This window comes from Microbacterium paludicola, from assembly GCF_039529675.1.
GTDB classification, from domain to species: domain Bacteria; phylum Actinomycetota; class Actinomycetes; order Actinomycetales; family Microbacteriaceae; genus Microbacterium; species Microbacterium paludicola.
Genome location: NZ_BAAANG010000018.1, coordinates 110,197 through 167,523, shown reverse-complemented (window position 1 = coordinate 167,523; position 57,327 = coordinate 110,197). Strand labels below are relative to the sequence as shown.

50 protein-coding genes (2 of these 50 cut by a window edge) are annotated in these 57,327 nt (G+C 71.3%); 21 read left to right on the top strand and 29 right to left on the bottom strand.

From position 1 onward, the window contains the following. A protein-coding gene (locus ABD161_RS09130) for an AMP-dependent synthetase/ligase (protein ID WP_344001727.1) crosses the window boundary here: on the top strand, positions 1–1,050 show its 3' portion. The gene continues 774 nt to the left of window position 1, outside the view; 1,050 of the gene's 1,824 nt are visible here — the last part of the coding sequence; its start codon lies beyond the left edge, outside the window; its stop codon occupies positions 1,048–1,050. 259 nt (positions 1,051–1,309) lie between these two features. Here the strand turns inward: ABD161_RS09130 and def are convergent, their stop codons facing one another. From def to ABD161_RS09115, 3 genes are all read right to left on the bottom strand, one after another. Beyond that, positions 1,310–1,801 carry a peptide deformylase gene (gene def, locus ABD161_RS09125; RefSeq protein WP_135112834.1) on the bottom strand — a complete coding sequence of 164 codons (492 nt, stop codon included), beginning with the start codon at positions 1,799–1,801 and terminating at the stop codon, positions 1,310–1,312. Continuing rightward, a complete protein-coding gene (locus ABD161_RS09120) occupies positions 1,798–3,843 on the bottom strand; it encodes a MinD/ParA family ATP-binding protein (protein WP_344001726.1) in 2,046 nt (681 codons plus the stop codon). The genes def and ABD161_RS09120 overlap by 4 nt, the downstream gene beginning before the upstream one ends. An 87-nt stretch (positions 3,844–3,930) precedes the next feature. Beyond that, positions 3,931–7,338, bottom strand: coding sequence for a pyruvate carboxylase (locus ABD161_RS09115; RefSeq protein WP_344001724.1), 3,408 nt, complete (start codon positions 7,336–7,338; stop codon positions 3,931–3,933). 184 nt (positions 7,339–7,522) lie between these two features. Here ABD161_RS09115 and ABD161_RS09110 point away from each other — a divergent pair, with 184 nt between their 5' ends. Next, positions 7,523–8,335 carry a ParA family protein gene (locus ABD161_RS09110; protein ID WP_135112831.1) on the top strand — a complete coding sequence of 271 codons (813 nt, stop codon included), beginning with the start codon at positions 7,523–7,525 and terminating at the stop codon, positions 8,333–8,335. 123 nt (positions 8,336–8,458) lie between these two features. Here the strand turns inward: ABD161_RS09110 and ABD161_RS09105 are convergent, their stop codons facing one another. Together ABD161_RS09105 and ABD161_RS09100 are read right to left on the bottom strand one after the other, a co-directional pair. Then, on the bottom strand, positions 8,459–8,998 hold the full coding sequence (locus ABD161_RS09105; protein ID WP_135112829.1) for a MerR family transcriptional regulator: 540 nt from the start codon (positions 8,996–8,998) through the stop codon (positions 8,459–8,461). Between the two features lie 150 nt (positions 8,999–9,148). Continuing rightward, on the bottom strand, positions 9,149–9,688 hold the full coding sequence (locus tag ABD161_RS09100; RefSeq protein ID WP_344001721.1) for a TetR/AcrR family transcriptional regulator: 540 nt from the start codon (positions 9,686–9,688) through the stop codon (positions 9,149–9,151). A 17-nt stretch (positions 9,689–9,705) separates the two neighbouring features. Here ABD161_RS09100 and ABD161_RS09095 point away from each other — a divergent pair, with 17 nt between their 5' ends. Further along, positions 9,706–10,425: an SRPBCC family protein gene (locus ABD161_RS09095; RefSeq protein WP_344001719.1), complete on the top strand. Its 720-nt coding sequence runs from the start codon at positions 9,706–9,708 to the stop codon at positions 10,423–10,425. Here the strand turns inward: ABD161_RS09095 and ftsR are convergent. Further along, positions 10,406–11,107: a transcriptional regulator FtsR gene (gene ftsR / locus ABD161_RS09090; protein WP_344001717.1), complete on the bottom strand. Its 702-nt coding sequence runs from the start codon at positions 11,105–11,107 to the stop codon at positions 10,406–10,408. The genes ABD161_RS09095 and ftsR overlap by 20 nt on opposite strands. Beyond that, positions 11,107–11,646, bottom strand: coding sequence for an FHA domain-containing protein (locus ABD161_RS09085; protein WP_406917828.1), 540 nt, complete (start codon positions 11,644–11,646; stop codon positions 11,107–11,109). Before ABD161_RS09085 ends, ftsR begins: the two co-directional genes overlap by 1 nt. Before the next feature lie 93 nt (positions 11,647–11,739). Between ABD161_RS09085 and ABD161_RS09080 the strand changes: the two genes are divergently transcribed. Next, a complete protein-coding gene (locus tag ABD161_RS09080; RefSeq protein ID WP_344001715.1) occupies positions 11,740–12,477 on the top strand; it encodes a copper resistance CopC family protein in 738 nt (245 codons plus the stop codon). A gap of 31 nt (positions 12,478–12,508) precedes the next feature. Further along, positions 12,509–13,906: a dihydrolipoyl dehydrogenase gene (gene lpdA / locus ABD161_RS09075; protein WP_135112822.1), complete on the top strand. Its 1,398-nt coding sequence runs from the start codon at positions 12,509–12,511 to the stop codon at positions 13,904–13,906. A gap of 58 nt (positions 13,907–13,964) precedes the next feature. Here the strand turns inward: lpdA and ABD161_RS09070 are convergent, their stop codons facing one another. The 7 genes from ABD161_RS09070 to smpB form a co-directional block, all read right to left on the bottom strand. Next, a complete protein-coding gene (locus ABD161_RS09070) occupies positions 13,965–14,702 on the bottom strand; it encodes a B3/B4 domain-containing protein (RefSeq protein WP_425560846.1) in 738 nt (245 codons plus the stop codon). Then, the gene (locus tag ABD161_RS09065) at positions 14,686–15,324 is read right to left on the bottom strand and encodes a CYTH domain-containing protein (RefSeq protein ID WP_135112820.1); all 639 of its coding nucleotides are present in this window, start codon (positions 15,322–15,324) and stop codon (positions 14,686–14,688) included. The genes ABD161_RS09070 and ABD161_RS09065 overlap by 17 nt, the downstream gene beginning before the upstream one ends. Continuing rightward, positions 15,321–15,554: a response regulator gene (locus ABD161_RS09060; protein ID WP_135112818.1), complete on the bottom strand. Its 234-nt coding sequence runs from the start codon at positions 15,552–15,554 to the stop codon at positions 15,321–15,323. The genes ABD161_RS09065 and ABD161_RS09060 overlap by 4 nt, the downstream gene beginning before the upstream one ends. Positions 15,555–15,571: 17 nt before the next feature. Next, positions 15,572–16,606: a YihY/virulence factor BrkB family protein gene (locus ABD161_RS09055; protein ID WP_344001711.1), complete on the bottom strand. Its 1,035-nt coding sequence runs from the start codon at positions 16,604–16,606 to the stop codon at positions 15,572–15,574. Positions 16,607–16,663: 57 nt separating this feature from the next. Further along, on the bottom strand, positions 16,664–17,131 hold the full coding sequence (locus tag ABD161_RS09050) for a prepilin peptidase (protein WP_344001709.1): 468 nt from the start codon (positions 17,129–17,131) through the stop codon (positions 16,664–16,666). A gap of 79 nt (positions 17,132–17,210) precedes the next feature. After that, the gene (locus tag ABD161_RS09045) at positions 17,211–17,507 is read right to left on the bottom strand and encodes a DUF1905 domain-containing protein (RefSeq protein WP_167760688.1); all 297 of its coding nucleotides are present in this window, start codon (positions 17,505–17,507) and stop codon (positions 17,211–17,213) included. A gap of 28 nt (positions 17,508–17,535) precedes the next feature. Further along, positions 17,536–18,012: an SsrA-binding protein SmpB gene (gene smpB, locus ABD161_RS09040; RefSeq protein WP_135112814.1), complete on the bottom strand. Its 477-nt coding sequence runs from the start codon at positions 18,010–18,012 to the stop codon at positions 17,536–17,538. 155 nt (positions 18,013–18,167) lie between these two features. Here smpB and ABD161_RS09035 point away from each other — a divergent pair, with 155 nt between their 5' ends. Next, positions 18,168–19,550 carry an LLM class flavin-dependent oxidoreductase gene (locus tag ABD161_RS09035; RefSeq protein WP_344001705.1) on the top strand — a complete coding sequence of 461 codons (1,383 nt, stop codon included), beginning with the start codon at positions 18,168–18,170 and terminating at the stop codon, positions 19,548–19,550. A 47-nt stretch (positions 19,551–19,597) separates the two neighbouring features. After that, the gene (locus ABD161_RS09030) at positions 19,598–20,080 is read left to right on the top strand and encodes a nucleoside/nucleotide kinase family protein (RefSeq protein WP_344001703.1); all 483 of its coding nucleotides are present in this window, start codon (positions 19,598–19,600) and stop codon (positions 20,078–20,080) included. Between the two features lie 4 nt (positions 20,081–20,084). Here ABD161_RS09030 and ftsX read toward each other — a convergent pair whose 3' ends face one another. From ftsX to ABD161_RS09010, 4 genes are all read right to left on the bottom strand, one after another. Beyond that, on the bottom strand, positions 20,085–20,993 hold the full coding sequence (ftsX, locus tag ABD161_RS09025) for a permease-like cell division protein FtsX (protein WP_135112808.1): 909 nt from the start codon (positions 20,991–20,993) through the stop codon (positions 20,085–20,087). Continuing rightward, positions 20,990–22,084 carry a cell division ATP-binding protein FtsE gene (gene ftsE / locus ABD161_RS09020; protein WP_344001700.1) on the bottom strand — a complete coding sequence of 365 codons (1,095 nt, stop codon included), beginning with the start codon at positions 22,082–22,084 and terminating at the stop codon, positions 20,990–20,992. The genes ftsX and ftsE overlap by 4 nt, the downstream gene beginning before the upstream one ends. Before the next feature lie 89 nt (positions 22,085–22,173). Beyond that, positions 22,174–23,568 carry a sugar porter family MFS transporter gene (locus tag ABD161_RS09015; protein ID WP_344001903.1) on the bottom strand — a complete coding sequence of 465 codons (1,395 nt, stop codon included), beginning with the start codon at positions 23,566–23,568 and terminating at the stop codon, positions 22,174–22,176. A 68-nt stretch (positions 23,569–23,636) separates the two neighbouring features. Beyond that, positions 23,637–25,727: a RecQ family ATP-dependent DNA helicase gene (locus tag ABD161_RS09010; protein ID WP_344001699.1), complete on the bottom strand. Its 2,091-nt coding sequence runs from the start codon at positions 25,725–25,727 to the stop codon at positions 23,637–23,639. Between the two features lie 143 nt (positions 25,728–25,870). On the opposite strand from ABD161_RS09010, the gene ABD161_RS09005 reads away from it, so the two are divergent. From ABD161_RS09005 to ABD161_RS08980, 6 genes are all read left to right on the top strand, one after another. Beyond that, positions 25,871–26,965: an LOG family protein gene (locus ABD161_RS09005; protein WP_344001697.1), complete on the top strand. Its 1,095-nt coding sequence runs from the start codon at positions 25,871–25,873 to the stop codon at positions 26,963–26,965. 29 nt (positions 26,966–26,994) lie between these two features. After that, a complete protein-coding gene (locus tag ABD161_RS09000) occupies positions 26,995–28,254 on the top strand; it encodes an MFS transporter (RefSeq protein ID WP_344001901.1) in 1,260 nt (419 codons plus the stop codon). A 32-nt stretch (positions 28,255–28,286) separates the two neighbouring features. Then, the gene (locus tag ABD161_RS08995) at positions 28,287–29,525 is read left to right on the top strand and encodes a low temperature requirement protein A (protein ID WP_344001695.1); all 1,239 of its coding nucleotides are present in this window, start codon (positions 28,287–28,289) and stop codon (positions 29,523–29,525) included. A 61-nt stretch (positions 29,526–29,586) separates the two neighbouring features. Continuing rightward, positions 29,587–30,729: a M4 family metallopeptidase gene (locus tag ABD161_RS08990; protein ID WP_344001693.1), complete on the top strand. Its 1,143-nt coding sequence runs from the start codon at positions 29,587–29,589 to the stop codon at positions 30,727–30,729. Between the two features lie 10 nt (positions 30,730–30,739). Beyond that, positions 30,740–31,087 (top strand): protealysin inhibitor emfourin, encoded by a 348-nt coding sequence (locus tag ABD161_RS08985; protein WP_344001691.1) that lies wholly within the window; start codon positions 30,740–30,742, stop codon positions 31,085–31,087. A gap of 47 nt (positions 31,088–31,134) precedes the next feature. Next, a protein-coding gene (locus tag ABD161_RS08980; RefSeq protein ID WP_344001689.1) for an IS5 family transposase occupies positions 31,135–32,032 on the top strand; the annotation gives its coding sequence in 2 pieces (ribosomal slippage) (positions 31,135–31,491 and positions 31,493–32,032; 897 coding nt in all). Here the strand turns inward: ABD161_RS08980 and ABD161_RS08975 are convergent. The 3 genes from ABD161_RS08975 to ABD161_RS08965 all read right to left on the bottom strand — a co-directional run bounded on the left by ABD161_RS08975 (position 32,022) and on the right by ABD161_RS08965 (position 40,238). Beyond that, the gene (locus tag ABD161_RS08975) at positions 32,022–32,513 is read right to left on the bottom strand and encodes an HIT family protein (RefSeq protein ID WP_344001687.1); all 492 of its coding nucleotides are present in this window, start codon (positions 32,511–32,513) and stop codon (positions 32,022–32,024) included. The two genes, ABD161_RS08980 and ABD161_RS08975, sit on opposite strands and share 11 nt — an antisense overlap. Positions 32,514–32,734: 221 nt before the next feature. After that, positions 32,735–38,434, bottom strand: coding sequence for a pullulanase-type alpha-1,6-glucosidase (gene pulA, locus ABD161_RS08970; protein ID WP_344001685.1), 5,700 nt, complete (start codon positions 38,432–38,434; stop codon positions 32,735–32,737). A gap of 232 nt (positions 38,435–38,666) precedes the next feature. Next, positions 38,667–40,238: an amino acid permease gene (locus tag ABD161_RS08965; protein ID WP_344001683.1), complete on the bottom strand. Its 1,572-nt coding sequence runs from the start codon at positions 40,236–40,238 to the stop codon at positions 38,667–38,669. Positions 40,239–40,476: 238 nt separating this feature from the next. Here ABD161_RS08965 and ABD161_RS08960 point away from each other — a divergent pair, with 238 nt between their 5' ends. From ABD161_RS08960 to ABD161_RS08940, 5 genes are read left to right on the top strand one after another with little or no spacing between them, the layout of a single operon-like run. Further along, entirely contained in the window at positions 40,477–41,844 is a 1,368-nt protein-coding gene (locus ABD161_RS08960; RefSeq protein ID WP_344001681.1) for a glutamine synthetase family protein, read from the top strand. Continuing rightward, positions 41,825–42,586 (top strand): gamma-glutamyl-gamma-aminobutyrate hydrolase family protein, encoded by a 762-nt coding sequence (locus ABD161_RS08955; RefSeq protein ID WP_344001679.1) that lies wholly within the window; start codon positions 41,825–41,827, stop codon positions 42,584–42,586. Before ABD161_RS08960 ends, ABD161_RS08955 begins: the two co-directional genes overlap by 20 nt. A gap of 1 nt (position 42,587) precedes the next feature. Continuing rightward, positions 42,588–43,940 (top strand): aldehyde dehydrogenase family protein, encoded by a 1,353-nt coding sequence (locus tag ABD161_RS08950; RefSeq protein ID WP_344001677.1) that lies wholly within the window; start codon positions 42,588–42,590, stop codon positions 43,938–43,940. A gap of 34 nt (positions 43,941–43,974) precedes the next feature. After that, complete coding sequence (locus tag ABD161_RS08945; RefSeq protein WP_344001675.1) at positions 43,975–44,763, top strand: 3-oxoacyl-ACP reductase; 789 nt, start codon at positions 43,975–43,977, stop codon at positions 44,761–44,763. A 5-nt stretch (positions 44,764–44,768) separates the two neighbouring features. Then, complete coding sequence (locus ABD161_RS08940; RefSeq protein ID WP_344001673.1) at positions 44,769–45,518, top strand: FadR/GntR family transcriptional regulator; 750 nt, start codon at positions 44,769–44,771, stop codon at positions 45,516–45,518. Positions 45,519–45,638: 120 nt separating this feature from the next. Here the strand turns inward: ABD161_RS08940 and ABD161_RS08935 are convergent, their stop codons facing one another. The 3 genes from ABD161_RS08935 to pepN all read right to left on the bottom strand — a co-directional run bounded on the left by ABD161_RS08935 (position 45,639) and on the right by pepN (position 50,342). Beyond that, complete coding sequence (locus ABD161_RS08935) at positions 45,639–47,009, bottom strand: permease (RefSeq protein ID WP_344001671.1); 1,371 nt, start codon at positions 47,007–47,009, stop codon at positions 45,639–45,641. Continuing rightward, entirely contained in the window at positions 47,006–47,761 is a 756-nt protein-coding gene (locus ABD161_RS08930; protein WP_344001669.1) for an ABC transporter ATP-binding protein, read from the bottom strand. The genes ABD161_RS08935 and ABD161_RS08930 overlap by 4 nt, the downstream gene beginning before the upstream one ends. Positions 47,762–47,849: 88 nt before the next feature. After that, positions 47,850–50,342 carry an aminopeptidase N gene (gene pepN / locus ABD161_RS08925; RefSeq protein WP_344001667.1) on the bottom strand — a complete coding sequence of 831 codons (2,493 nt, stop codon included), beginning with the start codon at positions 50,340–50,342 and terminating at the stop codon, positions 47,850–47,852. Between the two features lie 76 nt (positions 50,343–50,418). Here pepN and ABD161_RS08920 point away from each other — a divergent pair, with 76 nt between their 5' ends. The 3 genes from ABD161_RS08920 to ABD161_RS08910 are packed head-to-tail and all read left to right on the top strand — an operon-like array spanning position 50,419 to position 52,659. Beyond that, entirely contained in the window at positions 50,419–50,667 is a 249-nt protein-coding gene (locus ABD161_RS08920; protein WP_135112781.1) for a hypothetical protein, read from the top strand. Continuing rightward, entirely contained in the window at positions 50,660–51,799 is a 1,140-nt protein-coding gene (locus ABD161_RS08915) for a baeRF2 domain-containing protein (protein WP_344001665.1), read from the top strand. The genes ABD161_RS08920 and ABD161_RS08915 overlap by 8 nt, the downstream gene beginning before the upstream one ends. Further along, entirely contained in the window at positions 51,796–52,659 is an 864-nt protein-coding gene (locus ABD161_RS08910; RefSeq protein ID WP_344001663.1) for a DUF72 domain-containing protein, read from the top strand. The genes ABD161_RS08915 and ABD161_RS08910 overlap by 4 nt, the downstream gene beginning before the upstream one ends. Positions 52,660–52,663: 4 nt before the next feature. Here ABD161_RS08910 and ABD161_RS08905 read toward each other — a convergent pair whose 3' ends face one another. The 5 genes in view from ABD161_RS08905 to ABD161_RS08885 are tightly spaced (at most 46 nt apart) and all read right to left on the bottom strand, a layout consistent with a single transcriptional unit that may run on beyond the window. Further along, entirely contained in the window at positions 52,664–53,866 is a 1,203-nt protein-coding gene (locus ABD161_RS08905) for an MFS transporter (protein WP_344001662.1), read from the bottom strand. 8 nt (positions 53,867–53,874) lie between these two features. After that, positions 53,875–55,209 (bottom strand): NtaA/DmoA family FMN-dependent monooxygenase, encoded by a 1,335-nt coding sequence (locus ABD161_RS08900; protein WP_344001660.1) that lies wholly within the window; start codon positions 55,207–55,209, stop codon positions 53,875–53,877. Then, positions 55,206–55,892 carry a cysteine hydrolase family protein gene (locus tag ABD161_RS08895; RefSeq protein ID WP_344001658.1) on the bottom strand — a complete coding sequence of 229 codons (687 nt, stop codon included), beginning with the start codon at positions 55,890–55,892 and terminating at the stop codon, positions 55,206–55,208. Before ABD161_RS08895 ends, ABD161_RS08900 begins: the two co-directional genes overlap by 4 nt. Further along, the gene (locus tag ABD161_RS08890) at positions 55,889–56,956 is read right to left on the bottom strand and encodes an LLM class flavin-dependent oxidoreductase (RefSeq protein ID WP_344001656.1); all 1,068 of its coding nucleotides are present in this window, start codon (positions 56,954–56,956) and stop codon (positions 55,889–55,891) included. Before ABD161_RS08890 ends, ABD161_RS08895 begins: the two co-directional genes overlap by 4 nt. Positions 56,957–57,002: 46 nt before the next feature. Further along, positions 57,003–57,327 carry the 3' portion of an ABC transporter substrate-binding protein gene (locus ABD161_RS08885; protein WP_344001654.1) on the bottom strand. It continues 785 nt past the right edge of the window, so the window shows 325 of its 1,110 coding nt (coding positions 786–1,110); its start codon lies beyond the right edge, outside the window; its stop codon occupies positions 57,003–57,005.

Genomic DNA, 57,327 nt, shown 5'->3' with positions numbered 1-57,327 from the left:
GCCACGCTCGGCTCGTTCAAGCCGACGCTGCTTCTCGCGGTCCCCCGCGTGTTCGAGAAGGTCTACAACTCGGCCGAGGCGAAGACCGAGGCGGCGGGCAAGGGCAAGATCTTCCGCGCCGCCGCGGCCACGGCCGTGGAGCACTCCCGCCGCGTGCAGGAGGGCGAGAAGGTCGGCCTCGGCCTGAAGGTGAAGTTCGCGCTGTTCGACAAGCTCGTGTACTCGAAGCTGCGCGCACTCATGGGCGGCAACGTCGCCTACGCCGTGTCGGGCTCCGCGCCGCTCGGCGGGTTTCTCGGCCACTTCTTCCACAGCCTCGGCATCCACATCCTCGAGGGCTACGGCCTCACCGAGACGACCGCGCCCGCGACCGTCAGCCTGCCGGACAAGAGCAAGGTCGGCACCGTCGGACCGACGCTGCCGGGCGTCGCGGTGCGCATCGCCGACGACGGCGAGATCCAGGTCAAGGGCGTCAACGTCTTCAAGGAGTACTGGCGGAACCCCGAGGCCACGGCCGAGGCCTTCGACGGCGAGTGGTTCCGCACCGGCGACCTGGGGACCTTCGACGAGGACGGCTACCTGTCGATCACGGGCCGCAAGAAGGAGATCATCGTCACGGCGGGCGGCAAGAACGTCGCCCCCGCCGCGCTCGAGGACCCGATTCGCGCGAACCCGATCGTCGGCCAGGTCGTCGTCGTGGGCGACCAGAAGCCCTTCATCTCGGCGCTCATCACGCTCGACCCGGAGATGCTTCCCGCCTGGCTCGCCACGCACGGCGAGAGCTCGGACCTCACGCTCGAGCAGGCGGCGAAGAACCCGACGGTGCGCGCGGAGGTGCAGCGCGCGATCGACGAGGCGAACACCCGCGTCTCGCGCGCCGAGTCGATCCGGAAGTTCGTCATCCTCGGCACCGAGTGGACCGAGGCGACCGGTCACCTCACTCCCAAGATGTCGATCAAGCGCAACGTCATCATGAAGGACTTCGCGCACGAGATCGAGGACCTCTACGCCGCCAAGGACGCCACGACCAACCTCTCCGTCGCCGGATAGTCCGCGCACGACGACGAAGGCCCGCTCCGGATCATCCGGATCGGGCCTTCGTTTTTCCCGCTTCGCGGGGTAGTGCAACGTGCGTGCGCGATCGCTCGCCCGACGCTTCGCGCCGGCACTCGCGCTCGCGGGCTGTCGCTAGCGCTCCATCCCACGACGGAGCTCACGTTGTCGAGATGGTCGGCGGTCGCTTCGCTCCACGCTCGCTCCGCTCGCACAGGGGCACAACACTGCACTGCCCCGCGAAGCGGGAAACAAATCAGAACCAGTCGGACTCGCGGACGGCCTTCATCGCCTTGGCGCGCTCCTCCTTGGTGAGGCGGTGGAGGTAGACGACGCCGTCGAGGTGGTCGGTCTCGTGCTGCAGCATCTGCGCCATGAGCCCCTCGCCCTCCAGGACGACGCGCTGCCCGTCGAGGTCGATGCCCTCGACCCGCGCGTACGGGTGGCGCGGTGTGTCGTGCCACAGGCCCGGCACCGAGAGGCAGCCCTCGCCCGTGAGCTCGGGCTCGCCGCGCACCTCGACGATGCGCGGATTCAGGATGTAGCCGATCTTCTCGTCGACGTTGTAGCTGAACGCACGCAGGCCCACCCCGATCTGGGGGGCGGCGACGCCGGCGCGTCCGGGAAGCGCCACGGAGTCGAGCAGGTCCTGGACGAGCGCGCGGATGCCCTCGTCGATCGTCTCGATCTCGGCGGCGGGCGTGCGCAGCACCGGGTCGCCGTACAGGCGGATCTCGCGGGCGGTCACGCCGAGCGGCCCTCTCGCAGACCGTCGACGACGCGGGCGGCGAGGTCGCGGGCGGCCTCGCGCGTGGCGGGCTGCAGCTCGCGGTAGACGATGGCCGCACCCGTTGCGAGGGCGCGGTCGTACGGCAGGTGGACGACCGATCGCACGCGGCTGCCGAAGTGCGTCTCGAGCTCGCTCAGGCGCACCATGGGCGTCCCCTCGGACTGCTGGTTCAGCACGACGATCGCGTTGCGCGCCAGCTCCTCGTAGCCGTTCGACTCGAGCCACGTGATGGTCTCGGAGGCGAGGCGGACCTCGTCGAGGTTCAGGCCCGTCACGATGATCAGCTGGTCGGCGTGCGTCAGCGTGGCGCCCATCACCGAGTGGATGATCCCCGTGCCGGTGTCGGTGAGCACCAGCGAGTAGAAGTGCTCGGCGACGTCGGCGACGCGGCGGTAGTCGTCCTCGCCGAACGCCTCGGCGATCCGCGGATCCGGGTCGGACGCCAGCACGTCGAGACGGGTCTCGTCGCGGGCGACGAAGCGCGAGATGTCGTTGAAGCCGCGGATCTCCCCCGCCTTGTGCACGAGGTCGCGCACGGTCTTGTCCGTGCGCTTGCCGATCCGGTCGGCGAGCGTGCCGCGGTCGGGATTCGCGTCGATGGCGATGACGCGGTCCTCGCGGCCGTCCGCGAGCGCCATGCCGAGCAGCGTCGTGACCGTCGTCTTGCCGACGCCGCCCTTGCGGCTGAGCACAGGCACAAAACGCGTCTCGCCCGACAGGGGCGCCGCGACGCGGGCCTCGAGCGCCTTGCGGGCGCGCACCTTCCGGCTGTCGCCGAGGTTCAGCCGGCCGCCGGTGAGGCCGTAGACGAACTCGCTCCACGCGCCCTCGGGAACGGGCCGGGACGTCCGGTGCGGGTTCAGCACGCGGTCGGCCGTGAGCAGGTCGCTGGACTCGCGCTCCGCGTTCTTGCCGAGATCCTCGAGGCGTCGCGCGGTCATCGTCATTGCTCCTGTCGTCTGCTGCGTGCTCGTGGTCTCGAGGTCCGTGGAGGCACCACGGGCCACCGCCGACTCCTCAGCCCAGATCCGGGCGTACGACTTCGCCTTGTCGACGGCGGACGGCGCGGGCGCGTCGCCCTCATCCTCCCCCTGCTCGACGTCGGCCGGGTGCTCGGCGTCGACCTCGGCGTCGATCTCGGTCTCCGCCGCGGGGGCGTCGCTCGGGGTGTCGAGCTCGTCCTCGACGGGGCCGCCATCGATCTCGTCCTGCTCGGACTCGTCCTCCTCGGACTCGTCCTCGTCGGGCGAATCCTGCGGCTCGGCGGCCGGAGCGGTCTTCGCGTGCTCGGCGGCGAGCTCGGCCGCGGCCATGCGCCAGCTGTCGACCGGCTTCGCCGGCTCCACGGGCTGCTCCTCGACCGTCTCGTCCTCCGCAACCTCGGGGGCGACCGTCGGCTCGGCGGCCGGGACGTCCTCGACGAACTCGGGCTCGGCGGCCTCGCGTGCGTCCTGCGCCGCGGCGATCGGCTCTTCCTCCACGAGGGCATCCTCGGCGAGCAGCTCCTCGCGCTCGTCGCCCTCGTCGTCGCCGTACAGGTCGCCGTTCTCATCGGCGTCATCCGCCTCGTCAGCGTCGTCCTGCGGCGCGTCCTGCTCGGGGATCACGACCACGTCGATGACCTCGTCATCGGCCACCGACTCGTCGTTCTCGGCGAGGTGCTCGCGCACGGCGTCCACGACGTCATCGACGATCTCGCCCGTGATGGCGGGGTCCTCCCCCGTCTCGCGGGCCTCGGCGACCGCTTCGGCGACCTCGTCCACCTGCTCGGCGGGGAGCTCGATCACGATCTCCCCGCTGCGCAGGTCGCCCGGCTCGAGCTCGTCGTCGACGACCTCGTCATCCGGCTCCTCCAGCACCTGGGGCAGCAGCACGCGCACCTGCGCGGTCTGCGGCCCCATGATGCCGATGGCCGTCGTGTCGAGCCCGGCGTCGGCGAGCACGCCGTGGTCGTCGGCCTCCGTCGGCTGGTCGTCAGGTTCGGTCGTGATCTTCTTCACCACTGCGGCTTCACTCCAACGGGGGTCGGGTTCCCCTCCGGGCGAGCCCCTCCCGCTCCGGTGCCCGGTCGCCCGGGCCCCCCAAGATTACTTGCCGGGGCTGACGACGACCAAAAGGTCGCCCGCATCGACCTGCTGGGTCGGCGCGATCGCGAGGCGCTCGACGACACCGCCCTCCGCGGTGGTGATCGCCGCCTCCATCTTCATCGCCTCGATCGAGGCCACCGCCTGGCCCGCCTCGACGCGGTCGCCGACGGCGACCTTGAGGGTCACGACGCCCGAGAACGGAGCCGCGACCTGGCCGGGCCTGGAGGTGTCGGCCTTCTCGGCCGCGAGCACCTCGACGTCGATGCTGCGATCGCGCGCCGAGACCGGACGGAGCTGCCCGTTGAGCGTGGCCATGACCGACCGGATGCCCTTCTCGTCCGGCTCGCCGATCGCCTCGAGGCCGACGTGCAGCTGCACACCGCGCTCGATCTCGACGACGTGCTCGCCGCCCTGCTCGAGGCCGTAGAGGTAGTCGGCCGTGGTGAGCACGGACAGGTCGCCGTACGCCTCACGCGCGCTCTCGAACGCCTTTGTCGGCTGCGGGAAGAGCAGGCGGTTGAGCGTCGAGCGGCGCGTCGCGGAGTCGCCGTCGAGGGCCGCCTGGTCGTCGGCGGCGAGCGGCGTCACGCCGATCTTCACGTCACGGCCGGCGAGCACCTTCGAGCGGAACGGCTCGGGCCATCCGCCCGGCAGGTCGCCGAGTTCTCCCCCCATAAATCCGACGACCGAGTCGGGCACGTCGTACTTGTGCGGGTTCTCGGCGAAGTCGGCCGGGTCGGCCTTGACGGCGGCGAGGTGCAGCGCGAGGTCGCCGACCACCTTCGACGACGGCGTCACCTTGGGCACCCGGCCCAGGATGTCGTTCGCCGCGGCGTACATGTCCTCGATGAGCTCGAAGTCGTCGGCGAGGCCGAGCGCGATCGCCTGCTGGCGCAGGTTCGACAGCTGCCCGCCCGGGATCTCGTGCTTGTACACGCGGCCGGTGGGGCCGTCCAGACCCGACTCGAACGGGCGGTACTGCTGGCGCACCGCCTGCCAGTACGGCTCGAGGTCGGACACCGCCTGCAGGTCGATTCCCGTGTCGCGCTCGGTGTGGGCGAGCGCCGCGATCAGCGCCGACAGGGACGGCTGGCTCGTTGTGCCGGCCATCGGCGCCGAGGCCGCGTCGACCGCGTCGGCTCCGGCCGCACTGGCGGCGAGCAGCGTGGCGAGCTGGCCGCCAGGAGTGTCGTGCGTGTGCACGTGGACCGGCAGGTCGAAGCGCTCGCGCAGGGCCGAGACGAGCTTCGCGGCCGCCGCGGGGCGAAGGAGCCCCGCCATGTCCTTGATGGCAAGGATGTGCGCGCCCGCGTCGACGATCTGCTCGGCGAGACGCAGGTAGTAGTCGAGCGTGTAGAGGTCCTCGGCCGGGTTCAGCAGGTCGCCCGTGTAGCAGACGGCGACCTCGGCCACCGACGTTCCCGTGGCGAGCACGGCGTCGATCGCGGGGCGCATCTGCGACACGTCGTTCAGCGCGTCGAAGATGCGGAAGATGTCGATGCCGCTTGCCGCCGCCTCGCGCACGAAGGCGTCGGTGACCTCGGTGGGGTACGGCGTGTAGCCGACCGTGTTGCGGCCGCGCAGCAGCATCTGGATGGCGACGTTCGGAAGCGCCTCCCGCAGCTTGTCGAGCCGCTCCCACGGGTCCTCCGCCAGGAAGCGCAGCGCGACGTCGTACGTGGCGCCACCCCAGGCCTCGACCGAGAACAGCTGCGGAGTGAGGCGTGCGACGTGCGGAGCGACGGCGGCGAGGTCCCTCGTGCGCACGCGGGTCGCCAGCAGCGACTGGTGCGCGTCGCGGAACGTCGTCTCGGTGACGGCGAGGGCCGTCTGCTCGCGCAGGGCGCGGGCGAATCCCTCGGGGCCGAGCTCCTGCAGCCGCTGGCGCGAGCCCGCCGGGGCGGGCGCGCTCAGGTCGACCGAGGGCAGTTTCACCGCGGGAGCGAACGACATCGGGTTCTCGCCGTGCGGCTTGTTGACCGTGACATCGACGAGCCAGTTCAGGATCTTCGATCCGCGGTCCTTGGACACGCGGCCCTGCAGCAGCTGGGGACGCTCGTCGATGAAGGACGTCGACAGGTCGCCGGCGACGAAGGCCGGGTCGTCGAGCACCGCCTGGAGGAACGGGATGTTGGTGGCCACGCCGCGGATGCGGAACTCGGCCAGCGCACGCCGGGCACGGGCGACGGCGGCACCGAAGTCGCGGCCGCGCACGCTGAGCTTCGCGAGCATCGAGTCGAAGTGCGGGCTGATCTGCGAGCCCGCGGCCGTCGTGCCGCCGTCGAGGCGGATGCCGGCGCCGCCGGGCGAGCGGTACGTGGTGATCTTGCCGGTGTCGGGACGGAAGCCCTGCGACGGGTCCTCCGTCGTGATCCGGCACTGCAGCGCGGCGCCGCGCAGCTGGATCTGGTCCTGCTGGAGGCCGAGGTCTGCCAGGGTCTCGCCCGCGGCGATCCGCATCTGCGACTGCACGAGGTCGACATCCGTGACCTCCTCGGTCACCGTGTGCTCGACCTGGATGCGGGGGTTCATCTCGATGAAGACGACCTCGCCCGCGCGCTCCCCCGCCGTCTCGAGCAGGAACTCGACCGTGCCGGCGTTCTCGTAGCCGATCGACTCGGCGAACGCGACGGCGTAGCGGTGGAGGTCGGCGCGGGTGGCGTCGTCGAGGTTCGGCGCGGGGGCGATCTCGATCACCTTCTGGTGGCGCCGCTGCACCGAGCAGTCGCGCTCGAACAGGTGCACCGTCGCACCGGTCTTGTCGGCGAGGATCTGCACCTCGACGTGGCGCGGGCGCACGACGGCCTGCTCGAGGAACATGCGGGGGTCGCCGAAGGCGCTCTCCGCCTCGCGCATCGCCTCGGCGAGGGCCGGGGCGAGCTCCTCCTTGGTCTCGACACGGCGCATGCCGCGTCCGCCGCCGCCGGCGACGGCCTTCGCGAACACGGGGAAGCCGATGTCGTCCGCCTGCGCGACGAGCGCATCGACGTCGTCCGAGGCCTCGGTCGAGCGCAGCACGGGGACGCCCGCCTTGATGGCGTGCTCCTTCGCGGTGACCTTGTTGCCGGCCATCTCGAGCACGGTGGAGGACGGGCCGATGAACGTGATGCCCGCCGCCGCGGCCTTCGCCGCGAGCTCGGGGTTCTCGGAGAGGAAGCCGTAGCCGGGGTAGATCGCGTCGGCGCCGCTCTCGACGGCCACGCGGACGATCTCGTCCACGTTCAGATACGCCCGGACGGGGTGTCCCTCTTCGCCGATGCGGTACGCCTCATCCGCCTTCAGGCGGTGGAGCGAGTTGCGGTCCTCGTACGGGTAGACGGCGACCGTTCGGGCGCCGAGCTCGTACGCCGCGCGGAAAGCGCGGATGGCGATCTCACCGCGGTTCGCGACAAGGATCTTCGAGAACATGCAGGTCCTTCCGTCGGGGCGCCGGCGCGTGGGGATACACCGGGCCTCGCTGCCGTCTGCCTCGGCGACGAAGGGCCGCCAGGGCGTGATGACTTCATCGACTGGGGGTCGGTGAGGTCGGATTGCTCCAAGGAGCTGCTCCCTGAAGTGGTTCTCAGCATAGGGCGTTGTAACGTTGGGGATTGTGCACGTACTCAGCGTCAGTTCCCTCAAGGGAGGCGTGGGCAAGACGACCGTAACCCTCGGTCTCGCGTCCGCCGCCTTCGCACGCTCGCTGCGCACGCTGGTGGTCGACCTCGATCCGCAGGCGGACGTCTCGACGGGTCTGGATGTGCAGATCGCCGGTCGTTTGAACGTTTCGGATGTGCTCACGAGCCCCAAGGAGAAGATCGTCCGCCAGGCGATCACGTCCAGCGGATGGACCCGCGTGCACGACGGCACGATCGATGTGATGCTGGGCAGCCCGTCCGCGATCAACTTCGACGGCCCGCACCCCACGGTCGCGGATGTCTGGAAGCTCGAGGAGGCGCTCGCCTCGATCGAGGCGGAGTACGACCTCGTGCTCATCGACTGCCCGCCGTCCCTGAACGCCCTCACGCGCACCGCGTGGGCGGCGAGCGACCGCGTCATGGTGGTCACCGAGCCCGGCCTGTTCTCGGTCGCCGCAGCCGACCGCGCGCTGCGCGCGATCGAGGAGATCCGCCGCGGTCTGTCGCCGCGCCTGCAGCCCCTCGGCATCGTCGTGAACCGCGTGCGCCCGCAGTCGGTGGAGCACCAGTTCCGCATCAAGGAGCTGCGCGACATGTTCGGCCCGCTCGTCCTCGAGCCGCAGCTGCCGGAGCGCACGTCGCTGCAGCAGGCGCAGGGCGCCGCGAAGCCCCTTCACGTGTGGCCCGGCGAGTCGGCTCAGGAGCTCGCGGCCGATTTCGACGCCCTGCTCGACCGCATCATGCGCGCCGGCCGGATCGCGGATCCCGCCGAGGAGACCGCGGAGTAGGTCCCGCCGCTCGGGCGCCCCTCGCGTCTGGTCCGCGACACCGCGCGTGTGTCGCGATACCGCGTGGGCCGGGGCGGTCTCGCGAGCCGGATGCGGTCTCGCGCACCCGGCGCGAAGCGGAATTTAGGCCGTGCGCTTGGCGCGACGCTGAGCGAGCTCGTCGACGGCATCGGGCGCGGTGGCCTCGAAGTCGACGAGGGTCGCCTCGACCTCGTGCAGGACCTTGCCGACGGCGATGCCGAAGACGCCCTGGCCGCGGCTGACGAGGTCGATGACCTCGTCGTTCGACGTGCAGAGGTAGACCGAGGCGCCGTCGCTCATCAGCGTGGTGCCCGCGAGGTCGCGGATGCCCGCGGCACGCAGCTGCTCGACCGCCGTGCGGATCTGCTGAAGCGAGATGCCGGTGTCGAGGAGTCGCTTGACGAGCTTGAGCACGAGGATGTCACGGAAGCCGTAGAGGCGCTGCGATCCGGAGCCGGTCGCGTTGCGCACCGTGGGCTCGACGAGCTCGGTGCGGGCCCAGTAGTCGAGCTGGCGGTAGGTGATGCCTGCGGCCCGCGCGGCGACGGCGCCGCGGTAACCCATCTCGGGGTCGAGGTCGGGCAGGCCATCCGTGAAGAGGAGCTCGGTCATGCCGCGACCGGTGTGATCGTCAGCGTCCATTAGTCGTCCTCCTCGGGGTGCGGTGACTCTTCAACCGTATGGGAGCCACCCCTCACGGGCAACGACATCCGCGCGACGCCGGCGGCGTGTCGCGCAAGCGTTATCGGCCGTTATCAACAGTACCGCGGCGGGCCGTGCAAGAGGTGGCTGTCAGCCGCGCAGCCGGCTCAGCAGATCGTCGACGAGACCGGCGGGATCCGCGTCGTCGCCGCTCTTGGCGAGGTGGTCGCCGAGCTCGAGCTCGACGGCGCCGTGAGCCAGGGCGCGCAGCAGATTGGCGATGCGGGCGGGCTCTCCCGGCGGCAGCACACCGGCCCGGATCGCGCGCTCGACGGCGCCGATCAGCGCGCCCCACGCGGATGCGGCCGCCTCCGCGAGTTCGCCCGGCGCGCTGCGCCACGGGCCGTAGACGAGACGGAAACGCTGGGGCCGGCGCAGCGACAGCTCGATCACGGCGCGCATCGCAGCGGCGATGTCATCGCCGTGCTGGCCCAGCAGCGTGGCCGTCTCGCGCAGCTCGGCGGCGGCGATCTCGGCGAGCAGGTGCTCCTTGTCGGCGAAGTGCTTGTACGGCGCGTTGTGCGAGACCTCAGCGCGCCGGCCGACCTCGCGCATCGTCACCGCCGCCGGCCCGCCCTCGTCGAGCAGCTCGATGGCGGCGCCCAGCAGTGCCTGTCTCGTCCCGGTCACCCGCTCATCCTACGCGAGTGGTTGACAGTGTCACCCCGGCGACCTACGCTCGCCCCGAAGGTGACAACGTCAACCCGGAGGACGCAATGACCCGCACGCCCCCGTCCTCTCGCCGCCGCCAGCGCTGGCTGGCCCCCACGCTGCTCGCCGTGACGGTGCTCGCCGGCGTTCTCGTCGCCCGCGAGCTGACGCCGCCGCAGCCGCCGGCCTACGACGGCGATGCCCCGGAGCCGGCGCCCGACGGCTACGTGCAGGCCCGCCATTCGGTGCTGATCGCCGCTCCCCCGGATGCGGTGTGGGCGTGGGCGAACGACCCCTCGCTGGATCTTGCCGACGTGGTCGACTTCGACGGCGGCTTCCCCGCCGTGACCGCCACCCAGCCCCTGATCGGCGACTGGATGCCGGGGCGCCGCGAGGGCGACAGGCGGCGCGTCGGGTTCGAAGACGGCCACTACCTCGCCGAGCAGGTGCTCGTCGACTCACCGGAGACCTTCCGCTACATGATCTGGGGCTTCACGAGCCCGCAGCGGTTCGTCGTGCGGCACGGCGTGGCCGAGTTCAGCTACGCGGCCGAGGGAGACGGCACCCGACTGACCTGGACCTACTCGCTGCTGCCGACCCTGCCGATCCTGCGCCCTGCCGTGCAGGGCTTCGTCGACGGGACGATGTCGCCGATGATGCGGGCGACGCTCGCCGGCATGCGCGACGGCGCGGAGACTACGGCAGCAGCCGGCTGAGCGCGTCCTTGACGAGGATGGAGCGCACCTCGTCGAGCCTCGCCGCGAGCTCGGGGGCGAGCTCGCTCGCCTTCGCGCGCGATCCCGCGTCAGTGCGGCGCAGCAGAGCGGACATCGCCGACTCCACGAGCGCCACCTCGCGCTCGGCGCTCTGGCGCATTCCCCGCACGTGGCGGGGCTCGATGCCATGGCGGGACAGCGCGACGAGCGCGCGCAGGAGAGCGAGCGCCTGGTCGTCGTACGAATCGGCGGCCTTCATGAGGCCCGTGCTCACCGCGTCGTTCAGCAGCTGCGGCGCGGCGCCCGCCGCGCTCAGCAGCTCCTGGCGCGTGTGCCGGCGCACCGCCGGGTGGATCGAGGGCGGCGGCACCTGGGGTGTCGCCGGCGCGCGACCGGCCTCGACGTCGTCGAGGTAGTCGCGGATCTTGACCAGCGGCAGGTAGTGATCGCGCTGCAGCGTGAGCGCCAGGCGCAGACGGTCGAGGTCTGCGGGCGAGAACTTGCGGTAGCCCGACGCCGTGCGCTGCGGCGTGACGATCCCCTGCACCTCGAGGAAGCGCAGCTTGCTCGAGGTGAGCGCGGGGAACTCGGGGGTGAGCTTCGCGAGCACCTGACCGATGCTCAGCAGCCCCGCGGGCGCCTTCCGTGCGGAAGCGTGGTCGCGGGCGGCGGCAGCCGCCATCAGGCGCCCAGCCCCGATCCGCTCTGGCCCGATCCGTTCTGGGGTGCCGCAGCCTGGCGGTCTGCCGGCGAGACGAAGAAGTTGAGGCGGAACTTGCCGATGCGCACCTCGGCGCCGTTGCTCAGCTCGGCGCGGTCGACCCGCTCGCCGTTCACGTACGTGCCGTTCAGCGAGCGCTGGTCGACGATCTCGAACGACGTCCGGCGGCGCGTGATCTCGGCGTGACGACGGGAGACCGTGACGTCATCCAGGAAGATGTCGGCCTCGGGGTGACGACCGGCCGTTGTGACGTCGGTGTCGAGGAGGTACCGGGCGCCGGCGGTGGGGCCGGAGCGCACAAGCAGCAGAGCCGAACCGGACGGCAGCGCCGCGATGGCGTCACGCTCGGTCGCCGTCAGCTCGCCCGCGAACGGGACGAAGGACAGGTCGGAGTCGTGCCCGAACGTCTGCGTAGAGTCGCCCGCACCGTCGTGGCCGAATCGCGTGGTCTCGGCACCGCGGTGAATCGGCGAGCCTGCGCCGTTCTCGTTCTGTGACACGTCTTCCCTCCTTTCGGACCAGCCTAACCGATCCCTTTCGGCTGATCACAAGTCGGTCACGGCCGCTGAGCGGAATCCGGGCCGGGGATCAGGATGCCCGGGTACCGTGGCGGCATGCGCGCCGCTCACCCGTCTTCCCTGCACCGTCTTCTGACTATCGGCAGCGCCGCGCTGTTGGTAATGCTCGGCGTGTTCGCGACGACGGCGCCGGCCACGGCCCACGATCGGTTGCTGACGTCCGATCCCTCAGACGGATCGACCGTCCAGAGCATGCCGGACGAGATCACACTGACCTTCGACGCCGCGGTCCAGTCCATCACGGAGAACGACACATACATCAATGTGCTCGCCCCGAGCGGCGAGAACCTTTCCACCGGGGCTGAATCGATCGACGGCGCCATTATTCGACAGCAGCTATCCCCCGCGACCGAGGCCGGTGCGTACACGGTCGAATGGCGCGCCGTTTCGAGCGATTCGCACCCGATTTCGGGAACCTACACGTTCACCGTCGAGTCGGCCTCCGCCGAGAGCGGCGCCGGGGCCGTGGCTCCGGAGAACGACGAGACGGCGACTCCCCCGCCGGCCAAGGGCGACGTGACTCCCACGCCGGTGAAGACCCCCTCCGCGTCGTCGACGACTCCCGCCGCCGATGACGAGGGCGACGGCGACGGCGACGGCGATGACCGTTCGTTCGGCGAGGTGCTGCCCTGGATCCTGCTCGGTGTCACGGGCATCGCGATCGTGGGCGCGCTGATCGCGATCCTCGCCTCGCGTGGCCGCGGCGACGATGACGACGAGAACCCCGGGACGGACCCCACCCCGCAGGGCTGAGGCCCTCGTCCGCGGCGCTAGGCTGGAGGACATGGCTCACTACGACGTCGTCATCCTCGGCGCGGGTCCCGGCGGTTACGTCGCGGCCGTGCGCAGCGCGCAGCTCGGACTCAATGTCGCGATCATCGAAGAGAAGTACTGGGGCGGCGTCTGCCTCAACGTCGGGTGCATCCCGTCGAAGGCGCTGCTGAAGAACGCGGAGATCGCTCACACCTTCACCCACAAGGCCGACCTGTTCGGCATCTCGGGTGACGTGCACTTCGACTTCGGCGCGGCGTTCGACCGCAGCCGCAAGGTCGCGGACACGCACGTCAAGGGCATCCACTTCCTGATGAAGAAGAACAAGGTCACCGAGTACGAGGGCCGCGGCACCTTCACCGGCCCGAAGGCGATCTCGGTCGCCAAGGCCGACGGCTCCACCGAGGAGGTCACGTTCGACAACGCGATCATCGCCACCGGCTCGAAGGTGCGCCTGCTGCCGGGCGTGCAGCTGAGCGACAACGTCGTGACCTACGAGGAGCAGATCCTCTCCCGCGAGCTTCCCGAGTCGATCGTCATCGTCGGCGCCGGCGCGATCGGCATGGAGTTCGCGTACGTGCTGTCGAACTACGGCGTGAAGGTCACGATCATCGAGTTCCTCGACCGCGCCCTGCCGAACGAGGACGCCGAGGTCTCCAAGGAGATCCAGAAGCAGTACAAGAAGTACGGAATCGACATCCTCACCTCGACCGCGGTCAAGACCGTCGAGGACAGCGGATCGTCCGTGCGCGTCACGTACGAGACGCGCGACGGCCAGCCCGGTGAGATCACCGCGGGCAAGGTGCTCATGTCGGTCGGCTTCGCCCCGAACATCGAGGGCTTCGGGCTCGAGAACACCGGCGTCAAGCTCACCGAGCGCGGTGCCATCGAGATCGACGACTACATGCGCACCAACGTCGAGGGCATCTACGCGATCGGCGACGTGACCGCCAAGCTGCAGCTCGCCCACGTGGCCGAGGCGCAGGCGGTCGTCGCCGCCGAGACCATCGGCAAGGCCGAGACGATGCCGCTGGGCGACTACCGGATGATGCCGCGCGCGACGTTCTGCTCGCCGCAGGTCGCCAGCTTCGGCCTCACCGAGGAGCAGGCGCGCGCCGAGGGTCGCGAGATCAAGGTCGCGAAGTTCCCGTTCAGCGCGAACGGCAAGGCGAACGGCCTCGGCGAGCCGGTCGGCTTCGTCAAGCTCATCGCCGACGCCGAGCACCTCGAGCTCATCGGCGCCCACCTCATCGGCCCGGACGTGTCCGAGCTGCTCCCCGAGCTCACGCTCGCGCAGAAGTGGGACCTCACCGCGGTCGAGGCCGCGCGCAACGTCCACACGCACCCGACCCTGTCGGAGACGCTGCAGGAGGGCTTCCACGGTCTGCAGGGGCACTTCATCAACATGTGACCCGCTCTTCACGACGACGGCCCCCGGATCGCTCCGGGGGCCTCGTTCGTCTGCGGGGTCAGCCGGCCGCGATGAGTCGCTGTGCGACGACGAGGTCGGGATCCGCCTCGCGCAGGTGCACGAGCAGATCATCGGCCGCGGCCTGGAGCTGCTCGTCCGTCATCGGGTCGAGCGCGTCGAGGATGAACAGCGCGCTCGCGGTCTCGTCGGTCAGGCGTGTGCGCCGGCCCTGACGCCAGTTCCACATGCGGCAGGTGACGCCGGCCTCGTCGCCCCAGACGACCTCGCCGGGAAGCGGATGCTCGACGACGTCCTGCCCGCCGGCGACGGTGTCGAACGGTTCGGCGCCGGTCGCCCTGGTGAGGCGCGGCGGGCCCTGATAGGCGGAGAGGTCCTCGCCGCCGAGCGGAAGGCGGTGCAGCACGCACACCGCGTTGTACACGTCGGTCAGGCGGTTCACCCGCGGCAGTCCGTCGCGCGCGGCGCGGCGCAGCAGCGCCTCGAGGCTGTTGCGCGTGCGCTGCGGCTTGGCCCCGAACGCACGGTATGCCTCGCGCCAGGCGGCCACGTGCGGCTCCTCCTCGACGGGCGCATCGACGACAGCGCCGCGTGCCGACTCCTCGGCGCGCGCGAGCAGCGCCTCGGATGCGGCATCGCCGGCGGCGGGGCGGATCCCGTCCACCGCGATCAGCAGCGCGCGGTAGTCGGGGCGCAGCGCGAACACCTCGGGCGCGACGAACGCGCCCGAGAGGATGCCCTGAAGGTCGATCCCCGTCACGTCAGCGGCCCAGGGCACGCGCGAGCTTCGACGCCGAGGTCGCCGAGCGCGCACCGGCCGCGAACGCGGCGTCCGTCACGGCCGCGAAGAACGCGTCGCGTGCCTCCGGGTCGGCGGGGGCGGCCGGTCCGAGCTCGACCTCCCATTCGTGCCACGCGCGGTTCTCCCCGGTGCGCAGGTCGATCGTGCGCACGGAGTCGTCGACGAACTCGGCGAGCACTCCCCCGTCCGCGTCGAGCAGCGCGTAGGCGGTGCGGTCGTTCAGGATCCGCGCGAGCGGATGCAGCGCCGTCGGCGTGTATTCGGCGATCTCCGTGGCGACCGCGGCGGGGACGTCGTCCCCGTCCGTGAGCGGCCAGTGAAGCTCGGTGCGACCGCCGTCCACGAGCGGGCCCTTGACGTGCCAGCCCTCGTCGGGGCCGCCCGTGCGACGCCGGAGCGCCACGCCGGCGCGCGCGAGCGCGAGGTCGTCGGTGTCGAGGTACAGCGCATCGAGGTGGCGGGGCTCGCCCTCCGTCACCGACACGACACCCGGCACCGCGCTCCAGTCGGGCACGGGCGTCCCGGCGTCCACATCGAACTTGCGCTCGATCTCGACCGAGCGCGACGGCCCGTCCGACGCGTGGAGATCCGCCGTCACTCGCCCGGCCGCACGTCGTCGTCGCCGGGCGTGACCTCCTGCGGCTCCGCGGCGAAGCGGAACTCGACCTCGGTCGGCCCGTCGTCCGAACCGGTGTTCGCCGCCGCGCCGGCGCGCTCGTAGACGAGCTGTCCCTCCGAGTAGGGCAGGATCAGCTGCTCGAGGTCGGGGGTCTCCAGGGGCAGGACCTGTCCATCGAGGGGTCCGCCGTTCAGTCGTGCGATAGCCATGTGCCTCACCCTAGCCCTCAGGCGTCGTGGCTCTCGCGGACTTGACGGAGGTCGTTCGTGCGCTCTGCGTCCTCGGCGTCACGCGCCTCGTTCAGCTCGGCGACCGCGGCCTGCACGGCGTGCTCCGCCCGGCGGACGCGCCGCTGCGCGAACGTCTCGGCCGCGAAGCGGGCATGCACCCGGTCGTGCTGCTCCTCGGCGCCGACGATGATGTACGCCGCCGCGATGAGGATGACCTGCGCCGACAGGTTCACCCACAGCAGCAGGGCGATGAGCGACGCGAAGGAGGCGAGCAGCGGGTTGCTTCCCGCGCCGCTCACGAACAGGCTCGACAGCTGCTGCAGCGCGACGAGGCCGATCGCGCCGATGATCGCGCCCGCCCACACCGCGCGCGGGGGCGCCTTCACGCCCGAGAGCATCCAGAACATGACGGCGATCATGATGGCGTCGAGGGCGAGGGTGACGAGGATGGTGATCGATCGCGTGAGCACGACCGAGAGGCCGGTCTCGCCCGCGCCGATCCAGTCGAGCACGGTGCCGACGAACGCGGAGCCGAGGAACGACGTGACGGCCGCCGCGAGCAGCAGCGCGCCGAGGATGACCGCGAACAGCAGGTCGCGCAGGAGGATGATGGGCGAACCGCTCGCGTGGGTCGTGCCGGCCATCATCCGGATCGCCGTGCGCAGGGCGCCGACGGCGCCGATCGCGGCCATGAGCAGACCGAGCAGCGAGATGATCCCGGCGAGGGTGAAGCTCGCGGGCTCCTTCAGCACGTCGGCGTCGATCAGCCCACCCTCGCCGACGAGGCCGGGGATGACGTTGTCGACCGAGTCGAGCAGCGCCTGCCACAGCTCGGGCTGTCCCACCAGCCAGATGGCGGCCACGGAGAAGCCGAGCAGCACGCCCGCGAAGATCGAGAACAGGGCGCGATAGGTCACGGCTCCGGCGAGCAGGGCGCCCTGCTGCTCGGAGTACAGCAGGAAGGCCCGTACCGGCTTGCGGGCGAGCGCCCACGCGATGAGGACCTTCAGCTTCGCCATGAGACCCGCCATGCGCTTCAGGCTAACGGGGACGGCGCGTGCCCCGCAGAGGTTGACACCGTCGCCCCGTCACGCCAGCAGCCCCGCCCAGGCGCCCACGATCATCCACGGGCCGAAGGCGATGTGCGTGTCTCGGCTCGCCCGCCCCGTCGCCAGCATCACGGTCGCGTGGATGCCGCCGAGCACGAACGCGGCGGCGGCACCGGCGGCGAGGTCCGTCCAGCCGTGCCAGCCGAGCAGCTGCCCGAGCAGCGCCGCGAGCTTCACGTCGCCACCGCCGAGCCCGGAGGGGAACAGCGCGCGCAGGGCGAGGTAGAAGACGAACAGCCCCAGCCCGCCGGCCGCGGCTCGCCCCAGCGATGCGGCATCGCCCGCGGTGACCGCTGCGAGGGAGAGCAGCGCGGCGAGTCCCAGCGAGGCGGGCAGCACGATCGCGTCGGGAAGCCGGTGATCGCGGATGTCGATCCGGATCAGGATGAGCGACACCGCGAACACGCCGGCGTGCGCGACCGCCAGCACCGCGTCGGATCCGCTCATCGCCGCTCCCCTCCTGCACGAGGCTAGGGAACCGGCGATCGCGGCGCGCAGCCCCTGTGGATAACCGCGCGCCGGGAGGTCAGAGGTCGATGATGTCGACGTTCACTGTGACCACGTCACCCTCCGAGAGCGACTCCGCATCGCGGACGGCCCGCTTGAGTGGGAGCGAGTAGCCGTCGCGCCCCGGGAAGATCGATGTGCGCCAGGTCGTGCCGCCGATCCGCGCTTCCACCCGCAGCGAGCCGAACCCGCGCGGCGGCGCCGGAAGCTCGCGGATATCGGCCGAGAGCTCCTCGGGGACGTGCACGAAGAACCAGGACTCGGTGCGGGCGTCCCACCGGACGACCTCCGACTCGAACGCGATCCGCACACCCATGACGCCAGGGTAGCGACCGCCTCCGACGTCACTCCCCCATGCGGTTGCGGGTGCGCATCGCGCGCTCGGCCTCGCGCTTGTCCTGACGCTCGCGCAGGGTCTGGCGCTTGTCGAACTCGCGCTTGCCCTTCGCGACGCCGAGCTCGACCTTCGCGCGCCCGTCGAGGAAGTAGAGCCGCAGCGGAACGAGCGTGTAGCCGCCGGCCGAGACCGCGTGGCTGAGCTTGACGATCTCCTCCTTGTGCAGGAGGAGCTTGCGGACGCGCTTGGACGAGTGGTTCGTCCACGTGCCCTGCGAGTACTCGGGGATGTGCACCGAGTCGAGCCAGGCCTCTCCCCCGTCGATGAAGGCGTAGCCATCGCTGAGGTTCGCGCGCCCCTGGCGCAGCGACTTCACCTCGGTGCCGGTGAGCACGAGACCGGCCTCGTACGTCTTCTCGATCGTGTACTCGTGGCGGGCGCGACGGTTCGTCGCGACGATCTTCTCGCCCTGCTCCTTCGGCATGTGCTCACCTCCTTCATCTGGCAGACAGCCCTCCATCCTATCCACAGGATGCAGAGCACCGCCCCTCCTGCGCGGCCCGCTGTGCAGCCAGGGCTGTGTGACGCGGTGTTTCCGCGGCTTTGCCCGCGCGCCGGGTCAACCGCTTCCATACATGCATGAGCAGGCAGATCCGATTCAACGCCTTCGACATGAACTGCGTCGCCCACCAGTCGTCGGGCCTCTGGCGTCACCCGAAGGACCGCTCGCGGCAGTACAACACCCTCGAGTACTGGACGGAGCTCGCCAAGCTGCTCGAGAGCGGCACCTTCGACGGCATCTTCATCGCCGATGTGCTCGGCACGTACGACGTCTACGGCGGCACGAACGAGGCCGCGATCCGCAACGGCGCGCAGGTGCCGGTGAACGACCCGATCCTGCTGGTCAGCGCGATGGCGCTCGTGACCGAGCACCTCGGCTTCGGCATCACCGCCGGCACCGCGTTCGAGCACCCCTACCCCTTCGCGCGCCGCCTGACGACGCTCGACCACCTCACCAAGGGCCGCGTCGGCTGGAACGTCGTCACCGGCTACCTGCCGAGCGCCGCGCGCAACATGGGCCAGCAGGACCAGATGCAGCACGACGACCGCTACGCCCACGCCGACGAATACGTCGAGGTGCTCTACAAGCTGTGGGAGGGCTCATGGGAGGACGACGCGGTCATCGAGGACCGCGAGAGCGGTGTCTTCACCGACCCCGCGAAGGTGCACGAGATCGGGCACGAGGGCCGCTACTTCACGGTGCCGGGCATCCACATCTCCGAGCCGTCGCCGCAGCGCACGCCCGTCATCTACCAGGCCGGCGCCTCGCCCCGCGGTGTGCGCTTCGCCGCCGAGAACGCGGAGGCGATCTTCGTCGCAGCACCGTCCAAGGAGGTGCTCGCCGGCACGGTCAAGCGCATCCGCGACGCCCTCCAGGCCGCCGGCCGCGACCGGTACGACGCCAAGATCTACACGCTGCTGACGGTGATCACCGCCGCGACGCACGAGGAGGCGGTCGCCAAGCACGCCGAGTACCTCGAGTACGCGAGCCCCGAGGGCGCGCTGACGTTCATGTCGGGCTGGATGGGCGTCGACCTCTCGCAGTACCGCGAGGACGAGCCCGTCGGCAACGTGGAGTCCAACGCGATCCAGTCGGTGCTTCAGCACCTGCAGGACGAGGCCGACCTGGGCCGCGAGTGGACCGTCGGCGACCTCGGCCGTCACAACGCGATCGGCGGCCTCGGGCCGACGATCGTCGGCTCGGGCGTGGAGATCGCCGACGAGCTGCAGTCGTGGGTCGAGGAGACCGACATCGACGGGTTCAACCTCGCGTACGCCGTCACCCCCGCCACGTGGGAGGACGTCATCGAGCACGTCGTCCCCGTGCTGCGCGAGCGGGGCGTCTACCCCGAGGGCTACACGGAGGGCACGCTGCGGCAGAAGCTCCACGGTGCCGGCGACCGCGTGAAGGACACCCACCGCGCCGCGCGCTACCGGATCGGCGCCTCTCTGCCCGCCTGACGAGACCGGCAGCTGTGGGCGCCGCGCACGCGTGGAATGCTTGCAGCATGACGGACACTTCGGCGACGGCGGTCTTCGACGCCCTCGTGGCGGACATCACGCAGCACTACGGCCGCGGACGGATCCTGGTCGCGATCGAGGGACCGTCCGCGGAGGCGACCGCGCGCTTCGCGGACGACCTCGCCGGCGCGATCCGGGCGCAGGGCCGATCGGCGAACCGGGCGAGCGCGCACGGCGACGCCTACCGGCCGGACGAGGACGACACCGCCCTGCGCGCGACGCTGGCGGAGTTCCGCAAGGAGGACGGCGACGGCTACCTGCTCGTCGACGGCCGGTTCCTGCTGAGCCCCCGCCTGCGCGGAGCCTGGCACTTCCGCGTCTGGCTGGAGGGCGATGTGCCGCTCTCCCCCGAGTCGTACGCGGAACAGGTCAAGTACGTGCGCGACGAGGCGCCGCGCGGCCAGGCCGACGCGATCTTCGACGTCACGACCCCTGACGCGCCGAAGCGGATCTGGTCGGACAGCTGCTGAGCGGCTACGCCCGCAGCCAGCGCCGGATCGCGAAGCCCGCCGACAGGGCAGCGAGCACCACGCCGACGAGCACGATCACGGGGACCACGAGCAGCGCCTCCCCCAGACCGACCCACGGGATCGTGCCCATGCGCTCGGTCAGGTAGCCCTCGACGCCGAACTTCACGCCGAGCAGCACCGCACCGCTGGCGAGCAGCGATCCGATCAGTGCCGCGACCACACCCTCCAGCACGAACGGCGTCTGGATGAAGCGGTTCGAGGCACCGACGAGGCGCATGATCCCGACCTCACGGCGTCGGGCGTAGGCCGAGAGCCGGATGGTCGTGGAGATCAGCAGCACCGCCGAGATCAGCATGAGTCCTGCGACGCCGACCGCCATGTAGGTCGCGATCGTCAGGGCCGAGAACAGCGGATCGAGGTACTGCAGCTGGTCGGTGATCTGCTCCACGCCCTCCACGCCGCTGAACGCCTCGACGATCACGTCGGACCGGGTGGGATCGAGCAGGTTGACGTGGAACACGGCGCTCGTCTGCTCCTCCGTGAACACCGTGGCGTTCTCCGGGAAGTTCTCGACCAGCGACTCGTACGCCTCGGCGGGCGTCTGATACGAGAACTCGCGGATCAGGGGGGAGAGCGTCGGCCCCTGCAGTTCGCCCTGCACCGCCGCGATCTGCTCCTCCGTGGCGACGCCGCCGGTGCAGGTCTCTGTGTTCGAGATCGACGAGCACATGTAGACGTCGACCTGCGCGCGGTCCTGGAAGTAGTCGCGCATCGTGGCGATCTGCGCCTGCATCAGGATCGCGGCGCCCACGAACGTGAGCGACACGAAGGTGACGAGGATCACCGACACGACCATCGACGCGTTGCGCCGCAGTCCCGTCAGCACCTCGGACAGGATCAGTCCCAGCCTCATGACGTCGGACCCACCTCGTCGTCGTTCGCCCGGAGCCCCAGACGATCCGCCATGCCGAGCTCCTCGATGTCGACGTGCTCCGTGCGCGGCGCGGGCTTCTCGTCCGCGGCCGGCTCGTCGGCGGGCTCATCCGCGAACGGGCCCTCCGGCTCGGCGGGCTCATCCTGCGGGAAGGGATCGGGCTCCGCGGGGGCCGGCTCATCCGCCATCAGGTCGGCGAACGTCTTCTCCTTGGCGGCCTCGACGGCCTCGGCCGACGGCTGGGCGTCGGGGGTCTGCGCAGGAAGCGGGTCGATCGCCCCGGTGGGGTTGCTCGTGACCTCGCGCTGCAGCTCCAACACCGCGGTGAGCGCGGCGACCGCGGCCGCCCCACGCTCGACCTGCGGCTCGAGCGTCTTGATCCCCGACCGGTCGCCGTAGCCGCCGTGCCGCTCGTCGCGCATCAGCTTGCCGTCCTTCAGCTCGATCACGCGGCGCTGCATCTGGTCGACGAACGTCGCCTCGTGCGTGGCACAGAGGATGGTCGTGCCCGACGCGTTGATCCGCTCGAGCAGCATCATGATGTCGACCGACGTCGCGGGGTCGAGGTTTCCGGTCGGCTCGTCGGCCAGCAACACCTGAGGGCGGTTCACGAGCGCACGCGCGATCGCGACGCGCTGCTGCTCGCCACCCGAGAGCTCGTGCGGCAGGCGCTTGGCCTTGTCGGCGAGACCCACGAGCTCGAGGGCCTCGGGCACCGCCTGCTTGATGAAGGCGCGGGAGGAGCCGATCACCTGCAGCGTGAACGCCACGTTCTGGAACACCGTCTTGGACGGCAGCAGCCGGAAGTCCTGGAAGACGGAGCCGATGTGGCGCCGGAAGTACGGCGTGCGGCGGTTGGAGAGGGTCTTCGTGTCGCGGCCGAGCACGACGACGCGGCCGTCGCTGGGCGTGTCCTCGCGCAGGATGAGGCGCAGGCAGGACGACTTGCCCGAACCGGATGCGCCGACGAGGAAGACGAACTCCCCGCGCTGGACCTCGAAGTCGACATCATCGAGGGCCGGTCGGGCGGTCCCTCGGTATCGCTTGGTGACGTGTTCGAACCGGATCATGGCGTACCGAGACTATGCGCCGCCTCCCGCGACGCGGGGAGCGACACCCTGTCCGCCCGGACCGGCCGGGCGGACAGGGAGCGGCCGTCTCAGTGCATGTCCTCCAGCTCGACGCCCTTCGTCTCGCGCACCTTCCGCCAGACGAACACGAGCGATCCGGCGGCGCACAGGGCGTAGAGGCCGTAGGCGAACGACAGGCCGACGCCACTCAGCACCGGGAAGGTGGTGGAGACGATGAAGTTCGCGATCCACTGGGCCGCGGCGGCGACCGCGAGCGCGCTCGCGCGCACCCGGTTGGGGAACATCTCACCGAGCAGCACCCACACGACCGGGCCCCACGTGGCGCCGAAGCCGATGACGAACAGGTTCGCCGAGAACAGCGCCACGAGCGACCACGGCGCCTGCAGCTCCACCTCGCCGCCCGACACCTGCGCGAACGAGAACGCCAGCGCCATCGTGCCGAGCGCGACCGTCATGATGCTCGAGCCGACGAGCAGCAGCGTGCGCCGGCCGACACGGTCGACGAGGAGGATCGCCACGATCGTGGCGAGGATGTTGATGACGGAGGTGATCACCGACGTCATCAGTGCGCTCGACTCGTCGAAGCCGACCGAGCGCCACAGCGTCGTGGAGTAGTAGAAGATCACGTTGATCCCGACGAACTGCTGGAACACCGACAGCAGGATGCCGACCCAGACGATGGGCCGCAGCCCGAGCGCGCTGCCGCGCAGGTCGCGCAGCGACTCCTTCTCCTCCGACTCGAGCGAGTCGCGGATCTGCTGGATCTTCAGGTTCACGTCCTTGGCGCCGGTGAAGTCCAGCAGCACCTGCGACGCCTTGTCGTAGTCGCCCCGCAGCACCAGGTACCGCGGCGACTCGGGCAGGCGCAGCGACATGAGACCGTACACGACCGCGGGGATCGCCGCGACCATGAACATCCAGCGCCATGCGGGCAGCCCCAGCCACAGCACCTCGGCCGCGCCGCCGGAGAGCCATGCGAGCAGCGCGTTCGACAGCAGCGCCGCGAAGATTCCGGACACGATGGCGAGCTGCTGCAGAGAGCCCAGCCGGCCGCGGATCTGCGCGGGCGATACCTCGGCGATGTAGGCCGGCGCGATGACGGACGCCGCTCCGACGCCCAGGCCGCCGATCACACGCCACACGATCAGGTCGACCACGCCGAACGCGAGGCCCGATCCGATCGCGGACACGAGGAACAGCACCGCGGCCACCAGCATCACCGGCACCCGGCCCCAGCGGTTCGCCAGGGAGCCGGCGAACCAGGCCCCGAGGGCGCAGCCCAGCAGCGCGCTCGACACCGCGAAGCCCTTCAGCGCCGCCGACAGCGCGAGCTCGCCCGCGAGGGCGTCGACCCCGCCGTTGATCACCGCCGTGTCGAAGCCGAACAGGAATCCGCCGAGCGCGGCGGCGATGGCGATGCCTGTGACCCGGGCGTTGACACGTCGGTACGTCGTCTCCGTCAGCCCTCGAGCGTATGCAACGTCCCGCCGTGCGGAGGCCGCCGCGGAGGGTCTCCGCACCCCCGGGCGTGTCAGCTGCGCAGGGCGAGGGTGAACGGGAGCACGGCCGTGGCGCCCGCGCGGCGAAGCTCGCGGGCGGCGAGCGTGAGGGTCCAGCGGCTGTCGGCGAGGTCGTCGACGAGCAGCACCGGCCCCGCGGGGACCTGCAGCCCCGTGGCGTCGAGCCGGCCGTGGAGGTCGGCCACGCGGAAGGCGCTGTTGCCGCCGGGGCGTCCGGCGGGCGCCGCGGGATCCAGGGCGAGCTCGCCGAGGTATGTGAGCCTGCCCGTCTGCGCGAGGCCGCGCGCGAGCGAGCCGACCAGGCGCGGGTGCGTGCGGGACGGCACGGCGACCACTGCGACGGGACGCTCATCCCAGCCCCACTCGGCGAGCACGCGCACGCAGGCGTCGAACATCCGCGGCGGCACCTCCTGGTCGGGCGCTCCGGCGCGGAACAGCTCGCGCAGCGCCCCGCCCCAGCCGAGGTCGGTGAGGCGCGCCAGGGCTCGGCCCTCGGCGGCCTGCTCCTCCGCGGGGATGCGTCCCTTCAGCGGGATCCCCAGCCGGTCGAGGCCGGACGGCCACTGCCGGCGCGACTCGATCGGCACGCCGACGCGGTCGAGCGCCGAGGCGGCGGACTGGGCGACGTCCTGCGACAGCTCGGCGCTGAGCCAGGGGCCCGCGCAGTTGTCGCAGCGCCCGCAGGGGACGGCGGTGTCGTCGTCGAGCCGACGCTGCAGGAACTCCATCCGGCAGCCGGTTGTGGTCTGGTAGGCGAGCATGTCGTCCTGCTCGGCCCGTCGCTCGGCGGCGATCCGGCCGTAGCGCTCGGCGTCGTACGTCCACGGGGCGCCCGTCGCGACCCACCCGCCCTTCTCGCGACGCACCGCGCCGTCGACGTCGAGCACCTTGAGCAGCAGCTCGAGCGGCGTGCGGCGGATGTCGACGATCGCCTCGAGCGCGGCGGTCGACAGCGGCCCCGCCGACGAGCCGAGGGCGGCGAGCACCCGATCGGCGCGGTCGCGATCGGGCATCGACGCGGTCGCGAAGTAGTGCCAGATGTCCTTGTCCTCCGGCCCGGGAAGCAGCACGACATCGGCGGACTCGGTCGCACGCCCCGCGCGACCGACCTGCTGGTAATACGCGACGGGCGAGGACGGTGCGCCGAGGTGGAGAACGAAACCGAGGTCGGGCTTGTCGAAGCCCATGCCGAGCGCGCTCGTCGCGACGAGCGCCTTGACCTCGTTTCGCTTGAGCAGCGCCTCCGACTCCTCCCGCTCGTCCGCGTCGCTCTGACCGGTGTACGCCCGCACCGCATGCCCGTGCTCGCGCAGCAGCCGCGCGGTGTCGACCGCGGCCGCGACGGTGAGCGTGTAGATGATGCCGGATCCGGGAAGGTCGTCGAGGTGGCTCAGCAGCCACGCGAGCCGCGCCGTCGCATCCGGCAGCCGCAGCACGCCGAGCCGCAGCGAGGCGCGCGCGAGCGGGCCGCGGATGGTGGTGACGCCCTCCGCGCCGAGCTGGTCGACGACGTCGGCGACGACGCGGCTGTTGGCCGTCGCGGTGGTCGCGAGCACCGGCACCGACGGCGGCATCTGCGCGATGAGGTCCCGCAGCCGGCGGTAATCGGGGCGGAAGTCGTGGCCCCAGTCACTGATGCAGTGCGCCTCGTCGACCACGAGCATCCCGATCCGGCGCACGAGGGCGGGCAGCTGCTCGTCGCGGAACGTGGGGTTGTTCAGCCGCTCGGGCGAGACAAGCAGCACGTCGACCTCGTCGGCCTCGAGCCGGGCGAGCACCTCGCCCCACTCGTGCGCGTTCGTCGAGTTGATCGCGACGGCCCGGACGCCCGCGCGCTCGGCGGCCGCGATCTGGTCGCGCATGAGCGCGAGCAGCGGCGACACGAGGATCGTCGGGCCCGCGCCCTGGTCGCGCAGCAGCCGCGTGGCGACGAAGTAGACGGCCGACTTGCCCCATCCGGTCCGCTGCACGACGAGCGCCCGGCGCCGTCCGCCCACCAGGGCCTCGATCGCCTCGTACTGTCCGTCGTGGAAGACCGCGTCGTCGCGCCCCACGAGGCGGCGGAGGGCGGCAAGCGCCTGGGGGCGGAGATCGTCGGTCATGACCCCAGCCTCGCAGGCGCCGCCGACATCCAGCGGCACTCCTCCACAGGCTCGTGCGGCAGACTGGACAGGATGTTCTCCGCCTCGCCCGCTCCCTCCCCCGCGGCGCTGCGGCGTGCGCCGTTCCCCGGCCGGAGGAACGGATGAAGCACCGCGCGGGACGCATCGTCACCATCGAGTCGCTCACCGAGCTCGATCGGCGGCTCGCGCAGGGCGCGCATCGGCTGCGCGGCTGGCGGCTCGTCGGGCTCGATCTGCGCGAGCGCGGCGAGGTGCTCGCCGAGCGCGACACCTCCCGCACGACGTTCGCCGGCTGCACGTTCGCCCCGGGCGATGCCGAGCTGCACGAGGCCCGAGGCGCGCTGGTGTTGCCTGCGGTCGACACGGCGCCGGTCGATCCGAACCGCGATGCGCTCTACACCGCGGACGAGCTCTACGACGACACGACCTACCGCCGCACGCTCGACGGCCGCGCCTACGCGTGGTCGCAGGGCTCGGAAGAGGACGGGCTGCTCGCCCGCGCTCTTCACGACGACGGCATCGACCGGGCGCTGACCGCGTGGACGGCCCCGCGGCGGCTCGTCGGCGTGATGGGCGGGCACGCGCTGCGGCGCGGCGAGGCCACCTACGCCGACGCGGCCCGCATGGGGAAGCTCCTGGGGGTGAGCTTCACCATCGCCACGGGAGGCGGCCCCGGCGCCATGGAGGCCGCGAACCTCGGTGCGCGCCTCGCCCACGCGGGAGACGACGCGCTCGCCGGCGCCCTGGAGGTGCTCGCGACCGCGCCGTCGTATCACCCGTCGATCGAGCAGTGGATCGCGGCGGCGCGCACCGTCCTCACCGAGACGGCGGATGCGCCCCCGACCGACACCCTCGGCGTGCCGACCTGGCACTACGGGCACGAGCCGCCCAATCTGTTCGCCACCGCGATCGCGAAGTACTTCCGCAACGCGCTGCGGGAGGCCATCCTGCTGCAGGTCTCCGAGAGCGGCATCGTGTTCCTTCCCGGCGCGGGCGGCACAGTGCAGGAGATCTTCCAGGACGCGTGCGAGAACTACTACGCGACAGAGGATGCGATCGCGCCGATGGTGCTCGTCGGCCGTGCGCACTGGACCGAGACGCTTCCCGCGTGGCCGCTGCTGCAGGCCCTCGCGAAGGGCCGCCCGATGGAGCGGCACATCCACCTCGTCGAGACCGTCGACGAGGCGGCGGCGATCGTCCTCCAGGGCGTCGCGTGACCCTGCCCGCTGTCGCGCCGAGCTGGCGCATGTGGCTGATGTGGGGCCTCGGCGTGCTCGGCTACGTCCTGTCGATCACGAACCGGACCTCGCTCTCGGCCGTCGGTGTCGACGCCTCCCACCGGTTCGACGCCGACGCCTCGACCCTCGCGATGTTCGCGGTGCTGCAGCTCGCGGTGTACGGCTTCATGCAGATCCCGGTCGGTCTGTGGCTGGATCGCTGGGGCGCTCGACCCATCATGGCGATCGGCATGGTGCTCATGGCGGCGGGCCAGGTGGTCATCGCGCTCTCCCCCACCGTGGGAGTCGCGATCGCCGCGCGCATGCTGCTCGGCGCCGGCGACGCGGCGATCTTCCCCGGCGTGCTGCGCCTCATCGCCACCTGGTTCCCGGCCCAGCGCGGCTCGCTCATGATGCAGCTGACGGGCATCTTCGGACAGCTCGGGCAGGTCGTCGCGCTCGTTCCACTGCCCCTGCTGCTGCACGCCACCTCGTGGGAGATCGCGTTCGGCGCCCTCGCGGGCGGCGCCATCCTGTTCTCGGTGCTGATCGCCGTCCTCGTGCGCAACCACCCGCCGGAGCTCCCCGCCGACGTCTCCGTCGACACGGACACCGGCACCATCACCGTCGTGCGGAGCGCGGTGGACACGCGGCAGGGGATCCGGGCGGCCTGGGAGCAGCCGGGAACCCGCCTCGCCTTCTGGACGCACTTCACCACCCCGTTCGCGGGATCCGCGTTCGTGATGCTGTGGGGCATGCCGTTCCTCACCGCCGGCGAGGGCCTCTCCACCGGACAGGCGGCGGCGGTCACGTCGGTCTACGTCGTCGCCGGCATCGTGCTCGGCCCGCTGGTGGGCATGCTGTCGGCACGGCACCCGCACTACCGGTCCCGCCTCCTGGTGATGCCGGCGATCGGGGCGCAGATGCTGCTCTGGGCCATCGTGCTGCTCTGGCCCTCCCCCGCGCCGACGTGGCTGCTTGTCGCGCTCCTGATCGCACTGGCCACGGGCGGCCCCGCGTCGATGGTCGCGTTCGACTTCGCCCGTGCGCACAATCCGGCCCACCGCCTCAGCACCGCCACCGGGGTGACGAACGTCGGCGGATTCCTCGCGGGGCTCCTGGCCATCCTGTTCATCGGCATCGCGCTCGACGTGCAGGGCGCGTCGCGGCCCGACCTCTACACCGACGAGGCGTTCCGCTGGGCGTTCGCGACCCAGCTGCCGCTGTGGCTGCTCGGCATCGCGATGATCCTGCGCGAGCGGCGACGGCTGCGGACGCCGCCGCGCTGAGCCCGCGGCCCCGGGTCTGACACGATCATGCCGTGAGCCACGACGTGATCCTCCACCACCGGCCGCGCCGCATGATCGGCCGCGACCCTCAGCAGTCCCACCGCGGGGCCACGCCGCTCGAGCTGCTGTACGACCTGACGTTCGTCGTGGCGTTCAGCCAGGCGGGCGCGCAGGCCGCGCACCTGCTCGAGCTCGGGCACTTCGCCGCGGCGATCGGCGGGTTCTCGATCGCGGTGTTCGCGGTCACCTGGGCGTGGATCAACTACTCCTGGCTCGCCTCGGCCTTCGACAACGACGACGTGTTCTTCCGCATCGCGACGTTCGTGCAGATGGTCGGCGTGATCATCCTGGCCCTCGGGCTGCCGCCGCTGTTCCATTCCATCGACGAGGGGCATCATCTCGACAACGTGCTCGCGGCGTCGGGCTACGTGATCATGCGGGTCGCGGCGATCGCGCTCTGGCTGCGGGCGGCGCGGCATGATCCTGCCCACCGGCGCACCGCCCTCACCTACGCGGCACTCGTCGGCCTGGTGCAGGTCGGCTGGGTGGTGCTGATCTTCGTCGATCCGCCGCTCGCCGTCGCCATGGCGCTGTTCGCGGCGCTCGCGATCGCCGAGATGCTCGTGCCCGTGGTGGCCGAGCGGCGCGGCGGCAGCACACCGTGGCACCCGCACCACATCGCCGAGCGCTACGGACTGCTGACGATCATCACGCTCGGCGAGGTGATCCGCGGCACCGTGCTGTCGGTCTCCGCCGTGGTCGAGGCGGAGGGCTGGTCGATCGGCGCCGGCGTCGTCGCCTTCGGCGGCACCGCCCTCGCGTTCGGCATGTGGTGGATCTACTACATGATGCCGTCGGGCGAGGTGCTGGCCGTGCGCCGCGAACGGTCGTTCCCCTGGGGGTACGGGCACATCGTGCTGTTCGCGGGCGTCGCCGGCACCGGCGCGGGTCTGCACGTCGCGGCCACCGCGATGCGGCACGACGCGCACATCGACGCGGTCGCGGCGCTGCTGACCATGGTCATCCCGGTGGGCTTCTTCATCCTGGCGCTGTTCACGCTCTACGCCGTGCTGCTGCGCCAGCTCGATCCGTTCCACCTGCTGCTGTTCGCCGGATCGGTCCTGGTGCTGATCGCGGCGGTCATCGCGGTCGCCGCGGGCGCGTCCCTCAGCGTCGGGATCGTCGCGCTCGCGCCGGTGGTCGTGATCGTCGGCTACGAGACGATCGGCCACCGCCACCAGGGCGCGGCGCTCGCCGAACTGCGGGGATAGCGCCGCGGAACATCGCGTGCAAGCGGGCGCGGATGTCGGATGCCGGTGCGAGCATCGAGACATGGCTCCCGACTTCCGATCCCCCGCCGGCACGGTTCGGCACGGCATCGTGCCGCCCTTCCTGCTCGCCCGCATCGCGCGACTTGATCAGGACGACTACGACCACGCCCCCGAGGCCGCGCGGCGCACGCTCGGCATCGACGGCCCGTTCCGGGAGCAGCGTGGGTCGGACGGCAGCATGCCCGGCCTCGTGCGTCCCTCGCTGCGCCCCGAGCTGCAGCATCCCGTCGCCGGGTCGACCGAACCCGGATCGCCGGATCGGCTGATCTTCGACGCGAAGGGCACCGAGAATCTGCCGGGCGAGGAGGTGCGCCGCGAGGGCGGGCCGGAGACCGACGACACCGCCGTGACGGAGGCGTACGACGGGCTCGGCGACACCTATGCGCTCTTCTGGGACGCGTTCCGGCGCGACTCGATCGACGGGTCCGGCATGCGCCTCGACGCGACAGTTCACTTCGGCCAGCGCTACGACAACGCGTTCTGGGACGGTGCCCGGATGGTGTTCGGCGACGGGGACGGCGAGATCTTCCGCGGCTTCACGGGGTCGATCAGCGTCATCGGCCACGAGCTGGCCCACGGCGTGACCGAGCGCACGGCCGGCCTCGTCTACCAGGGGCAGTCGGGCGCGCTGAACGAGCACGTGTCCGACGTCTTCGGCGCGCTCGTCGAGCAGCGGGTGCTCGGCCAGACGGCACAGGATGCGACATGGCTGGTCGGCGCGGGCATCTTCACCGAGCAGGTGAAGGGCGCCGCCATCCGGTCGATGCGCGCACCCGGCACCGCGTACGACGATCCGATGCTCGGCAAGGACCCGCAGCCGGCGCACATGCGCGACTACGTCGAGACGAGCGACGACAACGGCGGCGTGCACATCAATTCGGGCATCCCGAATCGCGCGTTCGTCGCGCTGGCCGAGGCGCTCGGCGGGAACGCGTGGGAGCGCGCCGGCCGCATCTGGTACGAGACGCTCGCGGGCGACCGGCTCACCCCGACAGCCACGTTCGCCCAGTTCGCGGCCGCCACCGCGGTCGTCGCGGACGAGTTCTACGGCGACGACTCCGACGAGGCGCGCGCGGTGGCCGACGCCTGGGAGTCGGTGGGTGTCGAGCCCGGCCGGGTGCGGGACAGGATGCGCCGGGACTAGCCTTGCGGCCATGAACGTCGTCGTGGTGCGGTCCGGCGGGTTCGCCGGGATCCGCGTCACCTGGGAGGTGCGGGTCGACGACCAGCCGGACCGCGCGGAGTGGTTCGAGCTGGTCGACTCGCTGCCGTGGGACGACGCACCATCGGCGCCGCCGGGCGAGCCCGACCGGTACATCTACCGGATCACGTGCGAGCCGCACGAGGCGGTGCTGCCCGAGCGGCAGCTCGACGGGCCGTGGCGGACCCTCGTCGACCGGGTGCGCGAGCGGGCGCGGCGGTCGCCTCAGCCCGAGCCCGGCGCCTCGCCCAGCCCGCCCACGGGGCCCGGACGCGGCCCGACGGCCACGCCAGACGTCTAGAGCGTGTCTCTTAATCGGTCCCGGTTTCGGCTGCGAGTCTTGGACGCGTGTCGCGGTTCAAGTTGTTGTCGAATGACCAGTGGGCGTTGATCGGTCCGTTTCTGCCGGTGCGGACAGGGCGCGCGGGGCGGCCGTTCTCGGACGCACGAACGATGGTCGAAGGCATCGTCTACCGGTACCGGACTGGAATCGCGTGGCGTGACCTGCCGGACGTGTTCGGGCCGTGGCAGACAGTGTGGAAGTGGCATCGTCGGATGGCTGGCGACGGGTCCTGGGACAGGGTGCTTTCCGCGCTGACCGCGCAAGCCGACCAGGCGGGCGCGGTGGACTGGTCGCTGTCGGTGGACTCCACGATCGTCAGGGCGCATCAGCACGCGACGAACATCACCCGCACCACAGGGGGAACCGTCGAACTACACGAAGATCGGGCTCGAGCCGCCTGATCACGGGTTCGGCCGATCCCGCGGCGGCCTCTCCACAAAAGTGCATCAGCTCGTAGACGGCCGCGGGCTACCTCTAATGACTGTGGTCACGCCCGGACAGGCCGGCGACTCCCCGATGCTCCTGCCACTGTTGGCCGAACTACGTGTTGCACGGCCCGTAGGCAGGCCACGCACCCGCCCAGACCGAATCCGCGGCGACAAGGCGTACTCGTCCCGAGCGATCCGGGCGCACCTTCGGGGCCGCGGGATCAAGGCCGTCATTCCGGAACCGCGCGACCAGCAGGGCCACCGACAGCGGCGAGGTTCCCGCGGCGGTAGACCCGTCGCCTACGACGCTGCCGACTACAAGAATCGGAATGTGATCGAGCGCGGCTTTTGCCGGTTGAAGCAATGGCGAGGGCTCGCCACGCGGTACGACAAGCTCGCAATCGTCTACCGCGCCGCGGTCGTCCTCAACGCCGTCATCGCGTGGAGTCGCCACTTGACCGGCATCATCCGCTGATGCGCACCGTGTCTTCGTTGGCCAAAACGCCGAGCTCAGTCGTGATGCGTTCGCGCAGTTCCGCGTGTTCGGCGCCGAGCGCGGTCTGCGGGTCTCGCCACCGCTCGGGCTCGTAGAGCCACACCGGACGGGTCACCAACGACGGCGGCTCCCACTCGTACCGTGGCCAGATGTGGGCATGGACGAACGCGTCCGCGTTGCCCAGCACGTCAAGGTTCACCCGTCGAAACTCTGGATCGATCGCACGGCATGCGCGCTCGACAGCCGTGGCAAGCAGATCGGCATCAGCGAGGAACTGCACACGATCGGCTCGCGGCATCTCAGCGAGGGCCGTCACTGATGGATCCTTCCCGAGGAGCACGCAGTACCCCGGCAGGAACTGCGCATCCCCGATGACCGCGAAGCCGCCAGCAAGCTCGGCCAGTACGGTCGGATTCTCGCCACGATGTGCCGCTCCGATGCGGTCTTCACGCCAATCCACGGATCCAACCTACTCAACGCCCACGCGCTCGCGAGTCATAAGGAGACACGCTCTAGCCCTGAGCCGGTGTCCCCGAGCTGCCGGACCACAGCGACAACTCGGGGACAGAACCCGCGCCGTGTCCCCGAACTGCCGGATCAAAGCGGCAACTCGGGGACAGAACCCGCGCCGTGTCCCCGAACTGCCGGATCAAAGCGGCAACTCGGGGACAAACCCGCGCCTCAGCCCCGCTCGACGAGCACGGCGACGGTGCGGGCCGGGATCGTGATGGTGCCGGTCGCCGCATCCCACGTCGTCTCCTTCACGACCGGGTCGACCCCCTTCGCCTGCGCCGGCGTCAGCGCGAACGACCGGCCCTCAAGCCCCGCGACCTTCTGCGTGACCGGCTCGGGCGAGGCGTTGAAGAACACCAGCGCGCCATCCAGCTTGCGGTCGGCGTCGCGGCCCTTGCGGTCATCCACCACCATCGCGATGGTCCCGGCGGCGTCGGTCTTGGGGAACGAGACCTTCTGCTCGATCCGGTCCGCCGATCCGAGGGTCAGCAGGTCGACCTCGGAGCGCACCTCGAGCAGGTCGAGCGCCGCGGCCTCGGCCGTTTTGATGTCGCTCGCCGAGGGCTTGAGGGCGGGGTTCTCGAGCAGCGGCGCCATGAGGCCCCACTTCTCGCCGTTGTCGGCTTCAGGAGGCAGGCCCGAGCCGAAGGTCGACTCCTCACCGTCCCAGTCGATCCGGTTGAACCAGTCGCCGGAGTCGTAGCTGTTGCGGTCTAGCGACTTCGAACGCAGCAGCTCGGTGCCCGCGTGCCAGAACGACACCGACTGCGACAGCGTCACGGTCGCGAGCGACAGCGTGTTCATGCGCACCCGGTCGGCCATCGACGTGTCGACCGGCAGCTTCAGCACCGACAGGTCGTACAGCGTCTCGTTGTCGTGGGCGTCGACGTAGTTCACGATCTCGGACGGCTCGTCGGCGTAGCCGGCCTTGGCTCCGCGGTAGTCGAGCTCGTCGCCGCGGTGGACCTCGCCGTCCGACCCGAGCAGCTCGTAGTGCGCGAGGTTTCCCGCGAGCCCGAGCTTGACGAGATCCGTCTCGTGCCCGAGGTCGGCGAGCGCCTGCTCGGTGGTGCCGTTGATCGGGTCCCCATTCGGGTCGGTTCCGAGCCCGGTGCCGAAGCCCTGGCGGTACGTGCTCGACGAGTCGACCGGGCTGCCGCCGTGCACGGCGTCGCGCAGCCGGTCGTTGAACGAGCCGATGCCCGTGCCGCCGAGGTTCCCCTGCTTCGCCTGCTCGAACAGGGCGTCACCGGCCACCTCGCCGAAGTCCCATCCCTCCCCGTAGAGGTAGACCGACTTCCCGTCCACGCCGTCGCGCTTCTCGGTGAGCTCGTCGAGCGCGTCGCGCACCGCCTTCATGTTCGCTGTCGAGTGGTGCCCCATCAGGTCGAAGCGGAAGCCGTCGACCTTGTAGTCGCGCGCCCAGGTGACGACCGAGTCGACCATAAGCTTCTGCGCGGCGGCGTGCTCGGTCGCCACGTTCTCGCAGCACGTCGACTTCTCGACGTCGCCCGCCGCGTTGAGGCGGTGGTAGTAGCCGGGAACGAGCCGGTCGAGCACCGACTTCTCACCCTGACCCGACTGCGCGGTGTGGTTGAACACCTGGTCGAGCACGACCTCCAGCCCCATGTCGTGGAGGGCCCCGACCATCGAGCGGAACTCGGCCACGCGCGCCCCGCCCTCGGGGTCGACGGCGTACGAGCCCTCCGGCACCGTGTAGTGGTACGGGTCGTAGCCCCAGTTGAAGCCGTCCTGGCCGGCGACCGCGCCGACGCAGGCCTGCTGCTCCTCCGATGCCGGCGGAAGTGCCGCGAGGTCGCAGTCGGGGGTCGCCTGCGCCGAGCGGTCCTCCTCGATCGTCGCGATGTCGAACGACGGCAGCAGGTGGACGGTCGTGATGCCGGCGTCCGAGAGCTGTCGCAGCTGGCGGGTGCCGTCGCTGTCCCGCGTGAACGCGGAGTACGTGCCCCGCAGGTCGGCGGGAACCGACTCGTCCGAGATCGAGAAGTCGCGGATGTGCAGCTCGTAGATCGCGCGATCCACGTCCTGCTCGACGTCCGGCGCCTCAGCCTTCCGCCACTGCTTCGGCTGCAGCGCCTTGTCGGCGAGGTCGATCGCGACCGACCGCGTCGAGTTGGTCGTGAGAGCGACCGAGTACGGGTCCGTCACGACGTTCGTCTCGATCTGACCCGTGCTCGGCGCGAAGACGCGCACCTCCCAGGCGTATTCGTCGCCCGTCAGGTCGCGGCCGCCGCGCACCTCCCAGACGCCCGACTGCTCGTCGAGGCGCGCCTCGTGACGGACGGGATCGCCCTCGGCGCCCGCGTCCCACGTGAGCAGCGTCACGGTCTGCGCCGTCGGGGCCCACACGCGGAACGTCGGCGCCTTCTTCTCGAACGTCACCCCGAGCTCGATGTCCTCCAGCGCCTCGGCGTAGAGGTCGTCGAGCACGCCCGGGATCTGGACGCCCGTGAAGGCGGTGACGGTGCCGTCGGACGCGCGCTGCGACACGGCGAGCTGCCCGCGCAGCAACGCCGCGGCATCCTGTCCCTCGATGCGAAGGGCCAAGTGCTCGGCCAGCGCCGGGAACCGCTCCCGCTGCTTCTCGGTGAGGCCTCCCTCGATCGGGGTCAGCGCGATCTCGTCGCCGCCGGTGACGGCGCCGCCCTCGAGCGCGAGCCCGGCGTCCTCCGACGTGTGAAGCGCGTACTGCGCGCCCTCGGGCTGACCGAGGTCTGCAGGCCAGGCGATGGTCTCGGTGTCGATCCAGTGGGCGCGCTCCTCGCCGGTACCGGCGAGGGGCGGGGCCGCCGCCGTGATCTCGAGCCGGTGGTCGGCGATCGTGTAGCGGAAGCTCACCGGCACGCCGTCGGCGACCGTGAACGGGATGTCCGCACCGTCGCGCGCGCCATCGGCGCCGTAGTTCTCGGTCCAGCTGCGGCCGTGCGCGACCTTCGCCGCGTAGCTGCCGTCGGGGACGGCGTCGGTCGTCAGCTCGTACACGCCGTCGCGGTCGCCGTCCGAGAGGAGCGAGGCGAGACAGTCGGGCGCCCAGTCACCGGGGCAGCCGAGCTCGTCCTGGAAGCTGCCGGGCACGGTGACGATGGGACCCTCGGCCGTCGACTGGACGACGTTCGAGCGCGGGTCGAACAGGAAGGTGATGGATCCGCCGGCGTGCGTGAACGAGAAGTTCGCGCCGTCGCGTGCGCCGCCCTGGCCGTAGTTGATCGCCCAGCTGCCGTCGATCGCGACCTTGTACTCGTAGTCGCCCGCGGGCAGCTCGAAGGTTCCCTCGTAGATCCCGTCGGGGCGGAGCGTGAGCTCGGCCGCCGCGCAGGCCGGATCCCAGTCGCCGGCGCAGCCCAGCTCGGAGTTGTGACTGCCGGGCACGGTGACCATGCTGATCGGCGTCTCGGGCTCCTCCGACTCGGCGAGCGTCACGGCGTTGCCGACCGACGCGAACGTGGAGGCGGCGGATCGCTGACCGGCGGCGTCGGTGACGACCGCCCGGTATTCGACGACGGTGCCGCGAGCGAGGCCCGCCACGTCGTGGTAGACCCGCGGGTCGGTGTCCTCGGCCGTGCCCAGGTGCGTCCACTCGGTCTCGCCGGCGACGCGCCAGGCGAAGGTCGTCTCGATCCAGCGGTCGCCCTCGACGTCGGCGGAGACGGCGGCCTGGCCCTCGAGTCCCGCGCCGGCGGCCGGCACCGTGATCGCCACGGCCGGTGCGGCGGCATCCGCCGTCACGGCGCGGTCGGCGCGGTAGACGACGGCGCTCAGCGCGGGAACGGTGACCGTCGTCGCGGCATCGGCGTCGCTCGAGATCGCCGCGTCGGCACCGTACAGCGGCGCGAAGGTGGCGCCCACGGTCAGCGTCGGCACCGTCACCTCGCGCGCCTCCTCGGCGTTGTTGACGGCGACGAGGTACTCGACCTTCTCGTCCCGGTCGACGCGCGAGAAGGCGTACACGCCGGCGCCGTCGGTCACGTGCCGCTCGATCTGGGCCCCCGTTGCAAGGGCAGGATGCGCCTCGCGCAGCTGCGCCAGCGTCGCGATGTGGCCGTAGAGCGGCGCGTCCGTCGCGTAGCGGTCGACCGATCCTGCGGTCTCGCCCGTCACGAGGGGCTGATCCGCGTACTCGGCGACCTGCGTCGCGAACAGCGTCTGCCGCGCCGACTTGTCACCGCCGAGGCCGGCGAAGCCCTGCTCGTCGCCGTAGTAGACGACGGGCTGGCCGCGTGTGAGGTACATCAGCTCGTGCGCGAGCTCATCCCGTTCGAGGGCCTCGCCCGTGTTGAGCAGGAAGTGGCCGACGCGGCCCATGTCGTGGTTGCCGAGGAACGTGGGCAGCGCCGTGGCCGACTTGTCGGGTGTCGTGTAGCGGTCGTCTCCGGCGAACAGGGTCTGCAGGCTCTTCGCGCTGTTGCCCGCGGCGAAGCCGGTCGCGGCCGACTGGAAGGTGAAGTCGAGCACCGAGTTCATGTCGGTGCCGCGGACGTAGGGCGAGAGCTTCGCCGGGTCGGCGTCGTACACCTCGCCGAACATGAAGAAGTCGTCCTTGCCGAGGCCGTGGGCGTAGTCGAGCACCTCGGTCGACCACTGCTCCCAGAACTCGAAGTTCACGTGCTTGACCGTGTCGATCCGGAAGCCGTCGATCCCCAGGTCGATCCAGTCCTTGTACACCTCGACGAAGCCGTTCACGACGGTCGGGTGCTCGGTCATCAGGTCATCGAGCCCCGAGAAGTCGCCGTGCGTGACCGACTCCCCCGACCACGTCGAGTCACCGCGGTTGTGGTACAGCGTCGGGTCGTTGAGCCACGCCGGGGTCTTCGCCGCCGTGTCGGTCACGACCGGCGTGTAGGCGAAGGATGTCGCCGGGTCCAGCGCGGGGAACGTGTCGCCTCCCGCGAAGTCGGCGGGATCGAACGCGGCGCCCTGCGCATCGGTGTACGGCCGTGTCGCCTGATCGACATACGCGTACTGCTTCTCGGCGTAGTCGATCACGTCCGCGGTGTGGTTCGTGAGGATGTCGAAGTACACCTTGATGCCGCGGGCGTGGGCCTCATCGATCAGCGCCGCGAGCTCCTCGTTGGTGCCGAGGTGCGGGTCGATCCGGGTGAAGTCGGTGATCCAGTAGCCGTGATACCCGGCGCTCGCGTCGGCGCCGCTCCCCTGCACGGGGCGGTTCGCGAAGCTCGGCGTCAGCCACAGCGCCGTCGTGCCGAGGCCCTCGATGTAGTCGAGCTGCGAGCGCAGGCCGGCGATGTCGCCGCCCTGGTAGAAGCCCTTGTCGACCGGGTCGAAGCCGTGCGCCATCCGGTCACCCTCGATGCCGCCGGTGTCGTTCGACGCGTCGCCGTTCGCGAAGCGGTCGGTCATCACGAAGTAGAAGCGCTCGTCGGCGCCGGCCTGGCGCACCGGTGCCGTGACCAGCGCAGCGTCGGCGTCCGTGTAGCCGCCGGGCACGTCGACGAGTTCGAGCCCGACGCGCTTGAGGCCGTCGTCGAAGATGAACCGCACGGTGGTGGGTCCGGCAACGGTGAGCGGGATATTGTCGCCGCCGCCGTCCAGGCCGTACGACTCGTCCCACGCGTCGTTCAGCGCGACCTTGTACTCGTAGGTGCCGGCGGGAACCTCGAACTCGGCCGCGTACACCCCCTCGGCCCCGGTCGGCGCGAGCTCGGTCGCGGCGCAGGCGGGCTGCCAGTCCTCGGCGCAGCCGAGCTCCGACTGCAGGCTGCCGACGAGCGCGACAGTGCGGTCGGCGGCGACGGCCGGCTGGATGGCGACAGCGGCTCCGGAGAGCGCGAACAGCGGGATGGTCAGCAGGGCCAGCGCACGTCGCCGTGCGCGCGTCGTCTTCGACACGTCATCTCCATCGATGCTCGGGGATCCACCCGGGGTGGGGTCCCGGTGACCGTAGCAACTCGAGACGACAACCTGCAAGCGCTTGCAGTCGTTACATCCTTCATTCCGGGCGACACGCCGCGATCCGCGGCAGTTCGTCTCGCGATGTGGATCTCGGGCCGCAAGCGCTTGCAGCTGGACAGCGAGAGAGCCGGGCAGGCTCCCGCCTACCCGGCCCTCGACGCGCGTCCCGCTACCGCACGGGATCCGGATCCACGCCGTCGGTCGCGAGCAGGCCCTCCTCGACCGCCCCGCCGTAGCCCTCCTTCTGCGGGTCGCCGTGCAGCCCGCCCGACAGTGCGTACTCTTCCTCGGGCGAGAGCACCAGGTTGTGGCGACCCCAGACCGCGAAGCCGACCAGGATGACCGCGTACACGACCACGATCGCGATGATCGCCGGCTGGAACGTGGCGTTGAGCAGGAAGCCCACGAAGATCAGCGCCGCGATGACGGCCGCCACAACGGCTCCGGGGACACTCCACGGGCTGCGATACGGACGCGACGCGTTCGGGAACTTCCGTCGCAGGATGACGAAGGCGACCATCTGCATCAGGTAGGCGAGCACTGCGCCCCAGACGGCGATGTTCAGGACGATCGCGCCCGCGACCGCGCCGGCGCCCTCTTCATCGATCGCGGCGAGGACGTCGATCACGATGAGCGCGACGAATCCGATCACGGCGCCCGCGATCAGCGCCACCCACGGCGTCTGCGCCTTGCCCGTCAGCGAGAGGAAGCGCGGGTAGTAGCCGGCGCGGGAAAGGGAGTACATGTTGCGGCCGTAGGCGAACATGATGCCCTGCAACGAGGCGAGCAGACCGATCAGCGCCAGCAATGCGAACACGCCCACGAGTGCATCCGCTCCCTCGCCGACGATCGCCCGGAAGCCGTCGAGCAGCGGCTCCCCCGCCGTAGATGTGGCCTCGGACCCGATGACGCCCGTGTTGAGGAACAGAACGAGCAGGCCGGTGACGATCAGGGTCGCGCGGGCGATCAGGCCGGCCCTCGGGATGTCGCGCACGGGATCGTGCGCCTCTTCGGCGGCGAGCGGCAGCTCCTCGATCCCGAGGAAGAACCACATCGCGAACGGCAGCGCGAACAGGATCGGCAGCACGCCGTGCGGCAGGAACGCCGTCTGACCAGGATCGGCCTGGATGTCCCAGAGCGCGTCCCACGAGAAGTGGCCCGAGAACAGGGCCATGGCACTGAATCCCAGCAGGATCGCGATCGAGATGATCGACACGACGATCGCGAACCTGAACGACAGGGCGGCGCCCGCCGCGTTGATCCCGATGAACACGACGTAGAGGATGATCCACCAGACCCACAGCGGAAGCGAGAAGCCCATGAGGTTGCTCGTCACGCTGTCCGCATAGCCGGCAGAGAAGTACACGATCACCGCGGTCGTCGCGACGTACTCGATGGTCTCCGCGAGACCGGTCACCAGACCACCCCACGGCCCCATGGCCGCACGCGAGAACGAGTAGGCGCCGCCCGTGTGAGGCATGGCCGACGCCATCTCGCCGATCGAGAAGATCAGGCCGTAGTACATGACGACGAGGATCGCGAAGGCGATCAGCATGCCGCCGAAGCCCGCGAAGTCGATGCCGAAATTCCAGCCCGAGAAGTCACCCGAGATGACGGCCGCGACCGCGAGGCCCCACAGGCCCCAGACGCCGGCGCTGCGCTTCAGCCGGCGTTTCTCGTAGTAGTCGTCGCCGGTGGTCGTGTACGTGACACCGGAGACCTTCAGCGTGTCCTTGGCCATGGGTTCGGGTTCCTTTCGGCTGAGCGCGTGGGGTCGCGCGGACGCGGGTGGCGGGGGCACCGCGTGGCCAGCACTATAGGGCCGGGAAAGGTCTGCACGCTATGCCTTTCCAATGCGATCTGGTCAGGTTTTACCCGAGCGAAACACGGGTTCGCATCGGCAGGAACCCGGCCTCCGCGGGGCCACCGCCTGTGGTTCAATGGTCGCCATCTCCCACCAATAGACGAGGAGGCTCCGGATGACCCCACCCACCGGGTTCCTGACCCCCGAGCAGTTGCGCGACGCGATCGACGCCGACGCCATCGACACCGTGATTGTTGCCTTCACCGACATGCAGGGACGCCTCCTCGGCAAGCGCGTGAGCGCGCGCCTGTTCCTCGACGACGTCATGGAGCACGGCGCCGAGTGCTGCAACTACCTGCTCTCGGTCGACGTCGAGATGAACACCGTGTCGGGGTACGCCATCTCGAGCTGGGAGCGCGGCTACGGCGACATGGCGATGGTCCCCGACCTGTCGACGCTGCGCGCTGCCCCCTGGCTGCACAAGACGGCGCTCGTCACGGCCGACCTGCAGTGGCTCGACGGCTCGCCTGTCGAGGAGTCGCCCCGGCGCATCCTGCAGCGCCAGGTCGAGCGCCTCGCCGAGCGCGGTTTCGTGCCGTACGTGGGCACCGAGCTCGAGTTCATCGTGTTCGAGGACACGTATCGCGAGGCGTGGGGCAAGCGGTACCAGGGGCTGACACCCGCCACCGACTACAACGTCGACTACGCCCTGCTCGCGTCCACGCGCATGGAGCCGCTGCTGCACGACATCCGGCGATCGATGGACGCCGCCGGCATGTACTGCGAGGGCGTCAAGGGCGAGTGCAACTTCGGACAGCAGGAGATCGCGTTCCGCTACACGGATGCGCTCGCGACGTGCGACAACCACTCTATCTACAAGAACGGCGCGAAGGAGATCGCCGACGAGCACGGCAAGGCACTGACCTTCATGGCGAAGTTCGACGAGCGCGAGGGCAACAGCTGCCACATCCACTTCAGCCTGCGCTCGACCGACGGCGGGGCGGTGTTCGCCGACGGGGAGGATCCGCTCGGCATGTCGGGCCTGATGCGCTCGTTCCTCGCGGGGCAGCTCGCCGCGATGCGGGAGCTGACGCTGTTCTCAGCGCCGAACATCAACTCGTACAAGCGCTATGCGCCGGGCTCCTTCGCGCCGACCGCGATCGCCTGGGGCCTCGACAACCGCACCTGCGCCCTGCGCATCGTCGGCCACGGCCAGGGGCTGCGCTTCGAGAACCGCGTGCCCGGCGGCGACGTGAACCAGTACCTCGCGGTCGCGGCGATCATCGCCGCCGGCCTGCACGGGGTGGACCAGGGCCTCGCCCTCGACGAGCCGTTCGCGGGGAACGCGTACGAGGCGGATGTGCCGCAGGTCCCGTCCACCCTCCACGAGTCTGCCGCGCTGTTCGCCGACTCGGCGGTGGCACGCGAGGCCTTCGGCGACAACGTGGTGGAGCACTACCTCAACAACGCACGCGTCGAACTGCGGGCGTTCGAGTCGGCCGTGACGGACTGGGAGCGGGTGCGTGGCTTCGAGCGTCTCTGATCCGGATCCGGCCGCGGCCCCGCCGCTGATCGGCGTCACGACCTACCTGCAGCGCGCCCAGACCGGGGTCTGGGACCTCGAGGCGTCGTTCCTGCCGCGCGTGTACATGGACGGCGTGATCGCGGCCGGCGGCGTGCCGGTGCTGCTGCCGCCTCAGCCCACGCTGCCCGGCGTGGTCGACGCCGTGCTGGAGCGCCTGGACGGGCTCATCGTCGCGGGCGGCGCGGACGTCGACCCCGCGCGCTACGGGGCTGAGGCCCATCCGCGCACCGACGCACCGCAGACGCTGCGCGACGAGTGGGAGTTCGCGCTGCTGGGGCGCGCGCTCGAGCTCGACCTGCCGTTCCTCGGCATCTGCCGCGGGATGCAGGTGCTGAACGTGTTGCGCGGCGGCACCCTGCACCAGCATCTGCCGGACCTGGTCGGCGACGCGCGGTATCAGCTCGGCCGCGGCGTGTTCGCCCGCGTCGCGGTGGAGGTGGACGAGGGTTCGCGCCTCGCGACACTCGTGGGCGAGCGGATCCAGGCGCCCGTGTACCACCACCAGGCGATCGACCGGCCCGGCGAGGGCCTGGTCGCCACGGCGCGCTCGGCCGACGGCATCGTCGAGGCGGTCGAGCTCGAGGGGGCGACCCACGGCCTCGCGGTGCAGTGGCATCCCGAGGAGGACCCCGATGACCGCCGCCTCTTCCAGAGCGTCGTCGACGCCGCCCGCGCCCACCGCGACCGCCGGAAGGACTGAGATGCAGGAGATCCTGAACCCCGCCGACGAGACCGTCGTCGCCACTGTCGCGCACACGACGGTCGAGCAGACCGACGCGGCGATCGAGCGCGCAGCCGAGGCCCAGCGCGGCTGGGCAGCCCTCGCCCCCGCCGACCGCGCCCGCCTGCTGCGCCGCTTCGCCGACGCGGTCGACGGCGCAGTCGAGGAGCTGGCCCAGCTGGAGGTGCGCAACTCGGGCCATCCGATCGCCCAGGCACGCTGGGAGGCCGGGCACGTGCGCGACGTGCTCGAGTACTACTCCGCCTCACCCGAGCGGCTCTTCGGCCACCAGATCCCCGTCGCCGGCGGGCTGGACGTGACCTTCCACGAGCCGCTCGGCGTGGTGGGGGTCATCACCCCGTGGAACTTCCCCATGACGATCGCGTCGTGGGGCTTCGCGCCCGCGCTCGCGGCGGGCAACGCCGTCGTCCTGAAGCCTGCGGAGTGGACGCCCCTCACGTCGATCCGGATCGGCGAGCTCGCCCTCGAGGCCGGGCTGCCCGAGGGCCTGCTGCAGATCCTGCCCGGCAAGGGATCCGTCGTCGGCGAGCGGTTCGTGACGCATCCGCTCGTCCGCAAGGTCGCCTTCACCGGCTCGACCGCGACGGGCAAGCGGATCATGGCCGGCGCGGCGGACGGCGTGAAGCGCGTCACCCTCGAGCTCGGCGGCAAGAGCGCGAACATCGTGTTCGCCGATGCCGACATCGAGAAGGCCGCGGCCACCGCGCCCTACGGCGTCTTCGAGAACGCGGGCCAGGACTGCTGCGCACGCAGCCGCATCCTTGTGCAGCGCAGCGTCTACGAGCGCTTCATGGAACTGCTCGAGCCCGCCGTTCAGGGTGTCGCCGTGGGCGATCCGTCGCTCGAGGCGACCGAGATGGGGCCGCTCGTCTCGCGCCCGCACCTCGAGAAGGTCGCCTCGTACGTGCCGGATGACGCGGACGTCGCGTTCCGGGGCGCAGCGCCGGACGGGCCCGGCTTCTGGTTCGCGCCGACCGTGCTGACGCCCGCACGCGACTCCCGCGCCGCGACCGAGGAGATCTTCGGCCCCGTCGTGTCGGTCTTCCCCTTCGATGACGAGGACGACGCCATCCGGTTCGCCAACAGCAGCGAGTACGGCCTCAGCGGCTCGATCTGGACCCGTGACGTCGGCCGCGCGATCCGCGTCTCCCGTGCCGTGGAAGCGGGGAATCTCTCGGTCAACTCGCACTCATCCGTCCGCTACTCGACCCCCTTCGGCGGCTTCAAGCAGTCGGGCCTCGGGCGCGAGCTCGGCCCGGACGCCCCGCTTGCCTTCACCGAGACCAAGAACGTCTTCCTCGCCGTCGACTGAACCGCCCGCCCCGCCCCGCACAGAAAGCAGTCCCATGAGCGTGACCCCCATCGATCTCACCCAGCGCCTGCGCGACCGCGTCGCCGTCATCACCGGCGGGGCGTCGGGCATCGGCCTCGCCACCGCCCACCGCCTCGCCGCCGAGGGCGCCAAGGTCGTGATCGGCGACGTGGATCCCACCGCCGGAGAGACGGCCGCGCAGGCGGTCGACGGCCTTTTCGTGAAGGTCGACGTGACCGACAAGGACGCCGTCGACAACCTGTTCGACACCGCCGCGGCGGAACTCGGAGCGGTCGACATCGCCTTCAACAACGCGGGCATCTCCCCCGCCGACGACGACTCGATCGAGATCACCGAGCTGCCGGCGTGGGAGCGCGTGCAGGATGTGAACCTCAAGTCGGTGTACCTGTGCTCGCGCGCGGCGCTGCGTCACATGGTGTCGCAGCAGCGCGGATCCATCATCAACACCGCCTCGTTCGTGGCGGTGCTGGGATCGGCCACGTCGCAGATCTCCTACACGGCCTCGAAGGGCGGTGTGCTCGCGATGTCGCGCGAGCTTGGCGTGCAGTTCGCGCGTCAGGGCATCCGGGTGAACGCCCTCTGTCCAGGGCCGGTGAACACGCCCCTGCTGCAGGAGCTGTTCGCGAAGGATCCCGAGCGCGCGCAGCGCCGGCTCATCCACATCCCCGTAGGGCGCTTCGCCGAGCCAGGCGAGCTCGCCGCGGCCGTGGCGTTCCTCGCGTCGGACGACGCGAGCTTCATCACGGGCTCGACCTTCCTCGTCGACGGCGGCATCTCGTCGGCCTACGTGACGCCGCTCTGATCCGGATGCCCGACACCGCCGACGACGCGGAGCTGCTGAGCTCCGAGCTGCTGTTGCGGCCGCTGCGCACCGCGAACGCGTTCGAGGAGACGGTGCAGCGGCTGCTGCAGACGATCCGGCTCGGGCTTGCGACGCCGGGTACACGACTGCCGCCGGAGCGGGAGCTCGCGACACTGCTCGACGTCAGCCGCGACACGCTGCGTGACGCCCTGGCAGCCCTGGCAGACGCCGGATACGTGGTCGTGCGGCGCGGCCGCACGGGAGGCACGTTCATCGCCGAGCATCCGCCGCGCACCCCGCTCGGCGCCGAGGGGCGGCCCGTCGAGGACGACGGCCCGACGGCCGACGCGGTGGACGAAGTGCTGGCCGTGCGTGCGGTGCTGGAGGTCGGCGTGGCCCGGCGGCTCGCACTGCGCGACCTCAGCGCGTTCGATCGCGACCGACTGTGGCAGGCCTTCGAGGCCTGCCGCGACGCCGACCAGGCGGGCTACCGCATGGCCGACTCGCGGCTGCACCTGCTGCTCGCCGAGCTGCTCGGTGCGCCGCAGGTCGTCACCCTCATGGCCGACTCGCGCATGCGCGTGAACGAGCTGCTCGACCGGATCCCGATCCTCGGCCCGAACATCGCGCACTCGAACGAGCAGCACGAGGCGATCGTGTCGGCGATCCTGCGCGGCAAGCCCGACGAGGCCGCACGCGCGATGGCCGAGCACATCGACGGCTCCGAGGCACTGCTCCGCGGCTTCTTCGGCTGAGCGGACCGAGGAGATCCGGCCGACAGAGGAGGATCCGCGCGGGAATCTCCTCGGGAGACCGGATCTCCTCGATTCGGCTGGTCCGGATCCGGCGTGCGCGCGGGATCCGGACCTCCGGCATCACTCCGCGCGCTCCGGCTCCGCGAGCACGCGGAGCAGCACCGGACGCGTCGCGCGCAGCGCCGCCCACACCAGCACGATGCCGACCGCGAAGCACGCGGCGATCACGCCGAGCGACAGGGGCGCGACGATCATCGCGATCCCGACGAGGGGGAACACGAGCACGCCGCCCGCGAGCACCGACACGACGACCGTGAACAGCAGCGGCGCCATCGTGGCGTGGGTGCGCGCGGACTCCATGACCTCGATCGGCATGCCGATCCGGTCGAGCGCGACGTGAAGCGCCCGGCGGTCGAGGATCGCCGCGGCCTGGTTGACGCCGACCGAGCACGCCACCATCGCGAAGGAGACGACGAGCGTCAGCAGCACGCCGGTCTGGACGTCCCGCATCAGCACCACGGCATCCTGCGCGTCGGCGACCATCGCCGTGCCGGCGCCCGCGATGACGGCGACGAACGACGTCATCGCCACGCCGCCGACCTGCCGCCACGCGGCCTTCGGCGACTCGAGCACCGTGCGGGCGGCGACGAGCCGCGCCGCCGTCGTCGCGCGCCGGGCCTGGATCTTCGCGAAGACGCCGATCGCCCAGGGCCCGAGCAGGTTCAGCACCGCCATTCCCGCGCCGAACACGGCGGCGATCACGAAGGCGAAGGCCGCCCCCGGTGCCAGCGCCGGCACATTCAGCGCGACGAAGCCCGCCGCGATCACGACGACGGCGATGGGGACGCGCAGCCAGTGGAGCTTGGGCGCGTCGGTGCGTGCCCGCACGCCGAGCGGCGACAGCACCACCTGACGCAGGCCGATCGCCGCGCTGATCGCGGCGAGCAGCGCCACGCCGAGGACGACCGCGGCGATGGCGGGGATTCCCGTCCACAGTGACGCGCCGCCGATGGGGGCGCCGCCGAACGAGACGAGGCCGACGAGCGGCATCAGCAGCGCGTACAGCACCACCCCCGCGAGCGCGCCGGCGACCGCGACGGCGGTCGACTCGAGCACGGTGATGGCGCCGACGGTCGGGGTCGACGCGCCGAGCAGGCGCAGCGTCGCCAGGCGGTCGTCGCGGCGACGCGCCGACAGCCGCGCGGCCGCTCCACCGAGCGAGAGCAGCGGGATGACGAGCACCGCGAGCGCGATGACGCTGAGCAGCTGGTAGACGGGAGCGTCGGGCTGCGCCATGACGTCCCAGCGCCAGAACATCAGCACGCCGCCGAGCACAACGAGCATCAGCGCGGTGGTGACGGCGAAGGCGACGGCCGGCAGCGCGAGGGCCGCGGCGCTCTGCGCGCTGGGCCGGCCGAGCATCCAGGTGAGGCGCGCCACCGGCGCGCGCCCGGATGCGGGGGCGAGCGGGGCGGGGGCGACGACGCTCATCGTGCGACCTCGGTGCCGGAAGCCTGCGCCGCGACGGTCTCGCCGGTGATCAGGCCGTCCTGCATCCGGATCACCCGCGTGCAGCGCGCGGCGACCTGCGGGTCGTGGGTCACGACGACGAGCGCGTTGCCGCGGCTCAGGGTCGACTCGAGCAGCGCGGTCATCACCTCGGCGGAGGTCGCGGAGTCGAGCGCGCCGGTGGGCTCGTCGGCGAAGAGGATGCGCGCACCGGTCGCCTGGGCGCGGGCGATCGCGACGCGCTGCGCCTGGCCGCCCGACAGCTGCCCGATACGGCGCTGCTCCATGCCGGCGAGCCCCAGCGCGGCGAGCCACTGCGCCGCGTGGGCCTCGGCCGGACCGCGCGCGTGTCCCGTGAGCAGCAGCGGCAGCGCGACGTTCTCGACCGCCGTGAGCTCGGGGATCAGCAGCCCCTGCTGGAACACGAAGCCGAACTCCTCGCGGCGCAGGCGAGAGCGCTCGCGCTCCCCCAGCCCGTCGATCCGGATGGGCCCGGTGCGCCCGTTGAGCGCCACGGTTCCCGCGTCGGGAGGGAGGATGCCCGCAAGCACGTGCAGGAGCGTCGTCTTCCCCGAGCCCGAGGCGCCCATGATCGCGACCGCCTCGCCCGCGCGCACGTCGAGGCTCACGCCGCCGAGGGCACGCGTCGTCCCGTACGTCTTGACGAGGTCGGAGCCGGTCAGGATCGATGGTGTGGATGTGACGGGTGTCGAGGTCAGAGGTGTCGAGGTCATGACTCAAGCCTCGTCACCGCCCGGTTCTGGCGCGTCCGCCGGGGTATGGACCCGGGTCATCCTGCGGATGTAGATCCGCCCCGGCCGCCTACTTCCCCGCGCGCACCCGGAGGTCGCGCGCCAGGTGGTCGCGCTGCTCGAGCACAAGCCGGCGGAGCGACGCCGGGGCGTCGGCGTTCGCCGCGAGCCACCCGTCGACCAGGTCGAGCGTGTCCGACGACGGGAACAGCCCGGTCACCAGGCGGCGCGCGATCTCGATGCTGCGCTCCGCCCACGCCTCGCGGATGCGGCTGAAGTACTCCTCGTCGAAGCGGGCGATCAGGGGGCGGCTGTCGCCTGTGCGGAAGCCGGCGATCGTCGCGTCGAGGTGGTCGTTCGTGAGCGAGCGATCGTGCCAGGCCGACTCCCAGGCGGCCGCACGCACGTCCGCCTCCGGGCGGGCGGCGAGCACCCTGATCCAGGCGGTCCGTCCCGTCGCCGTGTCGTCGCGGGCGAGCTCGGCCGCGGCCTCGGCCTCGCCCGCGTGGCCGGTGGCGGCGAGTGCGGTGAGCCACGACCAGCGCAGGTCGGCGTCCAACGGCAGCCCCTCGGGACCGGGGCGCGCGCCGTCGAGGATCTCCCGCAGCTCCGTGGCGCGGGTGTCGTCGAAGGCGGCGGCGCCCGACAGGGCCCGCGCCCAGGCCAGCTGCGCACCGCTTCCCGCGGGAGCGGTGTCCGCCTGCTCCCATGCGGTGTCGAGCCAGGCCCGACGCTCCTCGGCGCGCGCGTCCCGCGGCACGTAGTGGCTGATCGCGAACGCCGCGTTGCCGGTGGCGGCGGTCAGGAGGCCGACGTGGGCCTCTGCCGGGGCGTGGCGGCGCACGATCGAGAGGTACCGACGCGCCGGCAGCTCGCCATCGCGCGTGGCGTCCCAGAGGGAGGCCCAGATCAGGCCGCGCGCGAGCGGGTCGTCGAGCGTCGACAGCGCCTCCTCCACCGCCGCCAGCGAGCACTCGTCGAGCCGCGCCTTCGCGTAGGTGAGGTCGCGGTCGTTGATCAGGATCAGGTCGGCGTCCGGCAGCGAGACCGGCGCCGTCGCCTCGAGCAGATCCACCTCCACCAGATCGGTGCGCTGCAGCCGGCCGTCCGCGAGGGCGTAGCAGCCGATCGCGAGACGGTGCGGGCGCGGATCCGTCTGCGACAGGACGCCGCCCGTCCGGTCGTACGCGATCGTCGACATCCCGGTGGTCTCGAGCCAGGCCCGGGACCAGGACCGCAGGTCGCGCCCGGATGCCGCCTCGAGCTGCAGGAGCAGGTCGTCGAGGGTCGTGTTGCCGTAGGCGTGCTCACGGAAGTAGCGGCGGGCTCCCTCGAAGAACGCGTCCTCACCGACGTACGCGACGAGCTGCTTGAGCACCGACGCGCCCTTCGCGTAGGTGATCCCGTCGAAGTTGAGCTTCGCGGCCTCGAGGTCGGGGATGTCGGCGACGATCGGGTGCGTCGTCGAGAGCTGATCCTGCTGGTACGCCCACACCTTGCGGCGCGCGGCGAAGAACACCCACGCGTCGGTGAACCGGGTGGCGGCTGCCGAGGCGTGGGAGCCCATGTAATCGGCGAAAGACTCCTTGAGCCAGAGGTCGTCCCACCAGCGCATCGTCACCAGGTCGCCGAACCACATGTGCGCCATCTCGTGAAGGATGGTGTTCGCCCGTGCCTCGCGCTGCGCATCGGTCGCCGCACCGCGGAAGACGTACGCCTCGGTGAAGGTCACGAGGCCGGGGTTCTCCATGGCGCCGAGGTTGTACTCGGGCACGAAGATCTGGTCGTACGTCGACCACGGGTATGGGAAGCCGAACGCGTCGTCGAAGAAGTCGAGGCCCTGCTTGGTGAGGCCGAGGATCTCGTCGGCGTCGAAGTGCTGCGCCAGCGAGGAACGGCAGTAGGCACCGAGCGGCACCCGCTGATCGCCCTTCATCCACTCGTCCGTGACGCGGTGGTACGGCCCGGCGGCGACGGCGGTGATGTAGCTCGAGATGGGCAGCGTCGGCGCGAACTCGACGCGCTGCGCCTCCCCCGCCGGCGCCGTGCGGACGGGGGCCTGGTTCGACAGGACGTGCCATCCGGCCGGGGCGGTGATCGCGAACGTGTACCGCGCCTTCATGTCCGGCTGCTCGAAGCACGGCATCACCCGGCGGGCGTCGGCAGGCTCGTACTGCGTGTACAGGTAGGTCTCGCCGTCGACCGGATCGACGAACCGGTGCATCCCCTCGCCCGACCGGCTGTACGCGGCGACCGCCTCGACGCCGACCTCGTTCGCTCCCGGCGCGAGCCCGGCGATCCGGATGCGGGCACCATCCCAGTCGAAGTCGCGCTCCGTGCCGTTCACGACAACGCGCAGCACCGCCTCGCCGATGAAGTCGATCCAGGTCGCCTCCGCGGTCGCATCGAACGACAGGGTGGCGATCGTCGGGAAGCCGCTGCGCGACGGATCCGGCGCCCCCGACAGGTCGAGTTCGACGCGGGCGGCGCGGAGCGAGATCGCGGCGGCGCGGGCGGCCGTCTCCTCGCGGGTCAGGTTGGCGGCGGCGTTGGCGGAGGTCATCCGTCAATCATGTCAAGCCCGTGCAGCCGATCCGTCACGCGACCTACGGTCGTGGAACGCAGAAGGGAGAAGCAACATGAGCGACGCCCAGCGAGGCAACGCGAAGCACGGACCACACGTGGACGACCAGCTCGAGCAGGAGAGCCGCGGCATGGTGCAGGGCGCACCGGGTGCGCCGCACGCCGAGCCGTTCCGCGAGACCGAGCCGCTTCCCGACGACACCGACGAGGCGGAGGTCGAGACGGCGTTCCGGCGCGACGGCCCCGAGGTCGCCGGTGGCGACGCGGATCCGGCCGAGAGCGAGGAGGGAGCGGAGGATGACTGACGCGAACCACGATCTCGCCGAGCTGCTGCGACAGCCCGGCCCCTGGACGACGGTGCTGACAGACGGACGCGGCGAGCGCCCGCAGCACGAGGAGGAGGCGCGGGTGCGCGCGGTGACGGACCCGCTCGGCGAGGCGGGAGCGCCCGAGGAGGATGTGCGCTCCGTCGGCTCCGCACTCGCCGCGGGCGACGGCCTCCCCAGTCCGTCGACGCGCTACCTGCTCGTGCGCGAGGGCACGGTCGTTCTCGACGAGGCGTTCATCGGGCAGCGGATCGGCGCCGAGGTGCTGGCGCACGGCCCCGCGCCGCGGATCCTGCCCCTGCTGCGCCACCGCGCGGGGGCGGTCCCGTACCTCCTGGTGGAGACCGCGCGCGAGGGCGCACGGCTGAGCCTGCGCGAGGCGCATCGCGGCGAGAGCAGCGCAAGCCAGGAGATCGAGGGCCGCACCGACAGCCTCAACAAGGTGCAGGCGGGCGGATGGTCGCACCGCCGGTACCAGAACCACTCGGAGGACATCTGGGAGCACAACCAGGCCGAGGTCGCCGAGAACGCCGACCGGCTCGTACGCGAGCACCGGCCCCGGTTTGTTGTGGTCGCGGGCGATGTGCGCGCACGGCAGCTGCTTCTTGAGCGCCTGGGCGCCGCGTCGCGCGAGCTCGTGCTCGAGGTCGACGTGCACACCAAGGCCGAGGGATCGGACGACGATGCGCTCGATGAGGCCGTCACGGAGGCGGTGAGCGCGGCGATCCGGAGCGACATCGACGACGCGCGCCGCCGCGCGGCCGAACGGGATGGCGCGGCGGGAGCACGCGGTGTCGGCGAGGTGATCGACGCGCTGCAGCAGGCGCGCGTCGACACGCTTGTGCTCGACGCCCGGCTCGCGGACGCGGGCGAGGACGGCGATTCCCTCGCGGCCCTCGACGCGGAACCCTGGGTCGCGCGCACCGAGCTCGACGAGCTCCCCGCCGGATCGCTCGGCTACCTCCCCGCGGCCGAGGCGCTCGCCCGCGCCGCGGTCCTGAGCGGCGCACGGGTGCTGATCGCCGAGGAGGAGCTCGCCGAGGGCGAGGCACGGGACGACCGCCCGGCGGCCGAGCCGATCGCGGCGCTGAGGTGGGCGGACGGCGGATGACCCCGCCACGAGGCCGCGTGTGGATCGGAGTCTCCGGCTGGCGGTATCCGAGCTGGCGAGGCGACTTCTATCCGCGCGGCCTCGTGCAGCGGCGCGAGCTCGAGTACATCGGCGAGCACATGTCGAGCGCCGAGATCAACGGCTCGTTCTACTCGCTGCAGCGCCCGTCGAGCTACGTGCGATGGCGCGAGAGCGTGCCCGACGACTTCCTGTTCGCCGTGAAGGCTCCGCGCTACATCACGCACATGCTGCGGCTTCGCAGCTCGGGCACCGCCCTCGCGAACTTCTTCGCCTCCGGCCCTCTCGCCCTGCGGCGCAAGCTCGGCCCCGTCCTGTGGCAGCTTCCCGCCCGGCTGCCGTTCGAGCCGGAGGTGCTCGGGCCCTTCCTCGCCTCCCTTCCGCGTACCACGGGCGAGGCCCTGGACATCGCCCGGGGGCACGACAAGCGCCTCGAGGGGCGCACCTGGCTCGTGGAGGACGAGGATCTGCCGATCCGGCATTCGATCGAGCCGCGCTCCGACAGCTTCGCCGATCCGGCGCTCGCGGAGCTGCTGCGCGAGCATGACGTGTCGCTGACCGTGGCCGACACCGCGGGCACCTTCCCCCGGTTCGACGAGGTGACGGCCTCGGATCACGTCTACGTGCGCCTGCACGGCTCGCGCGAGCTGTATCTGAGCGGGTACACCGACGAGGAGCTCGACGACTGGGCGGCGCGCATCACGGCCTGGCGCGACGGATCCGGCTGCCCCGACGGCCGGCCCCGCGACGTGTACGTCTACTTCGACAACGACGGGCGGGGGCGCGCGCCGCACGATGCGGTCGCGCTCGAGGCGCGGCTGGCCGGCGCGGCGATCCCCTGATTCCTCACGCCGTCCGGCGCGGCAGCACGAGAACGAAGGCGGCCACCGCGACCACGAGCACCACGGCGACGGCGGCGAGCGCGACGGCCGGTGTCGCCAGGTCGGCCAGCCAGAACACCAGGAGCGGCCCGACGGCGGCGCCGACGTCGCCCGCCGTGCGGGTGAGACCGACGGCGCCACCCGCGCGTCGCCCCGGGAACGCCTCGGCGGTCACCACACCGGGGACGACGTTCGCCATGCTCGTGGCCACCCCGTAGGCGACGACCGACGCCGCGAACGCCCCCGGCTCCGAGAGCAGGCCGAACGCGATGAGCACCAGCGCGGAGGCGGCGGTCGCGGGCAGCAGCACCGCCAGGCGCGCGCCGCGGTCGACGATCCGACCGACCAGCGGGAGCGCGGCCATGCTGAGCACGGTTCCCGCGGCGAGCGCGGCGCCGAGGCCCAGCGGATCGAGTGAGGCGCTGTCGTACGCGAGCACCGGGATCAGCCCCTGCTCGGCGGCGAACCGTGCGAAGAACAGGGCGAACGAGACGGCCGCCAGGGCGGCGAGCAGGCCGGACGGGCTCCCGCCCCGGGCGGGAGGGGAGGCGGGCGCGGCAGCGATCCCGTCGCCGCGCAGCGCCGCCCAGTACCCGCGGGCGGGGCGCACGAGCTCCCAGGTGAGGACAAGCACAACGGGCAGGGCGCCGACGACGAACGCCGCACGGGGCCCCGCGGCGGAGACCGCCGCGCCCCCGAGGAGGGCGCCCACCGCCCCCGCCCCCATCTGCACCACGGTGGCGATCGAGACGACACGGCCCCGACGGTCGTCGGGGGCGCCGGCGAGCACCACGGCGAAGCCCACCGTGACGGCCGCGCCGCCCAGGATCCCGGCGACGAGGCGCAGCCCGAACACCACCGAGAGGTCGCTCGCGAACGCCGTGGCGATCGTGACGAGGGCGAGTGCGCTCAGGCTGACCCAGAGCATCGCCCGCGGGTCCCACCGCCGCAGCAGCAGCCCCGCGGGCACGTTGCCGAGCACCCGCCCGATCGCGAACGCGGCGAGCAGCGGCCCCAGCACGGCGACGGGCGCGTGCACCCCCGCCACGTAGAGCGGCAGGGCGGGGACCACCGCCCCCCAGGTGATCTGGGCCGCGCCGATCATCGCGCACAGCAGGATCGTCTGCTCGGCACCGCGATCCGCCGAACGCCTTGCACGCTCCCCCACGACCGGGCTCAGGTGCTCAGGGTCTCGCGCAGGGTGCGGGCGCCGCCCTGCTCGGCGAGCGCTCCCCGACGTCGCAGCTCCGGGACCAGCAGCTCGGCGATGTCGTCGAGCCCGGAGGGCGTCGCCAGCGGCGTGGTGAACATGTAGCCGCCCCGCGATCCTGTGTCGAGGAAGTTCTGCTGCAGACGATCGGCGATCTCCTCCGGTGCACCGCAGAGCGTGTGATCCAGCCCCTTGGCGCTGCGCCAGCCGTGCTCGAAGAGCTCGGCGCGCGTCATCTGGTGATGCTCGCCGTGCTCGGCGACCAGCGCGCCGACGAAGCCCATCGGGCTGGCCTGCGCCGCGCGGATCCACTCGAGCAGCTCGCCGATCGCGAAACTCGCCGGCACCTCCGAGAAGTCGAAGCCGGCGTTGTGGGAGATGTAGGCGCCCACCGCGTCCTCGTTCCAGAACCGCAGAACGTCGGCCCGGCGTCCGGCGGCCTCCTCGGCGGTGCGGCCCACGATGACCTGCGTGGCCCACAGGATGCCCACGCCGTCGGGGTCGCGCCCCTCGGCGCGCAGCGCATCGTCGAGAGCCCGGCGATGGCGCTGCTGCCCCGCCAGCGCGCCGCCGAAGCCGAAGACGACATCGGCGAACCGGGCCGACGCCGAGATGCCGCGCGGCGACGCCCCCGCCTGCACGAGCACCGGGTGGCCCTGCGGGCTCGGCATGGTGCTCAAGGGCCCCTTGACCTGGAAGAACCGGCCACGATGGTCGATGGGCGCGATCAGCGCGGGATCCGCGAATCGTCCCGTGTCGCGATCCATCACGATCGCCTCCGGCGGCACCGAGTCCCACAGGGCCCGGCACACGTCGACGAACTCCTCCATGCGCTCGTACCGCAGGTCGTGCTCGAGCAGCTCGTCGAAGCCGTAGTTGGCCGCGTCGGCGGTGCGCGTCGAGGCGACGACGTTGAACGCGATGCGGCCGCCCGTGACGTGATCGAGCGAGTTGAGCAGCCGCGCGACGTAGAACGGGTGCATGAACGTCGACGAGTACGTCAGGCCGAAGCCGATCCGCTCGGTCACCGCCGCCATCGCCGCGATGAAGGGGCTCATGTCCTGACGCGGCCACTGGATCCCCCATTCCACCGCAGGATCGATGGATCCGCGCCAGGTGTCCGGGATGCCGCTGCCGTCGCCGAAGAAGAGCATCTCGACCCCCGCGCGCTCGGCGGTGACGGCGATCTCCTGGAACATCCGCACGTCGGGGAACGTGCGGCCGACCCAGGACCCGGGGCGCGCCCAGCGTCCCTCCGTGTGGGTGAAGGACAGGTCGAAGGCGATGTGCATGCCGCTCATGCGCCGGCCCCCGCCCCGGCCGGGACGAGGTCCGCCGCGAGGGCGGATCCGGCCCACAGGCCCGAGAGCTCGCTGCTCGACCCGATCACGGCGACGTTGAGGGCCAGCTGCTCCAGAGCGGCCGCGTGCAGCGGGACGTCGTACGCGGCCGTCGCGTCATCGGGGATGTAGACCGGCCAGCCGAGCTGGATCGCATCGGTCGCGGTCGCCTGGATGCAGCACTCCGTGGTGAGCCCCACAACCGCGACCCATCCGATCCCGTCCACCCGCAGGCGGGCGGCGAGGTCGGTGTGCAGGAAGCCGCTGTAACCCGTCTTCCGCACGCGCGCCTCGCCCGCGAGCGGCTGCACGCCGTACCACTCGGCGCCGGGGGTGCCGACGACGCAGGGCTCGTCGTCGCCGAGCGGGGCGTCGAGGTCGCCGTCGCGCAGCCACTGGCTCGCCCGCCACGGGGTGACGGTGCCGAGCTCCACCCAGTAGACCGGCACGCCCAGGGCACGGGCGTCCGCGACGAGTACGGCGCAGCGCTCGACCGCCGCGGCGACCGACGCCTGGGCCGCCGCGTCCAGCCCGTGACCGCCCAGCATCTCCGGATCGCCGAAGGAGCGCTGGACGTCGACGACGACCAGGGCCGGGCGCTCGCGGGCGAGGGTCGCGAGCTGGCGTTCCCGCAGCGCGCTCACGAGACGAGCTCGGCGTTCTCGTGCGCCCGCAGCGCGGGAAGGACGCCCTCGCCGAACGCGGGCATGTCCTCGAGGTAGTCGGGGAAGATCAGCATCAGCCCGTCGAGCTCGGCGGTGTCGAGGACCGTGAGGATGCGCTCGGAGATCGTCTCGGCGGTGCCGGTCACGTACGGCGTCTGGAACGCCTCCTCCCCCTTCGCGTCCTGCGCCCAGGCGAGGGCGCGCTGGGCGTCCCAGCCCCACGAGCGGCGCATGTTGCTCAGCGCGACGCGGTCGATGCCCTCGCCGTAGCGGGCGGCCCGGGCCTCGGCGGCGGCGTCGGTCTCGTCCTGCACGATCGTGAGCATCGAGTAGGTCCGCACCGAGCGGCCGAGGGCCGCCGCCCGCTCGTGCACATCGCGTGACAGGTCGCGCATGTCCTCCAGGCTGTCGGCCCCGAGGAATGCCCCGTCCGCGTATGCCGCCTGGAAGGCCCGTCCGCTGTCGGATCGGCCGGCGCTGATGATCGTCGGGCGCGGATCCGGGTGCGGCCGCGACTCGCAGTCGGTGAGGGTGAAGAACTCGCCGTTCATCGTCACGGAGGGCTCGGACCACAGCCGCAGCACGGCCTGGGTCCACTCCTCCGTCATCCGATAGCGCGCGTCGTGGCTGAGATCCGGGTCCCAGACCCCCATCTGCTCGAACTCCTCGGCGTACGCGCCGTTGACGATGTTCATCCCGGCGCGGCCGCCGGCGATCTGCTGCAGCGTCGTGAACACCTTCGCCGCGAACGCGGGGTTCTGCATGTTGGCGTGCACGGTGGACCAGATCTTGACGCGCTCGGTCGCCTCGGCGAGCCCCGCCATCATCGTCATCGACTCGAGCGTCTCGCCCCAGTGATCGGTCGGTCCGCCGAAGCCCCGCCACTTCGCCATCGCCATCACGAAGTCCAGGCCGATGTCCTCGGCGAGCCGGGCCGTGCGACGGTTGTAGTCGTAGCTCGCCGGCGGGTAGGGCGCCGTCGACGAGATCATCCAACCGCCGGCGGCGTTGGGCAGGAAGACGCCGTATTCCTTGGTGTCCATGTGATGCTCCTTCAGGTAGTCGTGTCGTGGGGGCGGCGGTCCGGGATCAGGGCGCCGGCCACACCAGCTCGCCGCCGTCGTAGATCGCCGGGACGACGTCGGGCAGGAAGAAGGCCTGCGCCTCGGCCGGCGTCAGAGGGGTCTCCAGCAGGGCGTAGTCGTCGAGCATCGTCGCGATCGCGGCGACGTTGTCGAGGTCGATGGCCCCCAGGTCGCCGGTCTGGGTGTCGCGGATGATGCCGACCTCGGTCTCCCAGATCTTCAGGTTGTGCGCGGCGTCGTAGCCCTCGCCGGAGAGGTCGGCGGCATATCCGACGCATTCCTCGCCGTTGTCCTCGCAGTGCTCGAAGGCGTGGAACGACGCCCGCAGG

Excerpts from the sequence above, each read along its gene's own strand:
- ABD161_RS09115 (WP_344001724.1), bottom strand. The coding sequence starts at position 7,338 with ATGTTCTCGAAGATCCTTGTCGCGAACCGCGGTGAGATCGCCATCCGC.
- ABD161_RS09105 (WP_135112829.1), bottom strand. The coding sequence starts at position 8,998 with ATGGACGCTGACGATCACACCGGTCGCGGCATGACCGAGCTCCTCTTC.
- ftsR (WP_344001717.1), bottom strand. The coding sequence starts at position 11,107 with ATGGCGGCTGCCGCCGCCCGCGACCACGCTTCCGCACGGAAGGCGCCC.
- ABD161_RS09080 (WP_344001715.1), top strand. The coding sequence starts at position 11,740 with ATGCCCGGGTACCGTGGCGGCATGCGCGCCGCTCACCCGTCTTCCCTG.
- lpdA (WP_135112822.1), top strand. The coding sequence starts at position 12,509 with ATGGCTCACTACGACGTCGTCATCCTCGGCGCGGGTCCCGGCGGTTAC.
- ABD161_RS09060 (WP_135112818.1), bottom strand. The coding sequence starts at position 15,554 with ATGGCTATCGCACGACTGAACGGCGGACCCCTCGATGGACAGGTCCTG.
- ABD161_RS09055 (WP_344001711.1), bottom strand. The coding sequence starts at position 16,606 with ATGGCGGGTCTCATGGCGAAGCTGAAGGTCCTCATCGCGTGGGCGCTC.
- ABD161_RS09050 (WP_344001709.1), bottom strand. The coding sequence starts at position 17,131 with ATGAGCGGATCCGACGCGGTGCTGGCGGTCGCGCACGCCGGCGTGTTC.
- ABD161_RS09045 (WP_167760688.1), bottom strand. The coding sequence starts at position 17,507 with ATGGGTGTGCGGATCGCGTTCGAGTCGGAGGTCGTCCGGTGGGACGCC.
- smpB (WP_135112814.1), bottom strand. The coding sequence starts at position 18,012 with ATGCCGAAGGAGCAGGGCGAGAAGATCGTCGCGACGAACCGTCGCGCC.
- ABD161_RS09035 (WP_344001705.1), top strand. The coding sequence starts at position 18,168 with ATGAGCAGGCAGATCCGATTCAACGCCTTCGACATGAACTGCGTCGCC.
- ABD161_RS09030 (WP_344001703.1), top strand. The coding sequence starts at position 19,598 with ATGACGGACACTTCGGCGACGGCGGTCTTCGACGCCCTCGTGGCGGAC.
- ftsX (WP_135112808.1), bottom strand. The coding sequence starts at position 20,993 with ATGAGGCTGGGACTGATCCTGTCCGAGGTGCTGACGGGACTGCGGCGC.
- ftsE (WP_344001700.1), bottom strand. The coding sequence starts at position 22,084 with ATGATCCGGTTCGAACACGTCACCAAGCGATACCGAGGGACCGCCCGA.
- ABD161_RS09010 (WP_344001699.1), bottom strand. The coding sequence starts at position 25,727 with ATGACCGACGATCTCCGCCCCCAGGCGCTTGCCGCCCTCCGCCGCCTC.
- ABD161_RS09005 (WP_344001697.1), top strand. The coding sequence starts at position 25,871 with ATGAAGCACCGCGCGGGACGCATCGTCACCATCGAGTCGCTCACCGAG.
- ABD161_RS09000 (WP_344001901.1), top strand. The coding sequence starts at position 26,995 with ATGTGGCTGATGTGGGGCCTCGGCGTGCTCGGCTACGTCCTGTCGATC.
- ABD161_RS08990 (WP_344001693.1), top strand. The coding sequence starts at position 29,587 with ATGGCTCCCGACTTCCGATCCCCCGCCGGCACGGTTCGGCACGGCATC.
- ABD161_RS08985 (WP_344001691.1), top strand. The coding sequence starts at position 30,740 with ATGAACGTCGTCGTGGTGCGGTCCGGCGGGTTCGCCGGGATCCGCGTC.
- ABD161_RS08965 (WP_344001683.1), bottom strand. The coding sequence starts at position 40,238 with ATGGCCAAGGACACGCTGAAGGTCTCCGGTGTCACGTACACGACCACC.
- ABD161_RS08960 (WP_344001681.1), top strand. The coding sequence starts at position 40,477 with ATGACCCCACCCACCGGGTTCCTGACCCCCGAGCAGTTGCGCGACGCG.
- ABD161_RS08950 (WP_344001677.1), top strand. The coding sequence starts at position 42,588 with ATGCAGGAGATCCTGAACCCCGCCGACGAGACCGTCGTCGCCACTGTC.
- ABD161_RS08945 (WP_344001675.1), top strand. The coding sequence starts at position 43,975 with ATGAGCGTGACCCCCATCGATCTCACCCAGCGCCTGCGCGACCGCGTC.
- ABD161_RS08940 (WP_344001673.1), top strand. The coding sequence starts at position 44,769 with ATGCCCGACACCGCCGACGACGCGGAGCTGCTGAGCTCCGAGCTGCTG.
- ABD161_RS08935 (WP_344001671.1), bottom strand. The coding sequence starts at position 47,009 with ATGAGCGTCGTCGCCCCCGCCCCGCTCGCCCCCGCATCCGGGCGCGCG.
- ABD161_RS08930 (WP_344001669.1), bottom strand. The coding sequence starts at position 47,761 with ATGACCTCGACACCTCTGACCTCGACACCCGTCACATCCACACCATCG.
- pepN (WP_344001667.1), bottom strand. The coding sequence starts at position 50,342 with ATGACCTCCGCCAACGCCGCCGCCAACCTGACCCGCGAGGAGACGGCC.
- ABD161_RS08920 (WP_135112781.1), top strand. The coding sequence starts at position 50,419 with ATGAGCGACGCCCAGCGAGGCAACGCGAAGCACGGACCACACGTGGAC.
- ABD161_RS08915 (WP_344001665.1), top strand. The coding sequence starts at position 50,660 with ATGACTGACGCGAACCACGATCTCGCCGAGCTGCTGCGACAGCCCGGC.
- ABD161_RS08910 (WP_344001663.1), top strand. The coding sequence starts at position 51,796 with ATGACCCCGCCACGAGGCCGCGTGTGGATCGGAGTCTCCGGCTGGCGG.
- ABD161_RS08900 (WP_344001660.1), bottom strand. The coding sequence starts at position 55,209 with ATGAGCGGCATGCACATCGCCTTCGACCTGTCCTTCACCCACACGGAG.
- ABD161_RS08890 (WP_344001656.1), bottom strand. The coding sequence starts at position 56,956 with ATGGACACCAAGGAATACGGCGTCTTCCTGCCCAACGCCGCCGGCGGT.